At 71.5% G+C, this 56,374-nt stretch carries 50 protein-coding genes (1 of these 50 cut by a window edge); 38 read left to right on the top strand and 12 right to left on the bottom strand.

From position 1 onward, the window contains the following. Window positions 1–295: the end of a 2-hydroxy-3-oxopropionate reductase gene (locus ACZ4XD_RS03780; protein ID WP_468037884.1), read on the top strand. Its footprint begins 602 nt before the window's first position; only the last 295 of its 897 coding nucleotides appear in the window; its start codon lies off the left edge, out of view; its stop codon occupies window positions 293–295. Window positions 296–521: 226 nt separating this feature from the next. Here the strand turns inward: ACZ4XD_RS03780 and ACZ4XD_RS03775 are convergent, their stop codons facing one another. Further along, the gene (locus ACZ4XD_RS03775) at window positions 522–1,127 is read right to left on the bottom strand and encodes an HD domain-containing protein (RefSeq protein WP_468037882.1); all 606 of its coding nucleotides are present in this window, start codon (window positions 1,125–1,127) and stop codon (window positions 522–524) included. A gap of 108 nt (window positions 1,128–1,235) precedes the next feature. Here ACZ4XD_RS03775 and ACZ4XD_RS03770 point away from each other — a divergent pair, with 108 nt between their 5' ends. The 4 genes from ACZ4XD_RS03770 (at window position 1,236) to ACZ4XD_RS03755 (ending at window position 4,969) form a co-directional block, all read left to right on the top strand. Beyond that, complete coding sequence (locus tag ACZ4XD_RS03770; protein ID WP_042158238.1) at window positions 1,236–1,463, top strand: hypothetical protein; 228 nt, start codon at window positions 1,236–1,238, stop codon at window positions 1,461–1,463. Between the two features lie 642 nt (window positions 1,464–2,105). Then, complete coding sequence (locus ACZ4XD_RS03765) at window positions 2,106–3,626, top strand: AlkA N-terminal domain-containing protein (protein WP_468038341.1); 1,521 nt, start codon at window positions 2,106–2,108, stop codon at window positions 3,624–3,626. Then, on the top strand, window positions 3,623–4,135 hold the full coding sequence (locus ACZ4XD_RS03760) for a methylated-DNA--[protein]-cysteine S-methyltransferase (protein WP_468037880.1): 513 nt from the start codon (window positions 3,623–3,625) through the stop codon (window positions 4,133–4,135). Before ACZ4XD_RS03765 ends, ACZ4XD_RS03760 begins: the two co-directional genes overlap by 4 nt. A gap of 51 nt (window positions 4,136–4,186) precedes the next feature. Next, window positions 4,187–4,969 carry a 2OG-Fe(II) oxygenase gene (locus tag ACZ4XD_RS03755; RefSeq protein WP_468037878.1) on the top strand — a complete coding sequence of 261 codons (783 nt, stop codon included), beginning with the start codon at window positions 4,187–4,189 and terminating at the stop codon, window positions 4,967–4,969. A gap of 40 nt (window positions 4,970–5,009) precedes the next feature. On the opposite strand, the gene ACZ4XD_RS03750 is transcribed toward ACZ4XD_RS03755, so the two are convergent. Together ACZ4XD_RS03750 and ACZ4XD_RS03745 are read right to left on the bottom strand one after the other, a co-directional pair. After that, a complete protein-coding gene (locus ACZ4XD_RS03750) occupies window positions 5,010–5,774 on the bottom strand; it encodes an SDR family oxidoreductase (RefSeq protein ID WP_468037876.1) in 765 nt (254 codons plus the stop codon). Window positions 5,775–5,960: 186 nt separating this feature from the next. After that, window positions 5,961–6,944 (bottom strand): ScbA/BarX family gamma-butyrolactone biosynthesis protein, encoded by a 984-nt coding sequence (locus ACZ4XD_RS03745; RefSeq protein WP_468037874.1) that lies wholly within the window; start codon window positions 6,942–6,944, stop codon window positions 5,961–5,963. A 174-nt stretch (window positions 6,945–7,118) separates the two neighbouring features. Here ACZ4XD_RS03745 and ACZ4XD_RS03740 point away from each other — a divergent pair, with 174 nt between their 5' ends. Together ACZ4XD_RS03740 and ACZ4XD_RS03735 are read left to right on the top strand one after the other, a co-directional pair. After that, on the top strand, window positions 7,119–7,805 hold the full coding sequence (locus ACZ4XD_RS03740) for a ScbR family autoregulator-binding transcription factor (RefSeq protein WP_468037872.1): 687 nt from the start codon (window positions 7,119–7,121) through the stop codon (window positions 7,803–7,805). Window positions 7,806–8,480: 675 nt separating this feature from the next. Next, entirely contained in the window at window positions 8,481–10,937 is a 2,457-nt protein-coding gene (locus ACZ4XD_RS03735) for an MFS transporter (protein ID WP_468037870.1), read from the top strand. A 329-nt stretch (window positions 10,938–11,266) separates the two neighbouring features. Here ACZ4XD_RS03735 and ACZ4XD_RS03730 read toward each other — a convergent pair whose 3' ends face one another. Next, window positions 11,267–11,800, bottom strand: a complete 534-nt coding sequence (locus tag ACZ4XD_RS03730; RefSeq protein ID WP_468037868.1) for a GNAT family N-acetyltransferase — start codon at window positions 11,798–11,800, stop codon at window positions 11,267–11,269. 900 nt (window positions 11,801–12,700) lie between these two features. Here ACZ4XD_RS03730 and ACZ4XD_RS03725 point away from each other — a divergent pair. From ACZ4XD_RS03725 to hypE, 15 genes are all read left to right on the top strand, one after another. Continuing rightward, window positions 12,701–13,438, top strand: coding sequence for a DUF4232 domain-containing protein (locus ACZ4XD_RS03725; protein ID WP_468037866.1), 738 nt, complete (start codon window positions 12,701–12,703; stop codon window positions 13,436–13,438). 325 nt (window positions 13,439–13,763) lie between these two features. Continuing rightward, window positions 13,764–14,852 (top strand): NADH-quinone oxidoreductase subunit B family protein, encoded by a 1,089-nt coding sequence (locus ACZ4XD_RS03720; RefSeq protein ID WP_468037864.1) that lies wholly within the window; start codon window positions 13,764–13,766, stop codon window positions 14,850–14,852. Window positions 14,853–14,944: 92 nt separating this feature from the next. Next, complete coding sequence (locus tag ACZ4XD_RS03715; RefSeq protein WP_468037862.1) at window positions 14,945–16,726, top strand: nickel-dependent hydrogenase large subunit; 1,782 nt, start codon at window positions 14,945–14,947, stop codon at window positions 16,724–16,726. Next, a complete protein-coding gene (locus ACZ4XD_RS03710; protein ID WP_468037860.1) occupies window positions 16,723–17,352 on the top strand; it encodes a hypothetical protein in 630 nt (209 codons plus the stop codon). Before ACZ4XD_RS03715 ends, ACZ4XD_RS03710 begins: the two co-directional genes overlap by 4 nt. Beyond that, window positions 17,349–18,017, top strand: coding sequence for a DUF5947 family protein (locus ACZ4XD_RS03705; protein ID WP_468037858.1), 669 nt, complete (start codon window positions 17,349–17,351; stop codon window positions 18,015–18,017). The genes ACZ4XD_RS03710 and ACZ4XD_RS03705 overlap by 4 nt, the downstream gene beginning before the upstream one ends. After that, on the top strand, window positions 18,014–18,718 hold the full coding sequence (locus ACZ4XD_RS03700; protein ID WP_468037856.1) for a DUF6084 family protein: 705 nt from the start codon (window positions 18,014–18,016) through the stop codon (window positions 18,716–18,718). The genes ACZ4XD_RS03705 and ACZ4XD_RS03700 overlap by 4 nt, the downstream gene beginning before the upstream one ends. A 23-nt stretch (window positions 18,719–18,741) precedes the next feature. After that, complete coding sequence (locus ACZ4XD_RS03695) at window positions 18,742–20,136, top strand: hypothetical protein (RefSeq protein ID WP_468038339.1); 1,395 nt, start codon at window positions 18,742–18,744, stop codon at window positions 20,134–20,136. Next, window positions 20,133–20,696 (top strand): hydrogenase maturation protease, encoded by a 564-nt coding sequence (locus ACZ4XD_RS03690; protein ID WP_468037854.1) that lies wholly within the window; start codon window positions 20,133–20,135, stop codon window positions 20,694–20,696. The genes ACZ4XD_RS03695 and ACZ4XD_RS03690 overlap by 4 nt, the downstream gene beginning before the upstream one ends. After that, on the top strand, window positions 20,690–20,794 hold the full coding sequence (locus ACZ4XD_RS03685) for a DUF6893 family small protein (RefSeq protein ID WP_387247250.1): 105 nt from the start codon (window positions 20,690–20,692) through the stop codon (window positions 20,792–20,794). The genes ACZ4XD_RS03690 and ACZ4XD_RS03685 overlap by 7 nt, the downstream gene beginning before the upstream one ends. A 128-nt stretch (window positions 20,795–20,922) precedes the next feature. Next, window positions 20,923–21,303 carry a hydrogenase maturation nickel metallochaperone HypA/HybF gene (locus ACZ4XD_RS03680; RefSeq protein ID WP_468037851.1) on the top strand — a complete coding sequence of 127 codons (381 nt, stop codon included), beginning with the start codon at window positions 20,923–20,925 and terminating at the stop codon, window positions 21,301–21,303. A gap of 3 nt (window positions 21,304–21,306) precedes the next feature. After that, window positions 21,307–22,170 (top strand): hydrogenase nickel incorporation protein HypB, encoded by an 864-nt coding sequence (gene hypB, locus ACZ4XD_RS03675; RefSeq protein WP_468037849.1) that lies wholly within the window; start codon window positions 21,307–21,309, stop codon window positions 22,168–22,170. Beyond that, window positions 22,167–24,617 (top strand): carbamoyltransferase HypF, encoded by a 2,451-nt coding sequence (gene hypF / locus ACZ4XD_RS03670; protein ID WP_468037847.1) that lies wholly within the window; start codon window positions 22,167–22,169, stop codon window positions 24,615–24,617. The genes hypB and hypF overlap by 4 nt, the downstream gene beginning before the upstream one ends. 51 nt (window positions 24,618–24,668) lie before the next feature. Beyond that, window positions 24,669–25,007 (top strand): HypC/HybG/HupF family hydrogenase formation chaperone, encoded by a 339-nt coding sequence (locus ACZ4XD_RS03665; protein WP_432145814.1) that lies wholly within the window; start codon window positions 24,669–24,671, stop codon window positions 25,005–25,007. Then, complete coding sequence (gene hypD, locus ACZ4XD_RS03660) at window positions 25,004–26,128, top strand: hydrogenase formation protein HypD (RefSeq protein WP_468037845.1); 1,125 nt, start codon at window positions 25,004–25,006, stop codon at window positions 26,126–26,128. The genes ACZ4XD_RS03665 and hypD overlap by 4 nt, the downstream gene beginning before the upstream one ends. A 46-nt stretch (window positions 26,129–26,174) precedes the next feature. Next, window positions 26,175–27,230, top strand: coding sequence for a hydrogenase expression/formation protein HypE (gene hypE, locus ACZ4XD_RS03655; RefSeq protein ID WP_468038337.1), 1,056 nt, complete (start codon window positions 26,175–26,177; stop codon window positions 27,228–27,230). A 61-nt stretch (window positions 27,231–27,291) separates the two neighbouring features. Here the strand turns inward: hypE and efeB are convergent, their stop codons facing one another. Then, window positions 27,292–28,545 (bottom strand): iron uptake transporter deferrochelatase/peroxidase subunit, encoded by a 1,254-nt coding sequence (gene efeB / locus ACZ4XD_RS03650; RefSeq protein ID WP_468037843.1) that lies wholly within the window; start codon window positions 28,543–28,545, stop codon window positions 27,292–27,294. Between the two features lie 289 nt (window positions 28,546–28,834). Between efeB and ACZ4XD_RS03645 the strand changes: the two genes are divergently transcribed. Further along, window positions 28,835–29,332, top strand: coding sequence for an acyl-CoA carboxylase epsilon subunit (locus tag ACZ4XD_RS03645; protein ID WP_468037841.1), 498 nt, complete (start codon window positions 28,835–28,837; stop codon window positions 29,330–29,332). A 26-nt stretch (window positions 29,333–29,358) separates the two neighbouring features. Here ACZ4XD_RS03645 and ACZ4XD_RS03640 read toward each other — a convergent pair whose 3' ends face one another. After that, window positions 29,359–29,613 (bottom strand): hypothetical protein, encoded by a 255-nt coding sequence (locus tag ACZ4XD_RS03640; RefSeq protein ID WP_468037839.1) that lies wholly within the window; start codon window positions 29,611–29,613, stop codon window positions 29,359–29,361. 374 nt (window positions 29,614–29,987) lie between these two features. Here ACZ4XD_RS03640 and ACZ4XD_RS03635 point away from each other — a divergent pair, with 374 nt between their 5' ends. The 3 genes from ACZ4XD_RS03635 (at window position 29,988) to ACZ4XD_RS03625 (ending at window position 33,706) form a co-directional block, all read left to right on the top strand. Further along, entirely contained in the window at window positions 29,988–31,628 is a 1,641-nt protein-coding gene (locus tag ACZ4XD_RS03635; RefSeq protein ID WP_468037837.1) for an APC family permease, read from the top strand. A gap of 194 nt (window positions 31,629–31,822) precedes the next feature. Further along, window positions 31,823–32,656, top strand: a complete 834-nt coding sequence (locus ACZ4XD_RS03630; RefSeq protein WP_468037835.1) for a PP2C family protein-serine/threonine phosphatase — start codon at window positions 31,823–31,825, stop codon at window positions 32,654–32,656. A gap of 63 nt (window positions 32,657–32,719) precedes the next feature. After that, the gene (locus ACZ4XD_RS03625; RefSeq protein ID WP_468038336.1) at window positions 32,720–33,706 is read left to right on the top strand and encodes an MASE1 domain-containing protein; all 987 of its coding nucleotides are present in this window, start codon (window positions 32,720–32,722) and stop codon (window positions 33,704–33,706) included. A gap of 31 nt (window positions 33,707–33,737) precedes the next feature. Here the strand turns inward: ACZ4XD_RS03625 and ACZ4XD_RS03620 are convergent, their stop codons facing one another. Then, window positions 33,738–34,799 carry an ATP-dependent DNA ligase gene (locus tag ACZ4XD_RS03620; protein WP_468037833.1) on the bottom strand — a complete coding sequence of 354 codons (1,062 nt, stop codon included), beginning with the start codon at window positions 34,797–34,799 and terminating at the stop codon, window positions 33,738–33,740. A 92-nt stretch (window positions 34,800–34,891) separates the two neighbouring features. Between ACZ4XD_RS03620 and ligD the strand changes: the two genes are divergently transcribed. Together ligD and ACZ4XD_RS03610 are read left to right on the top strand one after the other, a co-directional pair. After that, on the top strand, window positions 34,892–35,905 hold the full coding sequence (gene ligD / locus ACZ4XD_RS03615; protein ID WP_468037831.1) for a non-homologous end-joining DNA ligase: 1,014 nt from the start codon (window positions 34,892–34,894) through the stop codon (window positions 35,903–35,905). Window positions 35,906–36,259: 354 nt separating this feature from the next. Then, entirely contained in the window at window positions 36,260–36,613 is a 354-nt protein-coding gene (locus tag ACZ4XD_RS03610; RefSeq protein WP_468037829.1) for a hypothetical protein, read from the top strand. 57 nt (window positions 36,614–36,670) lie between these two features. Here ACZ4XD_RS03610 and ACZ4XD_RS03605 read toward each other — a convergent pair whose 3' ends face one another. Beyond that, the gene (locus ACZ4XD_RS03605; protein WP_468037827.1) at window positions 36,671–38,215 is read right to left on the bottom strand and encodes an AMP-binding protein; all 1,545 of its coding nucleotides are present in this window, start codon (window positions 38,213–38,215) and stop codon (window positions 36,671–36,673) included. A gap of 508 nt (window positions 38,216–38,723) precedes the next feature. Here ACZ4XD_RS03605 and ACZ4XD_RS03600 point away from each other — a divergent pair. After that, window positions 38,724–40,808, top strand: a complete 2,085-nt coding sequence (locus tag ACZ4XD_RS03600; protein WP_468037825.1) for a SpoIIE family protein phosphatase — start codon at window positions 38,724–38,726, stop codon at window positions 40,806–40,808. A gap of 348 nt (window positions 40,809–41,156) precedes the next feature. Beyond that, window positions 41,157–42,608, top strand: a complete 1,452-nt coding sequence (locus ACZ4XD_RS03595; RefSeq protein WP_468037823.1) for an APC family permease — start codon at window positions 41,157–41,159, stop codon at window positions 42,606–42,608. 57 nt (window positions 42,609–42,665) lie between these two features. Here ACZ4XD_RS03595 and ACZ4XD_RS03590 read toward each other — a convergent pair whose 3' ends face one another. Next, the gene (locus ACZ4XD_RS03590; protein ID WP_042158910.1) at window positions 42,666–43,004 is read right to left on the bottom strand and encodes a hypothetical protein; all 339 of its coding nucleotides are present in this window, start codon (window positions 43,002–43,004) and stop codon (window positions 42,666–42,668) included. 461 nt (window positions 43,005–43,465) lie between these two features. Between ACZ4XD_RS03590 and ACZ4XD_RS03585 the strand changes: the two genes are divergently transcribed. The 6 genes from ACZ4XD_RS03585 (at window position 43,466) to ACZ4XD_RS03560 (ending at window position 50,912) form a co-directional block, all read left to right on the top strand. Continuing rightward, window positions 43,466–46,201, top strand: coding sequence for a SpoIIE family protein phosphatase (locus ACZ4XD_RS03585; RefSeq protein WP_468037821.1), 2,736 nt, complete (start codon window positions 43,466–43,468; stop codon window positions 46,199–46,201). Window positions 46,202–46,246: 45 nt separating this feature from the next. Further along, window positions 46,247–46,645 (top strand): SHOCT domain-containing protein, encoded by a 399-nt coding sequence (locus ACZ4XD_RS03580; RefSeq protein WP_468037819.1) that lies wholly within the window; start codon window positions 46,247–46,249, stop codon window positions 46,643–46,645. 130 nt (window positions 46,646–46,775) lie between these two features. Continuing rightward, window positions 46,776–47,588, top strand: a complete 813-nt coding sequence (locus ACZ4XD_RS03575) for a DeoR/GlpR family DNA-binding transcription regulator (RefSeq protein ID WP_468037817.1) — start codon at window positions 46,776–46,778, stop codon at window positions 47,586–47,588. Window positions 47,589–47,699: 111 nt separating this feature from the next. After that, a complete protein-coding gene (locus ACZ4XD_RS03570) occupies window positions 47,700–49,037 on the top strand; it encodes a 4-hydroxythreonine-4-phosphate dehydrogenase PdxA (protein ID WP_468037815.1) in 1,338 nt (445 codons plus the stop codon). Beyond that, window positions 49,034–50,368, top strand: a complete 1,335-nt coding sequence (locus tag ACZ4XD_RS03565) for an MFS transporter (protein WP_468037813.1) — start codon at window positions 49,034–49,036, stop codon at window positions 50,366–50,368. Before ACZ4XD_RS03570 ends, ACZ4XD_RS03565 begins: the two co-directional genes overlap by 4 nt. A 277-nt stretch (window positions 50,369–50,645) precedes the next feature. Next, window positions 50,646–50,912, top strand: coding sequence for a hypothetical protein (locus ACZ4XD_RS03560; RefSeq protein WP_468037811.1), 267 nt, complete (start codon window positions 50,646–50,648; stop codon window positions 50,910–50,912). Window positions 50,913–51,001: 89 nt separating this feature from the next. Here the strand turns inward: ACZ4XD_RS03560 and ACZ4XD_RS03555 are convergent, their stop codons facing one another. Further along, window positions 51,002–51,502, bottom strand: coding sequence for a MarR family winged helix-turn-helix transcriptional regulator (locus ACZ4XD_RS03555; RefSeq protein ID WP_468037809.1), 501 nt, complete (start codon window positions 51,500–51,502; stop codon window positions 51,002–51,004). 72 nt (window positions 51,503–51,574) lie between these two features. Between ACZ4XD_RS03555 and ACZ4XD_RS03550 the strand changes: the two genes are divergently transcribed. Together ACZ4XD_RS03550 and ACZ4XD_RS03545 are read left to right on the top strand one after the other, a co-directional pair. Further along, the gene (locus ACZ4XD_RS03550) at window positions 51,575–52,261 is read left to right on the top strand and encodes a TIGR03086 family metal-binding protein (RefSeq protein WP_468037807.1); all 687 of its coding nucleotides are present in this window, start codon (window positions 51,575–51,577) and stop codon (window positions 52,259–52,261) included. A gap of 92 nt (window positions 52,262–52,353) precedes the next feature. After that, complete coding sequence (locus ACZ4XD_RS03545; protein ID WP_468037805.1) at window positions 52,354–52,512, top strand: hypothetical protein; 159 nt, start codon at window positions 52,354–52,356, stop codon at window positions 52,510–52,512. A gap of 44 nt (window positions 52,513–52,556) precedes the next feature. On the opposite strand, the gene ACZ4XD_RS03540 is transcribed toward ACZ4XD_RS03545, so the two are convergent. Together ACZ4XD_RS03540 and ACZ4XD_RS03535 are read right to left on the bottom strand one after the other, a co-directional pair. Then, window positions 52,557–53,756, bottom strand: a complete 1,200-nt coding sequence (locus tag ACZ4XD_RS03540; RefSeq protein WP_468037803.1) for an MFS transporter — start codon at window positions 53,754–53,756, stop codon at window positions 52,557–52,559. A gap of 130 nt (window positions 53,757–53,886) precedes the next feature. Further along, complete coding sequence (locus ACZ4XD_RS03535; protein ID WP_468037801.1) at window positions 53,887–55,692, bottom strand: M4 family metallopeptidase; 1,806 nt, start codon at window positions 55,690–55,692, stop codon at window positions 53,887–53,889. Window positions 55,693–56,374 lie beyond the last annotated feature (682 nt).

The raw sequence follows: 56,374 nt of genomic DNA, 5'->3' as shown, positions 1-56,374 counted from the left end.
CCTCACCGCCGCCCTCGACGTCCTCGGCGGCGGACTGGCCGGCTCCACCGTCCTGGCCCGCAAGAAGGACAACTTCACCACCCGCGACTTCCGCCCCGGCTTCCGCATCGACCTCCACCACAAGGACATGGGCATCGTCACCGACGCCGCCCGCGCCGTCGGCGCCGCCCTCCCCGTCGGCAGCGTCGTCGCCCAACTCGTCGCCTCCCTGCGCGCCCAGGGCGACGGCGGCCTCGACCACTCCGCCCTCCTGCGCGGCGTCGAACGCCTCTCCGGACACCCCACCGAAGGCTGAGCAGGCCCGGGCACGCGTCTCCCGGTGGGTGGGGGCGTACCGTGCGCGGGCGGGGTGACGGTCATCACTCCGCCGGCCTGGAACGCACAGCTGTTGTTCACCGTTCAATTGGGTGTGGGTGCTGCGGCACCCCTCCCGAACCGCCCCGGCCAGTCACCCCCCGTCTGGCCGGGGCTCCTCTTGCCGAGGGCGACGGCCATGGCCGCAGGCCAGGGGCCCGGGCCCGCTACGCCCCGTCCGCGTCCAGTGGATTGGCGGCGATCCGCGCGGCGATGCCCTGGCGGACCGAGGCGGCGGCGGAACTGTCTGGCTTGCGCTCGGCCTGGTCCCGGAAGCACGCCAGGAATTCTTCGCCGAGGCCGAGCCGTGGATAGCGCGCCAGCACCTCGGTACGGAGGTCCGCCGGCAGCGCGTCGGGCCGCTGCCCGGAGATGTCCAACGAGGTGGAGTACACCAGCAGATGGGCCTCCGGATCCATGGCCGCGTCCACCTCGTCCCACATGTGCCGGACGACCACCTCGGACGCCCGCACCCGCCGCTCCTCCGGCCACCCGGCGCCCGCCGCGAACACCCACGCCACATGGCCTCCGGCCTCGTCGAAGGGCACCGTGTGGCTGTCGAACTCCTTCACCAGCCCGAGGTCGTGGAACATGGCCGACACATAAAGGAGCTCCGGATCGAAGGCGATGTCCTGGGCCGAGGCGTAGGCGGCCGCCCAGAGATACGCCCGCACGGAGTGGTTCAGCAGCGCGGGCGAGCAGTAGGCGCTCGCCACCTCCAGCGCGGCACGGCAGGCGCGGGTATCGGGAATCACAAGATCATCCATGGTCATGGCCATGATTTTGGCCCATCGCCCATCCACCCTTGCCCGTCGCGCAGTATTGACGCTCACGGCGGCTGCCGAAATGCGCGAGCGCGGACCCCGGCGCACGCTGGATGCATGACCGAGCATCCGCCTGTCATCGTGCACCCGCCGACGCCGTCCGGTGGCCGACGGGTGACCGTGCGTGGGCAGATCGTCGGCCTGGCCCATGGCCGCGGCGATGTTGCCGAGTTCCTCCGTCGCGCGGGCGTCACCGGCCCGGCCGGGAGCATCGCGCTCGACGATCCCCGCCTCGTCGAATGGCGCGGCGGCTCGCTGGACGACTGGCCGATGCCACCGGCCTGACAGCCGGGCCGCTCGGCCGTTCGCCGTGGCCGTACCCGTCTCTCGGTGCCGCGGGCCCGAGGGATACGCTGACCTCCGCGATCGGCAGGCCGTCGGTCGGTGAGCCGGCGGCAGGGAGCGGAGCAGGTCAGTGAGCGACGACAGCGGGTACAGCGACAGCAGCGACGACGGCGTGTTCTCGACGCGCAGGGGCGGGTCGGGCGGCTCTTCGGACCTGAGTGTCCTGCGGAGGGCGATGCGCTGGGAGACTCTCGTGATCCTCCTGATTCTCGTGATCCTTACGGTAGTGGCTTCGTAGGACGGGTTCGACGCCGGGAAATCCCTGAACTCGCCTCTGTCTCTTGGTAGTTCAGGTGCTCACCTGCTGACCGGGCGCGCTCCCGGAATCCTCCCCGCCCTGGACCCGTGGGTCTGAACTCCCGTACTGCTGAAGGCTGTTGCCCGCCGGACTGGCTGCTGCGGTGAGCCGCGGTCCGGCGGTGTGTCGCCGTCCTGTGGGGTGGTACGGCCTCAAGGGTGGCGGGCGCCCGCAGTATCCCCGCGCGTGCACGCGCGGCCCCGCTTGCCCGCCCCCGGCCTCCCGAACGCTCCGTCCGATTTCCGCCAGCACCGCCGTCTGACCTGCTGCACAGTGGAACCGTGATGAACGAGGACAGCAGATACGAGGCGGTGCGCAGCAGGGACGCCCGATTCGACGGCGCCTTCTTCTTCGCGGTGTCCACGACCGGGATCTACTGCCGGCCGAGCTGTCCCGCCACCACGCCCCGGCGCCGTAATGTCGCTTTCTTCCCGACCGCCGCGGCCGCCCAGGGCTCCGGATTCCGCGCCTGCCGGCGCTGCCGCCCCGATGCGGTGCCCGGCTCGGCGGAGTGGAATGCCCGCGCCGATGTCGTCGGGCGGGCGATGCGGCTGATCAGCGAGGGTGTGGTCGACCGGGAAGGCGTCGCCGGGCTGGCCGCCCGGCTCGGCTACAGCGCCCGGCAGGTCCAGCGGCAGCTGAACGCCGAGCTGGGCGCCGGGCCGGTGGCCCTGGCGCGGGCACAGCGCGCCCACACCGCCCGGGTCCTGCTGCAGACCACCGGACTCCAGGCGGCCGAGATCGCCTTCGCGGCGGGCTTCGCCAGCGTGCGGCAGTTCAACGACACCATCAAGGAGATCTACGCGCTCACGCCGAGCGAGCTGCGTGCCGCCCGCCCCGGTAAGGGGACCCGCTTCGGCCCGGTGGCGCCGCCCACCACGCCCGGGGTGCTGCCGCTGCGGCTGGCCTTCCGCGGGCCGTATGCGGCGCGGCAGCTCTTCGACCACCTCCAGCGGCGTGCGATCACCGGCATCGAGGAGGTCAGCGGCGAGCCAGGGGCCCGTACCTACCGGCGGACCCTGCGGCTGCCGCACGGCGCCGGGATCGCCGAGGTCGACGAGGCGGCCGGCGACGGCTGGCTGGACTGCCGGCTGCACCTGTCCGAGCTGCGGGATCTCACCACCGCGAGCCAGCGGGTGCGCCGCCTCTTCGATCTGGACGCCGATCCGTACGCGGTCGCCGAACGGCTGCGCGCGGATTCCGTACTGGCGCGGCTGGTGGACCGGCACCCCGGGCTGCGCTCGCCGGGCGCGCCCGCCCCGGACGAGCTCGCCGTCCGTGCCGTCCTCGGCCAGCAGGTCTCGGTCGCGGCCGGCCGCACACTGGGCGGCGCACTGGTCGCCGCGTACGGAGAGCCGCTGCCCGAACCGGCCGGTGCGCTCACCCACCTCTTCCCCCGCGTCGACGACCTGGCGCAGGCCGCGCTCACCGAACTCGGGATGCCCGCATCCCGGCGCGCGACCCTGCGCACCCTGAGCACCGCGCTCGCCGACGGCACGGTCGTCCTGGATGCCGGAGCCGACCGGGACGCGGCCGAACGCGCGCTTCTCGGGCTGCGCGGCATCGGCCCGTGGACCGCCGGATACATCCGGATGCGTGCCCTCGGGGACCCCGATGTCCTGCTGGCCGGCGATGTGGCCGTACTGGCCGGGATGCGCCGGGCCGGCGCCCCCACGGCCGGTCTGCGGGAGCGGGCGAACGCCTGGCGCCCCTGGCGCTCGTACGCGATGCACCACTTCTGGAACGCGCCGGTCACGGAGCCGGCGAGCCCCCGCCCCACCACCACGGAAAGCACCGGACCATGACGCTCTACACCACCCTCGACAGCCCGCTGGGCGAACTCCTGCTGGTGGGCGAGGAATCGGCCATCGCCCCGGGCGGCACCGCGCTCGCTTCGCTGTCCGTGCCCGGGCAGAAGGGCGGGGCGACCGTCCAGGACGGCTGGACGTACGCCCCCGCCGCCTTCGCCGGCATCACCGACCAGCTCCGCGCCTACTTCGACGGGGAGCGGACCCGCTTCACCCTTGCCTACGCCCCCACCCGGGGCACCGGCTTCCAGCAGCGCGTGTGGCAGGCCCTGGAGGCCATCCCGTACGGCACCACCACCACGTACGGGAAGATCGCCGCCGATATCGGTGCGGCGCGCGGTGCGGTACGCGCCATCGGAACGGCGATCGGCGCGAACCCGCTGCTCATCGTCCGGCCCTGCCACCGGGTGATCGCCGCGAACGGTTCCCTGTCGGGCTACGCGGGCGGGCCCGCACGCAAGCAGCAACTCCTCGGCATCGAGGGCGCCTGGCCGGAACTCCGCTGAGCTGCCCCCACCGCCGAGCGCCGCACCGACCCACGCCCACTGGAGCGCTCCATGACCACCACGACCACGGCGACCACCGAGCGCCACGCCCACCCCCGCACACTCGCCCGGCGCGTCACGGCCGCCGACTGGACGGCGCTGGCTGAGGAACTGAACACCGTGGGCTGCGCGGTGACGCCACGTCTGCTCACCCCGGCCGACTGCCGCGCCCTCAGCGCGCTGTACGACGGACCCGCCGCGGTCGACGGCACGGACCCCGGCAGCCGGGCCCGCTTCCGCTCGACCATCGACATGGCGCGGCACCGCTTCGGCTCGGGCCAGTACCGCTACTTCGCCGACCCGCTGCCCGCACCGGTCCAGGCCCTGCGCGAGGCGTTCTACCCGCACCTGCTGGAGATCGCCCGCGACTGGGCGGACAAGCTCGGCAGACCGGCCCCCTGGCCGGACACCCTGGAGGAGTGGCTGACCATGTGCCACGAAGCAGGGCAGACCAAGTCCTCGCAGATTCTGCTGCGTTACGGCGCGGGGGACTGGAACGCGCTGCACCGCGACCTCTTCGGGGAGATGGTCTTCCCCCTCCAGGTCGTCATCGGCCTGGACGAGCAGGGCACCGACTACACCGGCGGCGAATTCCTCCTCGTCGAGCAGCGGCCGCGCGCCCAGTCCCGCGGTACCAGCACCGTCCTGCCACAGGGGCACGGACTGATCTTCACCACCCGCGACCGCCCCGTACGCTCCGCCCGTGGCTGGTCGGCCGGCCCCGTACGCCACGGCGTGAGCACCGTCCGCTCCGGTCGGCGGCACTCCCTGGGCCTGGTCTTCCACGACGCCTGAAGCGGCTGTCGCTGCACACGGGCCCAGGGGACAGGCGGCCTCAGAGCATGGAGCCGCCGGTGACATCGATGCGCTGGCCGGTGATCCAGCGGGACTCGTCGGACGCGAGGAAGGCGGCGACGTCGGCGATGTCCTGGGGCTTGCCGATCCGGTTGAACACCGAGAGGGAGGCCAGCGCGGCGTGCGCCTCCGGAGTCGCCCGCATCGCCGCGTTCATATCGGTCTCGGTGAAGCCGGGGGCGAGGGTGTTCACCGTGATGCCCCGCGCTCCGAGATCCTTCGCCAAGGTGAGGGTGAAGGTGTCCACCGCTCCCTTGGAGACGCTGTAGGCGATGGTCGAGGGGAACGCCGTACTCGTCACCGCCGACGAGACGTTGATGATGCGTCCGCCGTCCCGCATCCGGCGCAGACCGTGCTGGGCGATGAAGAACACGGCCTTGGTGTTGACCGCGAGGGTGCGGTCGAAGTCCTCGGGTGTCACCTCGTCGATGTGCCCCGGGATGCTGATCGCCGCGTTGTTGACAAGGATGTCGAGACCGGGCTCGGCGCCGTACGCCGACAGCCCCTCGTCGAACGCCGCGTAGAGCGCCTCGGCATCACCGGGAACACCCAGTTCCGCACCGATTATGAAGGCCCGGCCGCCCGCGTCGAGGATGCTCTCGGCCGTTTCCTTGGCCGCGGTGTCATTACTGCGGTAGTGGACGGCGACCAGCGCCCCGTCGGCGGCGAGTCGCTGCGCGATGCTCCGGCCGATGCCCCGGCTGGATCCCGTCACCAGCGCGGTCTTTCCCTTGAGTTCACCCATGGTGGTCTGGCCTTTCACGTGCCTGCGGCGGGCATACCGCCCCCGAGGACTGTCGAGTGGTGTGGTGGTGACACGGCCGCACCGGGCCGGGCTGTCCGCCCGAGCGGGTGGCCGCTCGGGACGGGGTGCGGCGGCTCCGCGTGGTGCGTCGGCCGACGGCGAACGGTGTGCCGTGAGAACGGGTCGTCAGTCCCGTGGGTCCAGCGCCGTCAGGGTGGAGACGAAGACCGGACTGCCGTCCTGCAAGCCGGTCACCTGCACCGTGGTGGTGCAGGGCAGCGCCGACGGGACACGACGGGCCTCGATCACACAGGGGGTGCCGTGCTCGGCGTACCGGTGGAAAACGGTCCCGAAGGCGTACGGGACGAAGGCGCCGGGCGAGGTGAGGGTGCGCGCGGCCTGCTGGGCGGCGTCGAGCAGCACCATGCCGGGGACGTGGTCGTTCGCCGGGTTCACCACCGCGGGGTGGCCGGGCGCGATGCGCAGCAGCCAGCGGTCGGGCCGGCCGGTGGGGGAGAGCAGGACATCGTGGTCCTTGGTGCTGCCGGTCGGCCGGGGCGGAACGGGGGCGGGGAGGGGGCCGGGGGTGTGCCGTGCACTCAGGCGCTCGCCGCGGAGGCGGCGGTAGACGGCGGGTGAGGTGACCGTGACGTCGGAGTGGCCGGTCGCGACGATCCGGCCCGCCTTACGGAAGGTCATGTCGAAGCGGCCACTGGTCAGCGTGCCCGCCCGCATCCGCGTCCGACTGCAGATGACGTCGATGGTCAGCGGAGTGGGCCCGCTTCCCACCGCGAGATGCTCGGGGTGGGTGGTGTACACGAGGTCGCCGAGGATGAAGTGGTGGCCGAGCGGGACACCGAGTTCGGCGTGGCACAGCAACAACCCGGCCTGACGGATGGTCTCACCCGTGAGGATGAGATGGTGTCGCCCGCGATTGGGGGTGAAGTAACCGTGATCGTGCGGCCACTGGGCGGTCAGCGAGAAACGCGTGTCACCGACCCGGCGCCAAGAGGTGACCAGCATGTCGTCGGCGAGAGGGCGGTGTACGAACTCCTGGGGGACCTGGGCGCCGTGGGGCCCCCGCGGTCCGGTCGCCCGGTCCCCGACGGGGGCCGGCAGCTGGTGTGGATACCTGGGCTGAACAGTGCTGACCTGCATCGTGTCGCTCATGACTGCCCCCAGGCGTCGCTACGGGTGGAGATACATCGCTGATAAGATACGTACCATCCGGTTTTATTTTCAATGCCGGGCCATCGAAAAGGGGAAAGTGGCTGATCGAGCGACGACTTGAGCTGTAGCTAACTGTTGCGGAACGTAGAGACATTGAGAGACAGGAGGCGTCCTGTGGCACAACAGGACCGCGCGATTCGGACCCGGCGAGTGATCTTGGAGGCGGCCGCGTCGGTTTTCGACGAGCAGGGTTACGACCGCGCGACGATCGCCGAAGTCCTCGAGCGCGCCGGCGTGACGAAGGGCGCCTTGTACTTCCACTTCGCCTCCAAGGAGCAGTTGGCGCTCGCGGTGATCGAGGAGCAGGTGGTCGATATCGCCGTGCAGCCGCAGACGATCAAGCTGCAGGAATTCGTCGACTCGGGCCAGGTGCTGGCCTTCCGGCTGCGCAGCGACCCGATCCAGCGGGGAGCGGCGCGACTGGCGGTGGAGCAAGGCTCCAATCACCTCGACCGCAAGCAGTCGATGCTGTCGTGGACCCGATTCGTCGAGGGCTTGCTGAACGATGCCCGGAGCCGCGGCGAAATCCTGGAGAGCGTCGTCGTGGGGGAGACCGCCGAGTTGTTCGTCGGCGCCTTCGCCGGGCTGCAGATGATGTCGCAGGCCCTGACCAACCGGGCCGACCTCAGCCGCCGGCTCACCGTCTTCTTCGAGCACACCCTCCCGAGCATCGCCGTGCCGGCCATCCTCGCCAAACTCAACCTGGACTCCGAGCGGGGCGCCCAACTCAATGCCGCCCTGCAGGCGAAGGCGGTGGTGAAGGCCGCGGCCGACGCCGATGCCGGAGTGGCCGCGAGCTGATCCCGCCCCGTCCGATGCGCAGTCGCGGTCGCGGAAGGCGGAGCATGTTCTGGTGCCTCACGACCGCTGAAAACATACCGCGTGTGCGGTGTTGAATATCGAAGTGTGTGCAATGTGTGGGTGAGCCGTGCAGGTCAGGGGCGTCGCGGAAGAGCCGCGGCGCCTCTCGGCGTTGAGGTGGCAGCAGGGTGCGCGAGAGCCGCGAACGGTGGCCGGCGAAGGCGCGGCGCCTCGGGCTCGGGTGGATGTCAGTGGTGTGCGCTTCACTGGACTCGGCGGGCTCGGAGAAGCCGCGTCCGGGACGAACGGGGGGGTCCGGTGCACGGGTTGAGGGAGAGCGAAGGCCGGGGCGGCGTGACGCAGTTCACCGATGCCGGGATCAGATGCCGGGTCGTGCGGCGGAATAGAACGCCGGGGTAGAAGCGTTCGTCATGCACGTATCAGCCGTGCGCGGAGAACACCCCACTCGTCAGCGGCCTGATCGTGCCGATGCCCGTAGACGACACCACACTTCGACCGCTCCTCCGACGATTGCTCCGCCGCCCTCGTGCTGTGCCGTCCCATGTCCCGACGACGCTCACGCCCCGGGCTGCGTTCGCCTCCCCCTCTGCTCACCCCTGCTCCGTCACCCGCTGACGACACCCGCCCACCTCTGCCGCCCTGGAGGCCGCACGTATGACCCGGACGACGACGGACCAACTCCCCGCACGGACGGCGGAGACCGCGGCCACGCCCCCGGGGGCCGACCCGGCCGTGGGCGGGCGGCGGAGAACCCCCGGCGGCATCGTCCCGGTCCTCGCCTTCGCGGGCATCGTCGTCGCGGTGATGCAGACGCTGCTCGTGCCGGTCATCAAAGACCTGCCGGTGCTGCTCAACACGGCGCCCAGCAACGCCACATGGGTCATGACGGCCACCCTCCTCGCCGGTGCCGTCTCGACCCCCATCATGGGGCGCCTCGGCGATCTGTACGGCAAGCGGCGGATGCTGCTGACCAGCCTCGCGGTCATGGTCGTCGGCTCGCTGGTCTGCGGCTTCACCAGCGATCTGGTCACCATGATCGTGGGCCGGGCGCTCCAGGGCTTCGCCATGGGCGCCATACCCCTCGGAATCGGCATCATGCGCGACGAGCTGCCGCGCGAGCGGCTCGGCTCGGCCATGGGCCTGATGAGCTCATCGATCGGCGTCGGCGGCGGGCTCGCCCTGCCGGTCGCGGCCCTGGTCGCCCAACACGCCGACTGGCACACCCTGTTCTTCGGTGCCGCCGGGCTCGGCGTGCTGTCGATGGTGCTCACCCTCCTCGTCATCCCGGAGACCGCGGTACGGGCCCAGGGGCGCTTCGATGTGGCGGGCGCCCTCGGGCTGTCGGCCGGTCTGGTGGCCCTGCTGCTGCCCCTCACCAAGGGCAGCGACTGGGGCTGGGGGTCGCCGACCACCCTCATACTCTTCGGTGTCGCGGTCGTGATCCTGGTGCTGTGGGGCGCGATGGAGCTGCGTCTCGCCGACCCGCTGGTCGATCTGCGGACCACCGCGCGCCGTGAGGTGCTGCTGACCAACCTCGCCTCGATAACGGTCGGTGTGGCGTTCTACGCCATCTCCCTGGTGCTGCCGCAGCTGCTCCAGCTGCCCACGTCGACCGGCTACGGGCTGGGGCAGTCGATGGTGGTGGCCGGGCTGTGCATGGCGCCCCTGGGTCTGACGATGATGTTCGTCGCCCCGCTGTACGCCCGGATCGCCGCCCGGCGCGGCCCCAAGGTCTCGCTGCTGCTCGGCATGCTCGTCATCGCGCTCGGCTACGGCGCGGGCATCGGCCTGATGAACGCCCCCTGGCAGACCGTCATCATCGCGGTGGTCGTCGGCGCCGGCATCGGTCTGGCGTACTCCTCGCTGCCCGCCCTGATCATCGGGGCCGTCGATGCCTCGGAGACCGGTGCGGCCAACGGCCTGAACACCCTGATGCGCTCCATCGGCACCTCGGTGTCCAGCGCGGTGATCGGCATGGTCCTGGCCGATATGTCCCAGAAGGCGGGGCCGGTCACGGTGCCCACGATGGCCGGCTTCCGGGTCTCCTTCCTCATCGCCACGGCCGCCGTCCTCATCGGCGTCGCCCTGGCCTGCTTCCTGCCGTCCCAGCGCAAGGCGTCCCGCCCGACCCTGGTCGCCCAGAGCACCGACGGCGCGGCGGAAGCGGCGGACGCCGATGGAGCGCAGGGTGCGGTCGCGCTTACCGCCGCAGAGGGGCAGCCGGCCCCGCTGGTGAAGTCGGCGCCGTCCTGGGCGCGGCCGGCCACCGCACCGGACGAGGCCCGCACCCCGCCGACCTCCGAGGCTACGGCTGCGAGCGCCGACGCCGCCGGGTTCCGAGGCCGGGTGGCGGACACCTCCGGCAGCCCGGTTCCCGGCGCGAGCATCACCCTGATCGACCGTCAGGGCCGCCAGGCCGGCATCGCCACGGCCGACGCCGACGGTCACTTCGCAGTCGGCGCCCCCACGGCCGGCACCTATGTCCTCACCGGCGCCGCGCCCGGCCACACGCCCCACGCGGCCTCCGCCACCTACCGCGGCGAAGGCGCCGCGACCCGGGTCGACCTGGTCCTCACCGGCACCGGCACCGGGACCGGCCGACTGGGCGGCACCTTGCTCGGTGGCACCGAGGGCACCCCGCTGGCCGGCGGGAGCATTGTCGTTACCGATGCCGAAGGCGCCGTGGTGGCTCGTACGGCCTCCGACGCCGAAGGGAGCTGGGACGTTGCCGCACTGCCGCCCGGCCGCTACACCCTGGTCCTCAGTGCCGCCGGTCACCAGCCGCAGGCCCATGCCGTGGACCTGACCGGCGGCGCACCGGAACGCCGGGACGCCCGCCTGAAGCCGACGGCTACCGTTCGCGGCACGGTACGGGGCCCGAACGGCCGGCCACTCGCCGACGCCGCCGTGACCCTCGTCGAGGACGACACGATCGCCGGACACGCCGTCACCGGACCGGACGGCGCCTTCGCCTTCCCCGGCATCAGCGGCGCCCACTACACCCTCACAGCGGCCGGCTACCCACCCCACGCCGTCCCGATATCCCTCACCGCCGGCGCCCACGAAACCCTGGACCTGGCCCTGTCCCAGCCACCGTCAGCCGCCGACTGACGGACTCCGGCACGCGGACGCACGCCGGCAGACGCATGCCAACGCCCTGCCGGGAATGCCACTCATCCGGCAGGGTGGCAGTTCTCGGTCGCGGCCCCAAGTCGGCTGCTCCGCCGACGGCCTGGTACGCAGCGTCCGCCGCCGATCATGCGGTGCAGTGCCGCCGCCACCTCTGGCGGGTGTGGCGCTTCGGTCGCTGCAATCCGGGCAGACACGACAGCCTCCTTTCACTGATTCACTGATTCACTGATTCACTGATTCGCGTTTCGAAGCAGCGAAAGGAGGCTGGTGCTTCTGAAATCGAAGCGCTAGCGGTACCGGTGGCCCGCTCAGCCCTGGTACTCCGTGAGATCGATGCTGTGCACCGTCAGTGCATGGCCGTACTCCGGATGTGTCGCCTCCCTTTCGAAGGCCATGCCGAGCTTGCGTACGACGTTCAGGGAGGACTCATGGCCGAGCCGGTTGACGGCGATGACGCGGTCGAGGCCGCGGTCCTGGAGGGCGAACTCCAGCACGGCCTGGGCGGCTTCGGAGGCGTAGCCCTGGCCCCAGTACTGCCGGCCCAGGCGCCAGCTGATCGCCACCTCGTGCCGGACCTCCGGGAGGAACGCGGGGACGGACAGGCCGGCGCATCCGGCGAGTTCGCCCGAGGCGAGGAGTTCGACGGCGAAGATGCCGAAGCCCTCGTCGTCCCATCCCTCCTCCCATCGCTCGATCTCCTCGGCGGTTTGGTCCAGGCCGAGGGTGGAGCTGTCGCCGATCCAGCGCATGACGAGCGGGTCCGCGTGGATGTCCGCCATGGGGGCGAGGTCGTCGTCGGTCCAGCGGCGGAGGATGAGGCGGGGGGTGCGGATCTCGGTCATGCCGCCCATCCTGTCGAATACGGGGGCGCGGCGGTAATCGGCGGGTGTCCGTTCGCGGGCCGTCCGGTGCAGGTCAGCGACCCAGCAGCGGCGCCGGCGGCGCGTCGAGTCCGGCCTGGAGGACGCGGCTCGCCGCCGCTCCACTTCGGGGGCGTCGGCGAACAACGAGCCGTTGTCTGGGCTGACGGGGCACTGGCCTTGGGGCCGCTGGATGCGTCGGCAAAGAAGCGCTTCTCCCGGGCAGTCAGCCCCATCTCGCAGGTGCTTCGGCGGCTCGGCGTGCGAAGAAGCCCGGGCGAGGACGAATTCGAGGCCATGGGGCTTGACCGTCATCGAAGCAACGACGACTGGGTCTCTTCCAGTACCTCTTAAGGCACTGTGTCCGCTGGCTGTCGTCAGTCGGTTCCAGCCGTTCACGGCTGGTTGTCGGCGAGGCCAGGGGTCCGCTGATCTACTTCCCGATGCGAGGGAGCATGGTGACCCTCGCTTCGCCGGTGCCGCGGCGAGCACTCCTCGCTCGCCGATTCGCCGCACGCCTGCGACACCACCTCTCCGTTCGCAACTCGGGGAGTCCGGGCGGGTGACGCCGGAGCGGTGCCGCCGGGACGAGCGGGCCCGTAGGGGGGCGTGGGGACGGTGGTCTCGGTCGACGGAACGGCCGAACCCGGCGGTGGCGCATCCGCAATTCGGGAATTTTCTGCGAGTCTGAGCGGCACGCCTCACATCCCGGCTGGTCACGCCGGTTGCCGGGGTTTTCGGCGTGTCGGTGACCCATGCTCGTTAGTGGTGTGTTAGTGCCTCGTTAGCGGACCGGCAGTGCCCAGGGCCACGCTGGAACGAGCAACGGACGGACCGCACCCCACTACGAGAGCTCGCACCTACCAGACGAGGGGGACACTTATGTCGCTCACCATCAAGATGCTCGGCCGCGGTCGTCGTGTCGCCGCCGGATCGCTGATCGCTGTCGCGGCGCTTGCGCTCACCGCCTGTGAGGGCGGCCCCGACGCCGCATCCCGCCCCTCGTCGGCCGCCGCATCCGCCACGTCCCACGGCAAGGAGAGCGGCGGCTCCTCGTCGTCCCACGGCAGCGCAGAGTCGGCCGGTGCGAAGGCGCAGTCCTCCGCGGGCGGTCAGCGGCCGTCGGCGAAGGCGGCGGCCACGCCCGGCGGCAAGCCGACGGGCAAGGCTCCCAGCGCCGCGGAGGCCCACACCTCCGCCGAGGCGACCTCGGACCGCTGCACCGCCGCGAATATGTCGCTGCGCCTGGGCGCCGCCGACGCCGGTGCGGGCAACATCCGCTACCCCCTCGTCTTCACGAACAAGGGCACGAAGCCCTGTTCGCTGCGCGGTTTCCCGGGCGTCTCGCTGATCAACCGTGACGGCTCGCCCGTCGGCAAGCCCGCCACCCGCGAGGGCGGCGCCGGTGGTGTCGTCCGGCTCAAGCCGGGCCAGAGTGCACACGCCCTGCTGCACACCCTCAACGAGGGCGTCTCGGACACCCCGTGCTGGGGCAAGTCGCAGATCGTCTTCGTCTACCCGCCCGGCTCCAAGGAGTCGATGACCACCGGCAGCCGCGGACTGCGGGTGTGCGGCGGACGGTTCGACGTGACCGCGGTACAGGCCGGTGCCCTGGGCTGACGGCCCGGTCCGCGGACCGCGACCAGGACGGCCGCGGACGACGCAGCGACGCCCCGGCCTCGGTCGCAACACCGCCACGACAGCACGCCCCCGGCGCACGATGCGCCGGGGGCGTGTGGTGTGCAGGGGCGGACCGGCGGCATCAAGCAGGTGAACGGCCGGCGGTGACCCGTTGTGGTGCTGTGGCCTTCGATTCGGACGCTCGGGTGGTGTGTCACCGCAACGGCCCCTGGTGACCGCCCCGTGTCCGGGAATCGGTGTTACCAAGGTGGATGGAAGCCTTGAATGAGCGCTTTCGTTGCATATCTGCCTAGGAGACATGCCCATGTCCGCAGCTTCGAGCGTGGCCGACAAGGCCGCTGCGAACGGAAAGCCGTCCGCCGAGGACGAGTCCCCGATCCACATTCTCTGGATCAACGCCGGCCTGAGCTGCGATGGCGACTCCGTGTCGCTCACCGCCGCGACGCAGCCGAGCATTGAGGAGATCGCGCTCAGTGTGCTGCCCGGGCTGCCCAAAATCGCCGTCCACTGGCCACTGATCGATTTCGAATCCGGTCCGGTCGATGGCGCGGACACCTTCATCGAGTGGTTCTTCAAGGGCGAACGCGGCGAGATCGACCCGTTCGTGCTGGTCATCGAGGGGTCCATCCCCAACGAGTCCATCAAGCCGGAAGGCTACTGGTGCGGCTTCGGTGACAACCCGGAGACCGGCCAGCCGATCACCACCAGTGAGTGGATCGACCGGCTCGCCCCCAAGGCACTCGCCGTGGTGGCGATCGGCACCTGCGCCACCTACGGCGGTATCCATGCGATGGCGGGCAACCCGACCGGAGCCATGGGCGTGCCCGACTACCTGGGCTGGGACTGGACGTCCAAGGCCGGGATCCCGATCGTCTGTGTGCCGGGCTGCCCGATCCAGCCGGACAACTTCTCGGAGACGCTGACCTATCTGCTCTACCAGGCGACGGGCGCGGCTCCGATGATCCCGCTGGACGACCAGCTGCGGCCCACCTGGCTCTTCGGCGAGACCGTGCACGAGGGCTGTGACCGGGCCGGCTACTACGAGCAGGGCCAGTTCGCCACCACCTACGACTCGCCCAAGTGTCTGGTGAAGCTCGGATGCTGGGGTCCCGTGGTCAAATGCAACGTGCCCAAGCGGGGCTGGATGGACGGCATCGGCGGCTGCCCGAACGTCGGCGGTATCTGTATCGCCTGCACCATGCCCGGCTTCCCCGACAAGTTCATGCCGTTCATGGACGAGCCGCCCGGCGGCAAGATCTCCAGCAGCGCCAGCTCCGCGTACGGCAGTGTCGTCCGTCGTCTCCGGAGCATCACGGCCAGGACCGTCGACCACGAGCCCAAGTGGCGCCACCGCGGCGACCAACTGACCACCGGCTACCGGAAACCGTGGTGAACACACCCCGCCCGTAGCCGTCCGGCAGCACCCCGGACCCTCCGTCCGACCCCACCTCCGCGCGCACGCAAAAGAAGGGCACGGCACTCACGATGGCACCGAGAACGAAGGCGGCCGACGGCAGCGGTCTGACGGAGATGTCCTGGGATCCGATCACCCGGATCGTGGGCAGCCTCGGGATCCACACCAAGATCGACTTCAAGCAGAAGCGGGTGGCGGAGTGCTACAGCACCTCGTCCGTCTTCCGTGGCTACAGCGTCTTCATGCGCGGCAAGGACCCGCGTGACGCGCACTTCATCACCAGCCGGATCTGCGGTATTTGCGGTGACAACCACGCCACCTGCTCGGTGTACACCCAGAACATGGCCTACGGGGTGAAGCCCCCGCACCTGGGGGAGTGGATCATCAACCTCGGCGAGTCCGCCGAGTACATGTTCGACCACAACATCTTCCAGGAGAACCTGGTCGGGGTCGACTACTGCGAGAAGATGGTCCGCGAGACCAACCCCGGCGTCTGGGAGCTCGCCCAGCGCACCGAGGCCCCCCACGCGGGCGACCACGGCTACCGCACCATCGCCGACATCATGAGCTCCCTCAACCCCATCGAGGGCGAGTTCTACCGCGAGGCCCTCCAGGTCAGCCGCTACACCCGGGAGATGTTCTGCCTCATGGAGGGCCGCCATGTGCACCCCTCCACGCTCTACCCGGGCGGTGTCGGCACCATCGCCAGCGTCCAGCTGTTCACCGACTACCTCAGCCGGCTGATGCGCTATGTCGAGTTCATGAAGCGGGTCGTCCCGCTGCATGACGACCTGTTCGACTTCTTCTACGAGGCGCTGCCCGGGTACGAGGAGGTCGGCCGGCGACGCGTACTGCTCGGCTGCTGGGGAGCGCTCAACGACCCGGACCACTGCGACTTCACCTATCGCAACATGACGGACTGGGGACGGAAGATGTTCGTCACCCCGGGCATCATCGTCGACGGCAAGCTGGTCACCAACGACCTCACCGAGATCAACCTGGGTATCCGGATCCTGCTGGGCAGCTCCTACTACCAGGACTGGGAGGGCCAGGAGCAGTTCGTCACCCACGACCCGCTCGGCAACCCCGTCGACCCGCGCCACCCGTGGAACCAGCACACCATCCCCGCCCCGCAGAAGCGGGACTTCAACGACAAGTACAGCTGGGTGATGTCCCCGCGCTGGTTCGACGGCAAGGAGCATCTGGCACTGGACACCGGCGGCGGCCCGATCGCCCGGCTGTGGTCCACGGCCCTGTCGGGGCTCGTCGACACCCCGTACGTCAAGTCCACCGGCCACAGTGTCACCATCGACCTGCCCCGCTCCATGACGCGGCCCGAGACCCGCTTCGAGTGGAAGATCCCCAAGTGGAGCAACGCGCTGGAGCGCAACCGGGCCCGCACCTACTTCCAGGCGTACACCGCCGCCATGGCGCTGCACTTCGCGGAGAAGGGCCTGGAGGAGGTCCGCGCCGGACGCACCCAGACGTGGGAGAAGTTCGAGGTCCCCGACGAGTCCATCGGCTGCGGCTTCACCGAGGCGGTGCGCGGCGTCCTCTCGCACCACATGGTCATCCGGGACGGCAAGATCGCCAACTATCACCCGTACCCGCCGACCCCGTGGAACGCCAGCACCCGGGACACCTACGGCACCCCCGGCCCGTACGAGGACGCCGTCCAGAACACCCCGATCTTCGAGGAGAACTCCCCGGAGAACTTCAAGGGCATCGACATCATGCGCACGGTACGCAGCTTCGACCCGTGTCTGCCGTGTGGCGTCCATATGTACGTCGGCAACGGCAAGTCGGTGGAGAAGATGCATGTGCCCACCGGTCTGAGCGGGCTCTCCGGATGAGCGCCCGCGCCACCACGGCAGAGGCCGCCGCACCGCGGACCGGTGCGCCCGAGGCCGCCGCGCCGGCCGCAGCCCCCGCCCCCGCCGCCGTCCCGAACGCCGAGGCGACCGGCCGGCGGGTGGAAGAGGTGCTGGACCGGCTCGCGCAGCGCGACGACCGCGAGGCGAGCGCCGCCGCCGAGGAACTCGTCCGCGTCCTGATGGACTTCTACGGCGCGGGCCTCGCCCGGATCATGCACCTCATGGGCGGCGCCACGGGCGAGGACGGCCCCCGGCCGGCGCTGCTGCGCGACGAGCTGGTGACCAGCCTGCTGGTGCTGCACGATCTGCACCCCGAGGACACCGCGACCCGCATCGGCCGCGCCCTGGACAGTGTCCGCCGCCAACACCCCGCCGAGATCGCGCAGTTCGACGCGGACACCGGAACGCTGCGGCTGCGCGCCGCCGACTCCGGCGGCTGTGGCTGCCCGAGCACCAGCCAACAGGCCCAGCAGGCCGTCGAGGCCGCCGTCTCCTGCTTCGCGCCCGAGGTGACCTCGATGGGGTGGGAGGCGACGGGCGAACGGGCCGAGCCGGCGCTGTTGCAGATCTCCCGTCGCCCGCCGACCGCCGCCACCGCCTCGTGAGCGGCCGGCCATCGGCGCTCCCGCGTCTCGGACCCTCGCCCGCCCACCGTGGCCTGCGCCGCTTCCGGGCCCCGGTGCCGGCCGCCGCCGAGCGCTGCGAACTGTGCGCCGTGGTGCTCGCCGAGCACAACCACCGCCACCTGGTCGACACCGCACGCCGCGCGCTGGCCTGTGCCTGCACCCCGTGCGCGCTGCTCTTCGACCGGCCCGGCGCCGGCACGGGACAGTTCCGTACGGTCCCCGACCGCTATTTCACCGACCCCGGCCATACCCTCGACGACACGTCCTGGGACCGGCTCCAGATCCCCGTCGGTGTCGCCTTCTTCCTGCGCACCGCCGACCCGGACCGGCTGGCCGCCCTGTACCCCAGCCCGGCCGGCGCCACCGAGAGCGAACTCGACCCGTCGACCTGGCAGACCGTGCTCTCCGCCAGCCGGCTGGCCGCGCTCCTCCGGCCCGATGTGGAGGCGCTGCTGCTGCGCCGCACCGAGGGCCGGATCGACTGCTACTTGGTGCCCGTCGACATCTGCTACGAACTCGTCGGCCGGATGCGCCTGTTGTGGCAGGGCTTCGACGGCGGTGCCGAGGCACGCGCCGCGCTCGCCGACTTCTTCACCAAGGTCGCCCGCCGGGCCCGCGAGCCGAGAGAGGACGACCGGCCGTGACCGAGCTGTCCTTCGTCTGCACCGGCGTACGCGCCGACCGTTACGCGGCCGCCCCCACCCTCCTCTTCCGGCTGCGGATCACCGCCGCCGAAGCGGCCCGGGTGCACGCCCTCGCGCTGCGCTGTCAGCTCCGTATCGAACCGGCCCGCCGCGGCTACCGGTCCGACGAGGCCGAGGCGCTGTCCGACCTCTTCGGTGAGCGGTCCCGCTGGGGCACCACCCTGCACCCGCTTCAGTTCGCCCAGGTCTCGCTGGTCGTCCCCGGTTTCACCGGCGAGACCGAGGTGGATCTCCCGGTCCCCTGCACCTACGACCTGGACGTCGCGGCCGGCCGCTACTTCCATGCGCTGCGCGAGGGCGAAATCCCGCTGCTGCTGTTGTTCTCCGGCACGGTGTTCGCCGGCGCCGGCGGCTTCCAGGTGCACCCGGTGCCCTGGAACAAGGAAGCGTCCGTACGGATGCCGGTAGCCGTCTGGCAGGAGATGACCGAGGCCCACTTCCCCGGCTGCGGCTGGCTGCGGCTGCCCCGCGAAACCCTCGACGCGCTGCTCGCCTACCGCTCCCGGCACGCCCTGCCCTCCTGGCAGGCGACCGTCGAGTCGCTGCTGGCCGCCGCCGACAAACCCCCACCGCCCGCACCGCGTGCCCGGCTCTTCCCGGGCGCCGCCGTCCGCCCCGTCAGCGAGAGGACCGCGCCGTGACGACCAGCGTGCTGCCCGAGGAGATGGCGGACCGCTTCGCCGCCGCCCGGCAGGTGGCGGACGCCGTGCTGTTCGAGGGCTATGTGCTCTACCCGTACCGCGCGTCCAGCGCCAAGAACCAACTCCGCTGGCAGTTCGGGGTGCTCGTCCCGCCCCACTGGGGCGCCGGCAGCGCGGAGCACTCCTTCCAGCGCACCGAATGCCTCATGGAGCCCCGCTCCGGTGCCCGGCTCTCGGCCGAGCTGCGGTTTCTGCGCGCCCAGCGGCGCACGGTCCAACGCCGGTCTCCGGACGGCGGGTTCGAGACCGTGGCGGAGCTCGCACTGCCCGACCGGGTGCTGGTCCCCTGGGACGAGGGCGTCGAGGAGCGCGTCACGCTCACGGCCGATGTCTCCAAGCTGACCGGCGAGGGCGTCACCGTCCCGTTCACCCGGCCCGCGCGGGACGAGACCGAGCCGGTCCATGACGCCGACGGACAGCTCGTCGGCCGGCTGGTGCGCCACACCGCCCGGATCGACGGCCGGGTCCGGCTGACCGCGAGTGAACTCGACGGGCCGTACGCGGCGTTCCGGCTGACCGCGACCGTCGAGAACACCAGCAGCTGGCAACCGGACGAGGCCGGCGCCGACCGTGCCGCGGCACTGCCCCGCTCGCTGGTCGGGGCCCATCTCCTCCTCGGCCTGAGCGCGGGCGCCTTCGTCTCCATGACCGACCCGCCGGAGTGGGCCAAGGGCGCCGTCGCGGCCTGCCGCAACGAGCACGCCTGGCCCGTGCTGGCCGGCGAGTCAGGCCGCACCGATGTGATGCTCTCCGCCCCGATCATCCTGGAGGACCACCCGGCCATCGCCCCGGAGAGCCCGGGCGCGCTCTACGACGCCCTGGAGATCGACGAGATCCTGACCCTGCGCACCGCCGCCCTCACCGACGAGGAGAAGCGCGAGGCCCGCGGCACCGACCCGCGCGCCGCCGAGGTCATCGAGCTCGCCGACACCATGCCGCCCGAGGTGCTGGAGCGGCTGCACGGCGCCGTACGGGCACTGCGCGAGGTCACCGGACCCGGCCCGGCCGCCCCGGACACGCTCGCCCCCGACGTGCCGGGCGTCCGCCCGGACACCCCCTGGTGGGACCCGGAGAGCGACCGCAGCGTCGATCCCGTCCGCGACCGGATCACCGTCGACGGGCGGTCGGTCGGCGCCGGCAGCCGGGTGCTGCTGCGCCCCGGCCTGCGGCGCACCGACGCCCAGGACCTCTTCCTCCAGGGCCGCACCGCGCAGGTCGAGGCGGTCCTGCACGACGTCGACGGCGGGGTGCACCTCGCGGTGACCGTGGAGGGCGACCCGGGCGCCGACATCAGGCGCGAGCAGGGCCGGTTCCTGTACTTCCAACCCGACGAAGTCGCTCCCCTGGAGGACGCGTGAGTCCCGAGGCATCCGGCGCCAGGCGGCCCGCGAAGACGCTGATCGCCGGCGTCGGCAACATCTTCCTCGGCGACGACGGCTTCGGCGTCGAGGCCGTCCGCCGGCTCGGTGAGCAGCAACTCCCCGACGGCGTCGAGGTCGTCGACGTCGGCGTACGGGGCGTGCACCTCGCCTACCAGATGCTGGACGGCTACCACACCGTGCTCCTCGTCGACGCCTCAGCGCGCGGCGGCGATCCCGGCACCGTCTACCTCCTCGACGCCACCGCACCCGCCGCCCGCCCGCCGGACACCGCGCTGGACGGCCACCACATGACCCCCGACGCCGTGCTCGCGCTCCTGGACACCCTCAGCGCGGGCACCGGCGGCCGGCGCCCGGAGCGTGTCCTGGTCGTCGGCTGCGAACCCGCCGATGTCGCCGAAGGCATCGGGCTCAGCGAACCCGTCGACGCCGCGGTCGACGAGGCCGTACAGCTCATCCTGCGGCTGGTCGGCGCGGAGGAACCGACCCCGTCCGCCGCCGGACCGCACACCAGTGAGAGGAACACGACACCATGCTGAAGTTCGCCCTGAGCGGGGTGCTCGCCGCCGCGCTCGCCCTCGTCGTGAAGTCGATGCTGCCCGACCTCAAGCGCTATCTGCGCATCCGGTCCATGTGACGGGGCGGCGCTGCACCGAACGGTGTACGCCACCGCGCCGCCCCGGCGAGGCACCCCGGCCGCCCTCCGGCCGCGCCGTCTAATGAAGCCGAGCGGCACCCGGTCGTCCCCGCACCAGAGAGGGACCGATGCACGAGATGTCCATCGCGCTTGCGGTCGTGGACCAGGTCGAAAGCGCGGCCCGGCCCGCCGGGGCCACCGCCGTCCACAGTGTCCGGCTGCGGGTCGGTGAACTGGCCGGGGTGGTCCCCGACGCGCTGGCCTTCTCCTTCGAACTCGCCTGTGCCGGAACGGTGCTGGAGGGGGCGGAGTTGGTGACGGAACCCGTCGCGGCCCGCGCCCGCTGCGCGCCCTGTGCGGACACCTGGCCGGTGGGCATGCCGCCGCGGCTCAGCTGTCCGGGCTGCGGCGGAGCCACGGCCGAGCTGCTGTCCGGCCGGGAATTGCAGATCGTCAGTGTGTGCTGGAACGACGCCCCGGTACACGCACCGACCCACGAGGAGCGCTGAACCATGTGCCGTGTCGTCGACCTGCAACAGGCGGTCCTCGCCAAGAACGACGCCTGTGCCCACACCCTGCGCGAGGACCTCGCGGCCCGTGGCACCGCGCTCGTCAATCTGCTCTCCAGCCCCGGCAGCGGCAAGACCGCGCTCCTGGAACGTGAACTCACCCTCGCCCGCAGCCGGGGCATTCCCGTCGCGGCGCTCACCGCCGACCTCGCCACCGAGAACGACGCCGTCCGGCTGGCCCGCTCCGGAGTGCCGGTCAAACAGGTGCTCACCGACGGGCTGTGCCACCTGGAGGCCGAGATGCTCGGCGGGCACCTGCACGGCTGGCTGCCCGCGGACACCCGGCTGCTGTTCATCGAGAACGTCGGCAATCTGGTCTGTCCCGCCTCCTACGACCTCGGGGAGGCGCTGCGCGTCGTGCTGGCATCGGTGACCGAGGGCGAGGACAAGCCGCTGAAGTACCCGACCGCCTTCGGTCTCGCCCATCTGGTGGTGGTCACCAAGACCGATATCGCCGAGGCGGTGTCGTTCGACGAGAAGGAGTTCCGCGCCAACGTCGAACAGATCAACCCCGGGGTGGAGGTCGTCCTCACCTCCGCGCGCGGCGGGGAGGGCGACGGGCTGCTGCTGGACCGGGCGCTGGCGGCGCGGGACGGCGCACCGGTACACATCCCGGTCATGACCCGGAAGTCCCACCACGTCCATGACGCGGAGGACGGCCAGCCGTGCGACGAGGGGCACACCCACACGCCGGACCACTCGCACGGGGAGCACACCCACGCCGGGGGTCACACCCACCCGCACCGGGCTCCGGGCGGCCCTGCGCACACCAGCGACCCCGACACCGTGGCGTCGAGCCGCTCATGACCATCCGGCAGGCCGAGGGGAGCACCGCGACGGCCCCTCCCACCGCCGCCGCACGCCGCCGGATCACCGTGCGCGGTGTCGTCCAGGGCGTCGGCTTCCGCCCGTTCGTCCACTCCCTCGCCACCGAAATGGGCCTGACCGGCCATGTGACCAACACCGGTGAGGGCGTGGTCGCCGAGGTCGAGGGCGCCCCCGCGGCGCTGGCCCGCTTCGGCGAACGCCTCAGCGGCGAGGCCCCGCCGCTGGCCGTCGTGGAGACCGTCGACGGCCAGGACATCGCCGTGGCCGGTGACACCGGCTTCCGGATCCTCCCCTCCCGCGCCCACGGCCCCTCCCGCACCCTGGTCGCCCCGGACGCCGCCACCTGCGCGGCCTGCCTCGCCGAGCTGACCGACCCGGCCGACCGCCGCCACCGGCACCCCTTCCTCAGCTGCACCCACTGCGGGCCGCGCTTCACCATCGTCACCGCGATCCCCTACGACCGGGCGCTGACGACCATGGACCGCTTCCCGATGTGCCCCCGCTGCGCCCGGGAGTACGCGGACCCGGGCGACCGGCGGTTCCACGCCCAGCCGATCGCCTGCCATGACTGCGGCCCCCGGCTGCGGCTGCTGACCGCGGACCCCGCCGACCGCACCCGTCCACCGCGCCCGGCACCCGGCGCCGATCCGGTCGCCGACACCCGGCGGCTGCTCGCCGAGGGCGCGATCGTGGCCGTCAAAGGTCTCGGCGGCTACCACCTCGTCTGCGACGCCTCCGACGACACCGCCGTCGCCCTGCTGCGCCACCGCAAGGCCCGCGGCGACAAGCCCTTCGCCCTGATGGCCCGTCATGTCGACGAGGTGGCCCACTTGGTGCGCGTCGGGCCGGAGGAGCGCGCGCTGCTCACCGGGCCGGTGCGCCCGATCGTCCTGCTGCGCCGCACCCCGCACCCGGACCCGGCCCCCGGCGCACCCACGCTGTCCGACGCCGTCGCCCCCGGCAGCCCCGACCTGGGCGTCATGCTGCCGTACACCCCGCTGCACCACCTGCTCCTCGGACTGCCCGGCGACCCTCCCCCACTCTCGGCTTCGCTTGAGCGGGGGGACCCCCACGGGCCCCGGCTGCTCGTCATGACCAGTGGCAATGTCGCGGGCGAACCGATCGTCACCGACGATGACGAGGCCGTACGGCGCCTCGCGCACCTGGCGGACGCCTGGCTCACCCATGACCGGCCGATCCGGATTCCGTGCGACGACTCCGTGGTCCGGATCAGCGACGGGGAGCCGCTGTTCGTCCGCCGCTCCCGCGGCTATGCCCCGTTCCCGGTCCCGCTCCCGGTGCCGGTCCGGCCCGCGCTCGCGACCGGCGGCGACCTCAAGAACGTGTTCTGCCTCGCCGAAGGGCACCGCGCCTGGCTGTCCGCGCACATCGGCGACATGGACGATATGGCGACCCAGTTCGCCTTCGAGCGGGCCGAGGAGCATCTGGAGACGGTCACCGGAGTACGCCCCCAACTCCTCGCCGCCGACCGGCATCCCGGCTACCGCTCCGGCCGGTGGGCGCAGTCCCACACCGACGGCCGGCCGCTGGTCCGCGTCCAGCACCACCACGCCCATATCGCCGCGGCCATGGCCGAACACGGGCTCCGCGACGGCCACCCGGTGATCGGGGTCGCCTTCGACGGCACCGGCTACGGCGACGACCACACCATCTGGGGCGGCGAGATCCTGCTCGCCGACTACGACGGCTACCGCCGCTTCGGACAGCTCGCCTACGTGCCGCTGCCCGGCGGCGACACCACCGTACGGCGCCCCTACCGGATGGCCCTCGCCCATCTGCGCGCCGCCGGTATCGACTGGGCCGCGGACCTGCCCCCGGTGGCGGCCTGCCCGCCGGACGAGCGGCGGCTGCTGGCCCGGCAGCTCGAACGGCACCTCAACTGCGTGCCCACCTCCAGCATGGGCCGGCTCTTCGACGCCGTCTCCTCGCTGGCCGGGGTCTGCCACCAGGCCGGGTACGAGGCCCAGGCCGCCGTCGCCCTCGAAGCCGCGGCCCTGGCCGCGGGCGAGGACCCCGGGCCCGGCTACACCTTCGCGCTGCGCGCCGGGCAGACCGGACCGGCGGCCGCCGACCTCGTCGCCGACCCGGCGCCGGTGCTCACCGCCGTCGTCGAGGACCTCCGGGCGGGCACCGCCGTCCCGCTGATCGCGGCCCGCTTCCACACCGCGGTCGCCGACCTCGTCCGGCGCTGCTGCGCGTCGGCCCGGGACCGGGCCGGCCTGACGACCGTGGCCCTGACCGGCGGGGTCTTCGCCAACACCCTGCTGGCCGAGACCACCGCCCGCTTCCTGCGGGAGGACGGCTTCACCGTCCTGCGCCACCGCCGCGTCCCGCCCAACGACGGGGGACTGGCGCTCGGTCAGATCGTGGTGGCGGCGCGCACGGCAGGAGCCGCCGTGCGCTGAGCGGCACCGCGGCGCGGCGGACGCAACGTACCCACGACGAGGAGAGGGCCCATGTGCCTGGCGGTACCCGGCAAGGTATTGGACATCGAGGAACGGGACGGCACCCGCATGGCGACCGTCGACTTCGGCGGTGTGGTCAAGGAGGTGTGCCTGGAGTACGTCCCCGACCTGAAGGTCGGTGAGTACGCCATCGTCCATGTCGGCTTCGCGCTCCAGCGGCTGGACGAGGAATCCGCCCGGCACACCCTCGCCCTGTTCGAGGAACTGGGCCTGCTCCAGGAGGAGTTCGGCGACCCCTGGGAGGCGGCTGCCGCCCCCGAGGGATGGGACGGGGCGGGCGGCACACCCCCGGCCGTCCACCACGACGGAGCGCGGGAGGCGAGCCGGTGAAGTACCTCGAAGAATTCCAGAACCCCGAGCTGGCCCGGCGGCTGCTCGACGAGATCCGGGCCACGGCGACCCGGCCCTGGGCCCTGATGGAGGTCTGCGGCGGGCAGACACACACCATCATCCGGCACGGTATCGACCAACTCCTGCCAGATCAGGTGGAGTTGATCCACGGGCCGGGCTGTCCGGTCTGTGTGACGCCGCTGGAGGTCATCGACAAGGCCCTGGAGATCGCCGCCCGCCCCGACGTGATCTTCTGTTCCTTCGGTGACATGCTCCGCGTCCCCGGCAGCGACCGCGATCTCTTCCAGGTACGCGGCCAGGGCGGCGACGTCCGGGTGGTCTACAGCCCGCTCGACGCCCTGAAGATCGCCCAGCAGAACCCGCACCGCGAGGTGGTGTTCTTCGGTATCGGCTTCGAAACCACCGCACCGCCCAATGCCATGACGGTCCATCAGGCCCGCAAGCTCGGCATCCGCAACTTCAGCATGCTGGTCTCCCACGTCCGGGTGCCGCCCGCCATCGAGGCGATCATGACCTCGCCCAGCTGCCGGGTCCAGGCATTCCTCGCCGCGGGCCATGTGTGCAGTGTGATGGGCATGGGGGAGTACCCCGAACTGGCCGACCGCTTCCGGGTGCCCATCGTGGTCACCGGCTTCGAACCGCTGGACATCCTGGAGGGAATCCGCCGCACCGTCCGCCAGCTGGAGCGCGGTGAACACACCGTGGAGAACGCCTACCCGCGCGCCGTCCGCAGTGAGGGCAACCCGGCCGCGCAGGCCATGCTCGCCGATGTCTTCGAGGTCACCGACCGCTCCTGGCGCGGTATCGGCACCATCCCCGCCAGCGGCTGGCGGCTGTCGGAGCGCTACCGCGACTACGACGCCGAACACCGCTTCTCCGTCGACGGCATCACCACCCGCGAGCCCGCCGCCTGCCGCAGCGGGGAAGTCCTCCAGGGGCTGATCAAACCGCACGAGTGCGGAGCCTTCGGCACCACCTGCACCCCGCGCTCCCCGCTCGGCGCCACCATGGTCTCCAGCGAGGGCGCCTGCGCCGCCTACTACCTCTACCGCCGACTCGGCATCACGCCCACCCCGCAGGAGGCGAGCCCCGTTGCCTGACACCAAGCACCCCACCCCCGGCGGTCCCACCCCGGCCGACCGCGGTCTGCCCACCGTCGACATCTCCGGCTGGACCTGCCCCACCCCGCTCCGTGACCAGCCCCGGGTCGTCATGGGGCACGGCGGCGGCGGGGCGCTGTCCGCCGAACTCGTCCAGCAGATCTTCGCCCCCGCCTTCGGCGGCGAGATCCTCGCCCAGCTCGGCGACTCCGCCGCGGTATCCCTCGGGGGCGTCCGCCTGGCGTTCTCCACCGACTCCTATGTCGTGCGGCCGCTCTTCTTCCCGGGCGGCTGCATCGGCGACCTCGCCGTCAACGGCACCGTCAACGACCTTGCCATGAGCGGCGCCAGAGCGGCCTATCTCTCCTGCGGCTTCATCCTGGAGGAGGGGGTCGAGATGCCGGTGGTCGCCGGGGTCGCCGACGCCATGGGTGCGGCGGCGCGGGCCGCCGGGGTCGAGGTGGCGACCGGTGACACCAAGGTCGTCGAGGCGGGCCACGGTGACGGCGTCTACCTCAACACCGCCGGCATCGGCCTGATCCCGCCGGACGTCGATCTGCGTCCGCAGCGGGTCGTCCCCGGCGATGTGGTGATCGTCAGCGGTGACATCGGCCTGCACGGCGTGGCCATCATGAGCGTCCGTGAGGGCCTGGAGTTCGGCGTCGAGATCGAGAGCGACTGCGCGGCCCTCGGCGGCCTCGTCGAGTCCATGCTCGCGGTCACCCCCGATCTGCATGTGCTGCGCGACCCCACCCGCGGCGGGCTGGCCGCCGCCCTGTGCGAGATCGCCACCGCCTCCTGCACCGGCATCGTCGTCCAGGAGCGCGCGATCCCCGTGCCGTCGGCCGTCGCCAATGCCTGCGCCATCCTGGGTCTGGACCCGATGTACGTCGCCAACGAGGGAAAGCTGGTGGCGTTCGTTCCCCGCGAGCACGCCGACGCGGTGCTGGACGCGATGCGTGCGCATCCGCTGGGAGCCGGTGCCGCGATCATCGGGGAGACCGTCGAGACGCACCCCGGCATGGTCGTGGCCCGTACCCCGCTGGGCGGCACCCGGGTCGTCGATCTGCCGCTGGGCGAGCAGCTGCCGCGGATCTGCTGAGGCACGCACGAGGGCGGCGCCGGGAACGGGCGCCGCCCTCGTGCCGTGCGGTCGAACCCGCTCAGGTCTTCTGAAGCAGCCGGGACCCGAACCAGTCGTCGGCGTCCCGCACCCCGGGCAGGATGAAGAAGTAGCCGCCGCCGATGGGTGTGATGAACTCGGACAGCGGCTCGTGCCGGAGGCGCCGCTGTACGGTCGCGAACTGCCTCTCCGGGTCCTGCTGGTAACCGCAGAACACCAGCCCGAGGTCCATCCGTCCCTTGCTGTCGTAACCGGCGTCGTAGTTGTAACTCCGGCGCAGGAAGCGGGACTTCTCGGTCTTCTCGGTGCGGGGGTTGGCCAGCCGGATGTGTGAGTTGAGCGGGATCTTGCTGCCGTGCGGGTCCTCGCGGTACCGCGGCGCATCCGACTCGTGTGTGCCGTCCAGCGGCGCACCGCTCGCCTTGCGCCGGCCGAAGATCTTCTCCTGGCGCTCCAGCGGCACCTTGTCCCACTGCTCGATCTGGAAGCGGATCAGCCGCAGCACCTGATAGCTGCCGCCCAGCGCCCAGTCCGGCTCCCCGCAGGGCGGGGTCACCCACAGCAGCCGGTCCATCTCCCGTGCCGAGCCGGTGTCCGGATTGACGATCCCGTCCTTGAAGCCGACGAAGGTACGCGGCGACCCCGAGGGCCGCGACGGGTTGAGAAAGGCATCCGCACGCCAACGGGGCCGCAGCAGCCCCTCCGTCTCCCGCGCCAGATCGCGCAGCACATGGACGACCGCGTCCGGGTGCTGGGCGCAGATCTGCAACGACAGATCACCATGGCAGCGGGCCGGCTCCAGCCGGTCGTCGGGGAACGCCGGCATCGCCTTGAGGTGCCGGGGCTTGTGCCCGGACAGGCCGAAGCGGTCGTCGAACAGGGAGGCACCCACGCCGAGGGTGATGGTGAGGGAGTCGGGAGTGGGCTCCTCCGAGGCGACCTGCTCGTCCCGCGGCTTCACACCGGCCGCCAGCACCCGCGACCGTCTGGTGAGCCGCTGGAACAGGGAGATCAGGCCGTCGCGGTCCTGTGCCAGCACATCGAAGCCGACGAAGCCGGCGAAGAGCTGCTGCGGGGTCACGATGCCGGCCTGATGGTCACCGTGGAAGGGCACCTTGTCGGGCAGCAGCCCGCCGTCGCGCAACCCGCCCACCGGCCGGTCCGCCGCGGCGGCCGCCGGCCCGCCGAGCCCGGCGGCGGCCACCCCCGCGATTCCCGCCGCACACTTCAGAAACCCCCGGCGCCCGTCGTGCCGCGGAGCGGCACACCCGTCCTCGGCCTGATCACGTCTCATCGTCCCGCCCTCCTGACTGCGTCATCCGGCAGCCGCGTGCCTGCACATACCTGTGCGCGATGCTCGCCGCCCACGACGTGAGGACCGGGAGCAACACGGCCCCGGCCCCGGATATCACGCCTGGGCCCCCGGCGGGTCGTCCGAATGGCGCAGCCGAGGGGCCCAGCGCGCGACAGCGCCCCGGAGCGCTTCTAGCGTCGGCCCTGTGACCTGCCCGAACCCTCCCCGTGCACCGTCGGGTGGCAGGTCACCCACCACGCCCCACCGCCGAGCCCATGGACCCCCACACATGAGCACATCCACCGACGCGAGCACCGTCCTCAGCGAGGCCACCCGCCTCGGCGAGGCCACCACCCTTGACGAGCGCGCAGCCGAGGGCGCCGCCGTCTCCCTCGGCGAGGCCCCCGCCGTCAACGGGGCGCCACCCGCAGCGGCCGAGGAGGACACCGCCGCCGACGCGGGCGGGGGCCCGGACGAGAGCGTGCCCGTCGGCGCCACACCGCCCGGCGGGGGCGGGGGCCCGGCCGCCGGAGGGGAGGGCACAGTCGTCGACCCGACGACGCCCCTCGACGGAAGCGAGCCCGACAGTCCGCCCGTCTCCTGGCTGCGTATCGAGAAGGGCCATGCCGAGCCGGAGGAAATCGCGGCGATCAGCGTCGTGCTGTGCGCCCAACTCGCCGGACTGCAGGCCCTCGCCGAGGACGGCCCGCCCGCGGAACCGCCCCCGGGACGACGGCATCCAGCGCACCGCTCGGCCTGCTGGTCGGGCTGCTGGACCTGCGGCTGAGCCCCCGCGGCAGCCCGGCCGCCGGGTCAGCCGAAGGTGATCAGGAGTACCGACACCACGGCGACCACGACCGCGCCGATGACGAAGCCGGAGATCACCTTGCGCTGCCAGGGCGCCGGCAGGCCCCCGTGCAGTGCGCTGCCCATCCGGCCGTACTGCTCGATCCGTCCCATGGGTGTCAGGGGTTCGGTCCGCCCCTGCGGCATGCCCTGTGTCCAGTCGGGCCCCGGCTGCGGGTACCGGCGCCGCCAGCTCTCGTCCTCACGCCACGGCAGTGTCATCCGATTGCTCCTCGCCTCGTTACCAGTAGTCGCGGCGGAGCCGGCATCCCCCTGTGCCGATGCGGCTTCCCCCGTCGCTTTCCTACCCGTCTCCCGCGAATGATGTACGCCCCCGTCGCGTGAGTCGGGAGGATCACATGGCGTCAGCTACGCGGTGCCCGGCCCGGGTCGGGCACCTGCCGGTCAAAGCCGCTGCCCGTGGTGCCGGCTCACCCGCTGACCAGGGGTGAGTGCTGTGTCCCTGGCTGCACGCTCCGTGCCCCGACGCTGCGCTGCGTGCAGGAAGTGTCCGCTGGTGGAACGCGGAATTCCCCTTCGGTGATCGTCGAGTAGGGTCCGGCGAGCCGGAAGAGTGAATCAAGGAGGCCGTTCTCGTGGCGGAGCGTCAGGTATCGGGTGAGGGCGACGGGGCCGCTGCCCCGGAAGTGCAGGCGCAGGAGCGCCGATTGCGCCGTGACCTGGGCTTCTGGGGACTGACCGGCATCGGCTTCTCCAATATCGTCGGCTCCGGCTGGCTGTTCGCCGCCCTGTACGCGGCCCAGACGGCCGGTCCCGCGGCGCTGCTCTCCTGGGTCGGCGCCGGGCTGCTGTGCGGGCTGGTCGCCCTGGTCATGATCGAGCTGGGCGCGACCCGGCCGGAGGGCGGCGGCACGGTCCGCTGGCCGCTGTTCGCCAGCGGCCGGCTCGTCGGCACCCTCATCGGCTGGTCGACGCTGCTGTCGGTGGGCGGTACCGCGGCCGAGATCAGCGCGATCATGCAGTACGCCGCGCACTACCTGCCGGGCCTCTACAACGGCCACACCCTCACGCTCTCCGGGCTGGCCCTGGCCGCCGGACTGAGCACCGTGCTGACGGCGCTGAACTGGTTCGCGGTGCGGATGTTCGCCCAACTCAACAACCTGGTCTCGGTGTTCAAAATTGTGATTCCGGTGGTCACCGTGATCGCGCTGATCGCCTCCGGCTGGCACTCCGGCCGCCTGACGGACCACGGCGGCTTCGCCCCGTACGGCTATGTCGCCTGCCTGACCGCGCTGGCCGGCGGCGGCATCGTCTACTCCGTCAACGGTTTCCAGGCTCCGCTGGACTTCTCCGGCGAGACCCGCAACCCCCGCCGGACCATTCCCGCCGCGGTGCTCACCGGCATCGGCCTCGCCGTCCTCATGTACCTGGCCCTTCAGGTGGCGTTCCTCTTCACCGTCCCCGAGCACCTGCTCGGCAACGGCTGGAAGGGAGTCTCCTTCGAGTCGCCCTTCGGCCAGCTCGCCCTGATCCTCAATCTGCACTGGCTGGCCAGCCTGCTGTACGCGGACGCGGTGATCTCGCCCGGCGGTTCGGCGTACGTGGGGGTGGCGCTCAACGCGCGGCACACCTACGCGCTCGCCAAGAACGGCACCATTCCCCGGTACTTCATGAAGGTCAACGAGCGGTTCGGCATCCCGCGCCGGGCGCTGGCGATCAACCTCGTCGTCATCATGGTCTTCCTGCTGCCGTTCGGCGGCTGGCAGGACATCGTCAGCGTCATGGGCGACATGTATCTGCTGATCTACGCGGCCTCCGCGGTCGCGGTCGCCGTCTTCCGCGCCGAACCGGGCGGCCGCACCGCCGGCTGGGTCCCGGGACTGGGCTGGATCGCGCCGCTCAGCTTCGTGGTGGCCAGCGAGTTCGTCTACTGGTCGGGCTGGCACGACCTGCGCCTCGCCCTGCCCCTCGTGCTCGGCGGCCTGCTGATCTTCCTGGCCATGCGCCGCCCCGGAGCCCGCGACAAGGCCGCCCTGGAAAGCGACGGCGCCGGCCCGAGCCGCTCGCTGGGCGCGGAACTCCGCACCGGCGCCTGGATGGTGGCCTACCTGGTCGGCCTGACGGTGCTCTCCTGGCTGGGCACCTTCGAGGGTTCCGGCCGGCTGCCGGCCCCGTATGACTCGGTCACCGTGGCCGCCCTCGCGCTCGCGGTCTTCTTCTGGGCCGTGCGGTCCGGCGTCCGGCATCTGGAGGTGGCCCGTCCGGCGACCGCCTGAGACGCGGTCCCCCGGGGCGAGGGGCCGGGGCGGGCCGCACCGGCGTCGTCAAGCGGAAGTCACCCCGCAGAAATATGATGAATCGGGAGAGGCGGGCTCCCCGAGAGCCCCCATGAGCCTGGTCCGGCGGCCACTGCAAAGACGCAGGAGCGTGCCCGCGGTGGCCTTCGGGCCGACGCACCTGGGAGCGGCCCATGCTTCGGCGTCGTCCCCCGCGGTCGGCGAGCGCGGACGATCTGCTGACCACGCTCGGGCGACTGACCGCCCAGGCGCGGGAAGGCGCCGAGAAGCAGCGGGCCCGGGTCGAGCTCGCCGAGGCGCTCCAGCGGGAGATGCTGCCCGCCGTACTGCCGGAGATACCGGGGCTGCGCGCCGCCGCCACCTACGCACCCGCCCGGCACGGCCTGGACATCGGGGGCGACTGGTACGACGGCTTCCCGCTGCCGGACGGCTCGCTCGCCTTCTGCGTCGGCGATGTCCAGGGGCATGACGTCGAGGCGGCCGCCTTCATGGGGCAGATCCGCTTCGGGCTGCGCGCCGTCGCCGGCCATGCCGCCGATCCGGGGGAGGTGCTGAGCCGGGCCAACGACCTGCTGCTCTCCGTCGACTGCGGGCTCTTCGCGACCTGCACCTTCGTCCGCTTCGACCCGGTCGCCTGGGAGCTGACCAGCGCCCGCGCCGGCCATGTGCCCGGCATCTGGGCCACCACCAACGGCCGGTCCGGCATCGCCGACGACCCGGGGGGACTGCCGCTCGGCATCGTGCCGGGGGAGAGCTATCCGGTCACCCGCCGCCGGTTCGCCACGGCGGGCGCATACGTCCTGCTCACCGACGGCGTGGTCGAGGGGCCGTCGTTCCCGATAGAGGCGGGACTGAGCCAGGTGACCCGGCTGGTCAGCGCCAACGCCGACGGCGATCCGGCCACCGTGGCGGACGTGGCGATGAGCGTGGCCGAGTTCACCGGGCACACCGACGACTCCGCGGTCCTCGTGCTGCGCTTCGACGCGGCCGCCCCCAGAGCCGGGTGAAGCGCGCACCGGGCGCGCGTGTCGCGGACGGCGCCCGGCCGTCCGCGTTGTCTGATGGCTGACGTGGTGCGCACCGAGGAACTCCGCCGTCCCGCGCCGGCAGCCCTGACGATCCTCGTGCTCGCCGGCGTCTACTACGGCACCGCGCAGATCGGGCTGCTGGAGCAGGTGGTGATCGCGGGTGCCAGGGTCACACCGTTATGGCCCCCTACGGGTATCTCCCTGAGCTGTCTGCTGCTCCTGGGCCTGTGGACCTGGCCGGGCATCGCGCTCGGCACCCTGCTGGTCGTCGCCTCCCTCAGCCCGCTCGACATCTCGGTCCTCGGCATCATGGCGGGCAACACCCTGGCCCCGGTGTGCGCCTTCCTGATGCTCCGTCGGGTGGGCTTCCGTACCGGGCTGGACCGGCTGCGCGACGGGGTGGCGCTGGTCGCCCTCGGCGCCTTCGCCGGGATGCTGGTCAGCGCGACGGTGGGCAGCGGCACGCTCCTCCTCAGCGGGGCGCTGCCGCCCGGCGGCTTCTGGCGGACCTGGGCGGCGTGGTGGGTGGGCGACGCCATGGGCATCCTCGTCGTCACCCCGCTCATCCTCGTCTGCCGCAAGGTCCGCCGGCCGACGGGCGTCCCCGCCTATCGGTGGGCCGAGGCCGCCGTCCTGCTGATCGCTTCGGTCGTGGTCTCCCTGGTGGCGGTCACCAGCGGGCTCTCGCTGCTGTTCCTGGTCTTTCCGCTGATCGTGTGGGCGGCGCTGCGCTTCCAGCTCGCGGGGGCGGCGCCCTGTGTGCTGCTGGTGTCCGTCCTGGCCATCACGGCGGCGACCCGCCGCACCGGACCGTTCGAGGGCCAGAGCCTGCTGGAGGCGATGGTCAACCTTCAGGCCCTCAACGCGTCCGCGGCCCTCACCGCGCTGCTGCTGTCGGCCGTCGTCACCGAGCAGAACGCCATCCGCCACAAGGTCGAGCAGGCGTGCCGCGAACTGGCCGAAGTGGTGGACCGGCTCGCTCCGGGGGAGAGCCGGCGCCGCTGGCCGCCGGAGGGCGAGGAGAGCTGACCCGCCCGGGTGCGGCCGGTGGCCCGTACGGTCAGCCCCGCAGCAGTTCCTCCAGGTCGTAGCCCACCGGCTCCTCCAGCTGCGCGTAGGTGCAGCTCTCCGGCGTACGGTCCGGACGCCAGTGACGGAACTGGGCGGTGTGCCGGAAGCGGCTGCCCTCCATGTGGTCGTAGGCCACCTCGCACACCCGCTCCGGGCGCAGCGGCACCCACGACAGATCCTTGCCGCCGCTCCAGCGGCTGGGCCCGCCCGGCATCCGCCGCGCCGCATGCGCCGCCTCGTCGGTCCACTCGCCCCACGGATGGCCCGAGACATCGTCCATCCGCAGCGGCGCCAGCTCCTCGACCAGCTTGCGCCGCCTGGCCATGGGAAACGAGGCGCACACCCCGACGTGCTGGAGCTGCCCGGCGTCGTCGTGCAGCCCCAGCAACAGGGAGCCGACCACCGGCCCGCTCTTGTGCAGCCGGTACCCCGCGACGACGCAGTCGGCGGTGCGGGCATGTTTGATCTTGTACATGGCCCGGTCGCCCGGCCGGTACGGCAGATCGAGCGGCTTGGCGACCACCCCGTCCAGCCCCGCCCCTTCGAACTGCGTGAACCAGCTGTGCGCCAGCCCCTGGTCCCGCGTCGCGGGCGCGGTGTACACCGGCGGACGGGCCGGCCGCAGCGCCTCGACCAGGGCTTCCCGCCGCGCCGACTGCGGCTCGTGCAGCAGCCCGGCGGAGTCGAGGGCCAGCAGGTCGAAGGCGACGAGCGAGGCGGGCGTCCGCTCGGCGAGCGTACGGACCCGGGAGTCCGCCGGGTGGATGCGCTCCAGCAGCTCCTCGAAGTGCAGCCGGCCGTCATGGGCGATCACGATCTCGCCGTCGATGACGCAGCGCCGGGGCAGCTCGGCACGGGCCGCCTCGACCACTTCGGGGAAGTAGCGGGTGAGGGACTTCGTGGTGCGGCTGGCGATCTCGATCTCCTCGCCGTCCCGGAAAACGATGACGCGGAAGCCGTCCCACTTCGCCTCGTACTGCATACCGGCGGGAATCTCGGCCACCAGCTTCGCGAGCATCGGGGAGACCGGGGGCATGACGGGCAGGTCCATGTCCCGATCCTGCGGGCTGCGGACGCATCCCGCGCGCCGGGGCGCAGCCCTTCCGGCGCGCGGCGGCGGCGCACGGTACTTAACGTGGAGTCATGGCCGGAGCCGGAGCTGTGGAGCTGGATGTCGCCGGGCGGAAGGTGCGCCTGTCGAACCCCGACAAGGTGTACTACCCGGAGCGCGGCTTCACCAAGATGGATGTCGCGCAGTACTACCTCGCCGTCGCCGAGGGGGTGCTGCGGGGGCTGCGCGACCGGCCCACCACCATGCAGCGCTTCCCCGACGGCATCGAGGGCGAGTTCTTCTATCAGAAGCGGGCGCCCAAGGGCATGCCGGACTGGCTGCCCACCGCCCGGATCGCCTTCCCCAGCGGACGGTTCGCCGACGAGATGTGCCCCACCGAACCGGCGGCCGTGCTCTGGGCGGCCAACCTGGGGTGTCTGACGTTCCACCCCTGGCCCGTCCGCCGCGGTGACACCGAGCACCCCGACGAGCTGCGGATCGACCTCGACCCGCAGCCCGGCACCGACTTCGCGGACGCCGTCAAGGTCGCCTTCGAGCTGCGCGAGCTGCTGGCCGAGCACGGGCTGCGCGGCTGGCCCAAGACCTCCGGCGGCCGCGGAGTGCACGTCTATGTACCGATCCGCCCCCGCTGGACCTTCACCGACGTCCGACGGGCCGCGATCACGCTGGCGCGGGCGCTGGAACGCCGGATGCCGGATCTGGTGACCTCGGCGTGGTGGAAGGAAGAACGCGGCGAGAAGGTCTTCGTCGACTACAACCAGATGGCCAGGGACCGGACCATCGCCTCCGCCTACTCCCTGCGCGCCCGCCCCCGGGCGACCGTCTCCACCCCGCTGCGCTGGGACGAGCTGTCCGACGCCGCCCCCGAGGACTTCGATCTGCGCACGGTCCCGCCGCGGTTCGCGGAACTCGGTGATGTGCACGCGGACATGACGGACCACGCCTTCGGCCTGGACTCCGTCCTGGAACTCGCGGACCGGCAGGCGGTGGACGAGGGCCTCGGCGATCTGCCCTATCCGCCCGACCACCCGAAGATGCCGGGCGAGCCGTCCCGGGTCCAGCCGAGCCGGGCCCGTAAGCGCTGAGGGCGTGGCCGCCCGCTGCCCGGTGGCCGGGAGGCGACGTGGTGGCCCTCCAGGAGGCGAGGCGGCCCGCGCCGCGCGTCGGACGCGCTCATCCGGCACCGGGGTGCCGGTGCCGAGGCGCTCGCCGACGCGCTGGTGGTGGAGCTGCTGCCGCCCGGCGGTGCCACCGATGCCGCGGACCTTGTTGTCATCCGGCTCTGACCAGGCCGTTCACCAGCTCGCTTTGCCGAATCATTACCGCGACTGGAGCAATTCTTGGGGCCGTTGGAGTGGCTCTCCGCCGTGTCTGCGGGGTTTCCGGCGAGGCGCGGTACTCATCGAATGTCAGATTTCCTGCCACACAGGAGAAACGCAATGCGCAAGTTCATAGGCCGCTCCGTGGCTGCCGCGGCGATCGCCGCTGCCACCGTCGTCCCGCTCGCCGGCATGGCTTCGGCCGCGCCCCAGGCGCCGGCGGCATCGTCCAACGACCACCACGGCCGTGACCACCACGGTCGTGACCACCACGGTCGTCACCATCACCACCACTGCCACCACCACGGCGGCTTCGGCTACAACGGCTTCGGCGGCATCGGAGGCTTCGGCGGCTTTGGCGGCTTTGGCGGCTACAACGGCTTCGGCGGCTACAACGGCCACAACGGCTGCGGCTACGACAACTACGGCTACGGCTTCGGGGGCTTCCCCTTCGGCCTGCTGGGCATCCTCTGACCGGCAGCAGCACAGTCGGGCCGCCACAGCTCAGGCTGCGGCGGCCCGTCGCTGCTGTCAGCCGGTCGCGCAGGTCTGTTCGGCCCGCCGCCGCAGCTCCTTCTTGTCCGGCTTGCCCACATCGGTCAGCGGCAGCGCCTCGACGAAGGTGATCCGGTGCGGCTCGTACATCGCACCGCGCTCCGCGCGGACCATCGCACGCAGCTGCTCCCCGTCGACCTCGCTGCCCGGTGCCCGTACCACCGTGGCGTGCACCCGCTCCATCCGGTCGGCGTCCCGGACACCGAACACCGCGCTCTGGAGTACCTGCGGGTGCGAGTTCAGCAGGTCCTCCAGCTCCGTGGTGTACACATGGCCGCCGACCACGACGATCATGTCCTTGAGCCGGTCGACGATGGTCAAGTACCCCTCGTCGTCGAGGAATCCGATGTCCCCGGTGTGCAGCCAGCCGTCCCGCAGGACCTCGGCGGTCAGTTCGGGCTGCTTCCAGTACCCCTTCATGATCTTTGAGGAGCGCACACAGACCTCGCCGTGCTCACCGGCCGGCAGTGCGCGGCCCGACTCGTCGCGGATCTCCACCTCGACGTCGGGCAGCACCTTCCCCGCCGAACGCAGCCGGTCGGGGCGCTGCGGATCGTGGTCGTCCTGGGTGAGCACGCTGATGGCGCCCGCCTCGTTCTGCCCGTAGCCCTGCATCAGCACCGGGCCGAACATCCGCACCGCGTCGGCGATCCGGGCCGGCGACGCCTGGCAGCCGCCGTACGTCACCGTCCGCAGGCTGGAGGTGTCGGTGTGCGGGGCGTCCGGATGGTCCATCAGCTGATAGAGCAGCGGCGGCAGCAGGAACAGCTCGGTGATGCGCTCGCGCGCGAGGGCGGCGAGCACGGTGCCGGGGTCGAAGTCGTCGAGCAGGACGACCGTGCCGCCCTCGTGCAGGGTGCGGTCGGCCATCATGCCCGCGGCGTGCGCGAGAGTGGTGCAGACCAGCTGCCGGCGCTCGAACTCCGGCTGCTGCGGCGGCACTCCGTGGAACCAGCGCCCCTGCTCGAAGGTGGTGCAGATGCCCTTCGGGTGGCCCGTGGTGCCGCCGGTGTGCCGGATGGTGCACACATCGTCGGGCCGGGCCCGGCTCGCGAACGGCTCGTCCGACTGTCCGGCCGCCAGCTCCAGCAGATCGGCGCCCACCTTCGCGGGACCGAGGACGAGGACGTCCGGCACCGGCGCCAACTCGGTGACCTCGGCGGCCCGTTCGGCGTACCGCGGGTCGACGATCAGGGCCCGGGTCTCGACATCGCGGACGATGGCGGCCTGCGACTCGGCGGACAGCTTGTTGTAGAGGTGGTTGACCCGGGCGCCGATCAGATTGGCGGCGTAGCGGGCGGCGAGGATCTCCGGGAGATTGCCGCTGAGCAGGGTGACGGTCGCTCCGCGCTCGACGCCCCGGGCGCGCAGGGCGCGGGCCAAGCGGTGGATCAGTGAGCGGAGTTCGCCCGCGGTGACGCGGCGGCCCTGGTGGACCAGGGCTTCGCGCGCCGGGTCGGCGCTAAGTGCATCGAGGTTCTCCTCCACGTAGGTGCGGAATGTCCGGGCGGCGATGGGCATGATGTAGGGCTTCCTCCTGACGCCGGCGGGTGCGGGCACGTACGCCGGGGTGGGGCCTTTGGTTGCCACAGGCAACTAACCTCAGAATAGTCGCTGGAGATCGACATCTCCAAGTCCGCTGCTGGGTAAGGGGTGCGCGCCGGTCATGGGCTGCCGCGGCCGGCCTCGCGACGCACGGTGGTCACCGGTCGCGGTCGGCCGCACGGCGCCTGGTGATCACCGGCTGCGGTCGGTCGTGCGACGTACGGTCACCGGCCCTGCTGCCCCCTCGGAACACCGTCCGGAATCATCGCCCCGAATATCGTCAACGCGGTCGCCGGCCTGGGAACCGCGTCGGATAATGCTCCCTCGCGCACGGGACGCGGACGCCCTGCGGATCTCGCTCTCCCTGCGGGGCCGTCCCGTGTCGAGAGATGATGGGGAGCAACGGAAGCACAGCGAGAACCGGCCGATGTACGGAGAGCGCCACGGCTGTCGGTCCGTGATGACCGGCGGAAGGAGTGCCTGGATGGGTGCGACCGACGCGTTCCCCGAAGGTGCTGCCCAGGTGGGAGCCACCCCCGAGCAACCCGGCGGCCTGCTGGACGTGCTGGGCGTCGCGGCGGTGATGCTGGACGCGGACGGACGGATCACCCTCTGGAGCCCGCAGGCCGAGTCGCTGTTCGGCTGGACCGCTGAGGAGGCGCTCGGCCGGCCCGCCGCGCAGCTGCTGGTCGGACCGGAGCACTTCGATCTGGTGCTGGGACTGTTCTCCCAGGTCATGGCGGGCGGGGAGAGCTGGGCCGGAGTCTTCCCCGTCCAGCACAAGGACGGCAGTACCCGCCTCGTGGAATTCCGCAATATGCGGCTGCTGGACGAGCGCGGTGAGTCCTACGCCCTGGGCATCGCCACCGACCAGGCCGTGCTGCGGCGGGTCGAGCGGGATCTGGCCCTGTCCGTCCGCCTGGTGGCCCAGTCGCCGATCGGCCTGGCGGTCCTGGACACCTCGCTCCGCTTCGTGATGGTCAACCCGGCGCTGGAGCGCATCAACGACCTGCCCGCCGACCAGCACATCGGCCACGATGTCCGGGAGGCGCTGTCGTTCCTGGACACCGAGACCATCGTGTCCAGCATGCGCGCGGTCCTCGACACCGGCACGCCACTGCTCGACCAGTACACCGTCGGCCGCACCGCCGCCGACCCCCACGCCGACCGGGCCTGGTCGGTGTCGTACTACCGGCTGGAGGACGCCCACGGCCGGGTGCTGGGGCTGGCCACCTCCGTCGTGGACGTCACCGAGCAGCACCGTTCCGCCACCGAGGCGGCCCGCGCCCGCAGGCGGCTGGCCGTCATCGCCGACGCCTCCGCCACCGTCGGCACCACCCTCGATGTCGACCAGACCGCGCACGAACTCGCCGATGTCATCGTGCCCGAGCTCGCGGACCTGGCCGCGGTCGATGTCCTCGACGCCGTGCTGAACGGCCGCCGTCCGACCTCGCTCTCCCGTGGTGGCCCGGCCCGCTTCCGGGCGCTCGCCGTGTCCGCGGCCTATTCCACCGAAGCCGTCCGGGCTGCCGACCCCACCGGTCAGATCGCCTCCTACGAGGCCGACCGGCTGATCACCCGGTGTGTGACCGAGGCCCGTCCGGTGCTCGTCCCCCAGGTCAGCGAGGGCGACCTGCCGCATATCGCCGCCGACCCGCAGGGCGCCGCGCTCCTCGGAAAGGCCGGACTGCACTCCTACCTCGCCGTGCCGCTGATCGCCCGCGGCGAGGTCCTCGGCGCGCTGTCGCTGTACCGCGTCCGCAATCCGGTGCCGTTCGACGAGGACGACGCGGTGCTCGCCGTCGAACTGGCCGCCCGGGCGGCGGTGTGCATCGACAATGCCCGTTCGTACCAGAGTGAACGGCGCACCGCGCTCACCCTCCAGCGCCATCTCATGAACCACCGGCCGCCGCAGCCCACGGCCATGGAGATCGCCTACCGCTATCAGCCGGCCCAGGCGGCCAGTGAGGTCGGCGGTGACTGGTTCGACGCCATCCCGGTGGCCGGTGACAAGACCGCGCTGGTGGTCGGCGACGTGATGGGCAGCGGCATCAACGCCGCCGCCACCATGGGCCAGCTGCGCACCACCGCCCGCGCGCTGGCCGACCTCGACCTGGACCCGGCCGAAGTGCTCCGCCATCTCGACCACATCGCCGTCGGCCTCGACCCGGCCTTCGCCACCTGCTTGTACGCCGTGTACGACCCGCACCGCATGGAGTGCCGGATCGCCGTCGCCGGGCATCTGCCCCCCATCGTCGTACGGCCGGACCGGGCGCCCGAGTTGCTCGAACTGCCCACCGGGGCGCCGCTCGGAGTCGGCGGCGTCCCCTTCGAGCAGACCACCGTAAGGCTCCGCGAGGGCGACCAACTGGTGCTCTACACCGATGGGTTGATCGAGACCCGGGACCAGCCCATCGACGCCCGTCTGGACACCCTGCTGGAGCTGCTGGCCGAGCCCCAGCAGGATCTGGAGGGCCTGTGCGACCGGCTCCTGCGCTCCCTGCGCGATGAGCACGACCACGACGATGTCGCGCTGCTCATCGCCCGCCCGCATACGTACAAGGACTGACGGGGCTGACGGGGCGGGCGGGCAGCGCGGGGGCGGCGGACCGGCCGCGGCCCGCGAGACCGGCACGGGATCCGGCGGCGGCCCTCGGGAATCCGCACCCTCCGCCTGGCCGCGGAATCCGCTTGATTTCAGCGATAGATCATGGATAAGCGTTCCCAGAGGCCATAAAAGCTACGGATTTCGTTGTCTGCGGGGCTTAACGAGGTCTTGACGTGAGTCGTCGGCAGGGGTTGTATTCGGTCACCGAAACGGGGCCCGTGGGAATCCGGGTCTGCACCGTTTTGCGGCGCTCGTCCCTCGAAGCGCCACCCCTCATGCCGCCAGCACCGATGGGATACGGATAGCGATATGCCCTACACGCCTGTTGCCCCCGCAGCACCTGGGCGGGACGCCCGTAGCGCGACGGAGGGGGACGCCTCCAACGGCCCCAAACTCACCCGGTCGATCGGTGTGGTCGGCGGCACCCTGCTCACGCTGTCCTGCCTGACCCCGGCGTCCTCGCTCTTCGTGATCGTGCCGGACTCCTTCGCCGGCCTGGGCACGGGCACCGCACTGACCATCGCCGTCGCGGCCCTGCTGTGCATCGGGGTGGCCTTCACCTACTCCGAGCTCGGCACGCTGATCCCGAGCTCCGGCGGGGAGTACGCGATGGTCGGCACGCTCATGGGACGCCTGGCGGGGTGGCTGGTTTTCGTGCTTTCGCTGATCGTCGTCATGATCGTGCCGCCCATCATCGCCCTGGGCACCGCCGACTATCTGGCGCCGATCGTGCAACTGGATCCGCAGTACACCGCCGCTGCCGTGATGCTGCTGGCCACCGCGATGGGCCTGCTCGACCTACGTGCCAACGCCTGGATCACCGGCATCTTCCTGGTGCTGGAAGTCGTGGCCTGCGCGGTCGTCGCCTTCCTGGGCTTCACCCACACCCAGCGCTCCGCGTCCGTGCTCGTGCACCCCGTGGTCGATGCCGGGGGCGGCCACAGCACCGCCGTCACCGCCGGGCTCATCGTGACCGGTCTGGCCACCGCGCTCTTCATCCTCCAGGGCTTCTCCACCGCCGTGTACCTCGCCGAAGAGATGGACAACCCCCGCCGCAACGTCTCCCGCACCGTGCTGTGGACGCTCGGCATCGGTGTGGCCGTCGTCCTGATCCCGGTGGTCGCGATCACCCTCGGCGCGCCCGACCTGAAGACCCTGGGTGCCGGTGATGTCGCCGGCATGGTGCAGGACTGGAGCAACTCGGGCATCGGCACCTTCGTCAGCCTCTGTATCGCCCTGGCGATCATTAACGCGGCGATCGTGATGGTGATCCAGAACTCCCGCGTGGTCTTCTCCTCGGCGCGCGACGCGGCCTGGCCGGCCGCCGTCAACCGCGTCTTCTCGCACGTGGGCCGGCGCTTCGGCTCCCCGTGGGCGGCCACCCTCGCGGTGGGCGTACCCGGCGCGGCGCTGTGCTTCGTCAACCTCGACACCCTGAGCGAGGTCACCGGTGTGGCCGTCGCCGCGATGTATGTCTTCGTCGCCCTGGGGGCCCTGGTCTCGCGCCGGGGTGAGCACAAGCACCGGGCGGCCTGGCGGATGCCGCTGTGGCCGGTGGTCCCGGCACTGCTGGTCATGGTGCTGGCGTGGGTGCTCTACCAGCAGAGCACCGAGAGCCTGGTGATCACCGGCGTCATCGTGGCCGGCGCCGCGCTGTACTGGGCGTGCTATCTCCGGCCGCGCCAGGAGACGCACTGGGTGATCTCTGTCCCCGAGGATGAGCAGGCCCCGCCCGAGAAGCCCGCCTCGCTGTCCGTATAGGGCCGTGGAAGCCGCAGAACCGCCCGCCCGGAGCTTTTGCCCGGGCGGGCCTTCTCTTTACCGCCCGGTGAGCCGGGAGAGCGCCAGCGCGTCCAGCAGGAGGCATACGTGGTCGACGGCGTCCCGCCCGGCGGGGCTCTCGGCCACCGGTGCGTCGTCGAGCAGCCCGGCGGTTCCCCGCAGCAGGTCCAGCAGTCGCCCGGTCATGTCGGCAGCGGGTTCCGTGTGCGCAAGGGCGGACCGGATCTGCTCGCTCGTGAGCGGCAGACCGGTTTCGAGGAAGTGGAACAGCGCCACGGCGGTACGCCGGTCGGCATCGTTCGGCTTCCACAGTCCGAGCGCGTGGTGGTCGATGAGCGCGGCCGCCTCGGCTCGGATCTCCTCGGGAACATGCATGCCCACGAACGTCTCATACCGTCCCGACGGCGAGTGTGACGCCAAGGGTGCCCCCAGGGCCGGCCCCGGGTCGCCGCCGGGGTCCCGGTGAACCGTGCTGACCAGGCACGTTGTGCGGGCGCTGCGCTCACTCGACCGGCAGAGCCCGATCAGGCAAGCGGCCGGGCCTGTGGGAAGAGTTACATGAACCCCTGACACCTTGGGCGATTTGTTCCCGATGCGGTGGCGCCCGGCCGAGGCCGGGTATGTCCTCTTAGTCGGAGAGGTTCGCATGTGTGCAGCAGTAAAACCTACCCGGGGGTCTTCCCGCCCTCTGGCGCCCCGCGGCGGATCACGGGATCATCCTCGGAAAAGCCGTGAGGCCACCCGGCGGGACGGGACCTCGCGGACATGCCCTGGTGGCTGCTGCGCTCCGCATCGCGCGGCTCGCCCACCGTATGCGGGAGGTGTAGAAAGAGGACATGGCCGGACGCTACGGCCGCCCGCGTTCGGTTCTCAGGATGCGAACTGTCGCAGGTCAGGTCTTTCTCCTGCAGGTGGCGATCGTGGTGTTGCTCGTCGCCGCCGCCATTGCGGCACTTGTGCTGCAATCCCGGTCCGACGCAGACCGCGAAGCCCGCAACAGGTCCGTCGCCGTCGCTGAAGCCTTCGCGAACGCGCCGGGCATCGAGACAGCGCTGAAGAACGACCACCCGACCACCGTGCTGCAGCCGCGGGCGGAGGCCGCCCGCAAGCGCTCCGAGGTCGACTTCATCGTCGTGATGAACACCCAGGGCATCCGCTACACCCACCCCATCGCCAACCGGATCGGCAAGAAGTTCGTCGGCACGCTGCAACCGGCGCTGGCCGGCCACGTGGTCACCGAGAAGATCACCGGCACCATCGGGCCGCTCGTCCAGGCCGTGGTGCCGGTCTTCAGCCACAGCGGCCCGGACAAGGGAAAGGTGATCGGGCTGGTCTCGGCCGGGATCACCGTCAACCGCGTGAGCGGTGTCGTCGACGATCAGTTCCCGCTGCTGTTCGGCGCCGCGGCCGGCGTCCTCGCGCTGACCACCGGCGGCACCGCGCTGGTCAGCAGGCGTCTGCGGCGGCAGACCCACGGCCTCGGCCCGGCCGAGATGACCCGGATGTACGAGCACCACGACGCGGTGCTGCACGCCGTACGCGAAGGCGTGATCATCGTGGGCGGCGACGGCTGTCTGCTGCTCGCCAACGATGAGGCGCGCCGGCTGCTCGGCCTGCCGCCGGACGTCGAAGGGCGCCAGGTCGCCGATCTCGGGCTCGACCCGGCCACCGCCCATCTGCTGGCCTCCGGCCGGGTCGTCACCGACGAGGTCCACCCCGTCGGCGACCGGCTGCTGGCCGTCAACCAGCGCTCGACGGACCAGGCCGGCGGGCCGCCCGGCAGCGTCACGACGCTGCGCGACACCACCGAGCTCCGGGCGCTGACCGGCCGTGCCGATGTCGCCCGCGGCCGTCTGAAGCTGCTCTACGACGCCGGTACCGAGATCGGCACCACCCTTGACGTGGTGCACACCTGCGAGGAGCTCGCACAGTTCGGCGCCTCCCGCTTCGCCGATATCGTCACCGTCGATCTGGCCGAGGACGTGCTGATCGGCGAGGAGCCCACGTCCCCCGGCGGCCCGACCGTCGAGATGCGGCGGATAGCGTCCAGCGGCGCCCCGCCGGACAGCGGCCTCTACCCCGTCGGCAAGCTGATCCGCTTCGAGCCGGCCACCGCCCTCGGCGCCGGCCTCACCAGCGGCGAAGCGGCCCTGGAAGCGGATCTGACGGCGTTCGCCGGCTGGCATCTCCAGAGCCCCGAGCGCGCCAGGAAGATCGTCCAGCACGGTATCCATTCGAGGATCGCGGTGCCGCTGCGCGCCCGCGGCGTCATCCTGGGCGTGGCCATCTTCTGGCGCTCGAACGAGCCCGAGCCCTTCGAGGAGGAGGATCTCTCCGTCGCCGAGGAGCTGGTCGCCCGCGCCGCGGTGAGCATCGACAACGCCCGCCGTTACACCCGCGAACACACCATGGCGGTCACCCTTCAGCGCAGCCTGCTGCCGCGCGCCCTGCCGGAACAGAACGCTGTCGAGGCGGCCTACCGCTATCTGCCCGCCCAGGCCGGCCGCGGCGGGCTCGGCGGCGTCGGCGGTGACTGGTTCGACATCATCCCGCTGCCCGGCGCCCGGGTGGCGCTCGTCGTCGGCGATGTCGTGGGGCACGGACTGCATGCCGCCGCCACCATGGGCCGGCTGCGCACCGCCGTCCACAACTTCGCCAACCTGGACCTGCCGCCCGACGAGATCCTCTGGCACCTCGACGAGCTCGTCACCCGCATCGACCAGGACGAGGGCGCCGAGGAGGCCGAGGGCTCGGTCACCGGGGCCACCTGCCTCTACGCCATCTACGACCCGGCGTCCGGGCACTGCACCATGGCACGCGCCGGGCACGTCCAGCCCGTCCTGCTGCGGCCGGACGGCACCGCCGAGGTCGCCGACGTGCCCGGCGGCCCGCCGCTCGGGCTCGGCGGTCTGCCCTTCGAGACCTGGCAACGGCAACTGCCCGAGGAGAGCCGTCTGGTGCTCTTCACCGACGGCCTCGTCGAGGACCGCAACCGGGACCTCGATGAAGGCATGGCGCTGCTGAGCCGCACCCTGGCCGACCACCCCGGCCGGACACCGGACGAGACCTGCGAGGCCGCGCTCGGCGCGCTGCTCCCGGACCGGCCCAGCGACGACATCGCGCTGCTCGTCGCCCGCACCCGGGTGCTGGACACCGAGCATGTCGCCGACTGGGAGGTGCCGCCCGACCCCTCGGCGGTGGGTCAGATACGGGCCGCGGCGGTCCGCAAGCTGATCGAGTGGGGCCTGGCGGAGGAGGCGTTCACCGCCGAGCTGATCCTCAGCGAGCTGGTCACCAACTCCATCCGGTACGCCTCCGGTCCCATCGGGGTACGCCTGATCCGGGACACCTCCCTGATCTGCGAGGTCTCCGACCGCAGCAGCACCTCACCGCATCTGCGGCAGGCCGCCACCACGGACGAAGGCGGCCGCGGACTCTTCCTGGTCGCCCAATTGGCCGAACGGTGGGGGACCCGCTACACGGCCGGCGGCAAGGTCATTTGGACGGAACAGGCCCTCAGCGGCCTGGATGTGGTCGCGGCGGAGGCCGATGGCGAGGGATCCTTGAGCTGACGGAAGGGATGAGCTCGGGGGCTCCCAGCGCCATAGGAGGCCGTGATGGACTACCCGCTGCTCAACGCGTTCTGGACCATGTGCCTGATCTTTTTGTGGGTCATGTGGCTGATCCTGCTGTTCCGCATCATCGGTGACATCTTCCGCAGCCATGACCTCAAGGGGTGGGGCAAGACCGGCTGGCTCGTCCTGGTGATCCTGCTGCCCTTCCTGGGCGTCTTCATCTATGTGATCGCCCGCGGTCACGGGATGACTGAACGGGAGGTCGCCCAGGCCGAACGGCAGCAGAAGCAGATGCAGGACTATCTGCGGAAGACCATGGCGACCGGTGACGACGAGGCGAGCCGGCATGCGGATTCCCTGGCGAAGCTCGCCGAGCTGAAGAAGCACGGCGACATCACGGAGGAGGAGTACCAGAAGGCCAAGGCGAAGGTTCTCGCCTGACCACACAGCACCCCGAAGGTGGCGCCCGCCGCTGCCTGCTCGACTGCTACTCTCCAATTGCGCGAAACGCGCAACTTGAGAGGTCCCTTCGGGACGCCGGCAGCGGCGGCAGGCAGAGGCGGGCAGTGACGTGACCAGCGGGGAACGCTCGGCCACCCGGCGCCGGCGCGAGCGAATGGTGGAGCTGCTCGGCGCCGGTGACATCAGCGTGCACGATCTCGCGGCGGAGTTCGATGTCTCGCTGTCCACCGTCCGCCGCGATCTGGCGACACTGGCCGCCCTCGGCCGGATCACGCGCACATACGGCGGTGCGGTCGACCACCGGGCCGTCGAGCGGCCCTGGCACGACAAGGAGCACGAGCAGCGCGGCGAGAAGGACGCCATCGCACGCGCGGCGGCGGGCCTGGTGCGCAGCGGCGATGTCGTCCTCCTCGACGCGGGCACCACCGTCGCCCGGCTGGCACACGAGCTGCGGGACCGCGGCGACCTCACCGTCGTCACCAACGGCCTGTCCACCCTGGTCGAGCTGGCGGACGCGGAGGTGGAGGTGGTGGTGCTCGGCGGCCGGCTGCGGCGTCCCAACGAGTCGCTGCTGGGCACCCGGACCGAACAGGCGCTGCGCCGGCTCACCCCGGACATCGCGTTCCTCGGTGTCGACGGTCTCGATCCCCGGCGGGGCATCAACTGCCCGGACCCGGAACAGGCCGCGCTGAAGGAGACGATGGCCGAGTGCGCCCGGGCCGCCTGGGTGCTCGCCGACCACTCCAAGCTCGGCGGGGGAGGGGGCTTCCCCTACTGGGCGCCGATGCCGGCGGGGACCGGCCTGATCTCCGGGGGCGGGCAGCGGGAGCTGGCCGCGTTCACGGACGCGGGATGGTCGGTGCACCCGGCCGCGGTGCGCCCCGAGGACGGCGCCGAGGGCGCCCCGCTGCACACCTCTTGACAGTCCGTTCGGCGAGTCGCCACCCTGAATTGCGTGAATCGCGCAACAAAAATGCGCGGTTCGGTCGCTTTGGTGCCGGCGACGGCACCGGAGCCGACGGGAGGATACCGGGTGGCCCAGGTGCTCGTCATCGGAGACGACCTCACCGGCAGCAATGCGACCGGTGCGCTCTATGCGCGACAGGGCCTGCGGGCCGTCACCATCGGCGACCTCGACCGCATCACGCGCTACGCGGAACGGGTGGACGTCCTCGTCATCAACACCGCCTCACGCCACTGGAGCCCCGCCCGCGCCTACGCGGCCGTCCGGGCCGCCGCCGAAACCGCGGGTGCGGCGCCGCTGATCGTCAAGCGCGTCGACACCATCCTGCGCGGCAATCCCGGCAGCGAACTCGACGCGGTGGTGGATGCCCTCGCCGCCCGCGAGCCCGAGGCCCGGATCCGGACCCTGGCCGTCCCCGCCTTCCCCGACGCCGGCCGGACCACGGTGGGCGGTCTGCATCTCGTCGACGGCGTTCCGCTGACCCGGACAGCCGTGGCCCACGACCCGTTCGACCCGGTCCGGCATGCCCGGGTCGCGGCCGTACTGGGCGCCCGGAGCCGGCGCAGCACGGCCGAACTGGCCCTGGACGTGGTGGAGCGGGGGCCCGACGCGGTGGCCGCGGCGCTGCGGGCGAGCCCGGCCGACATCGTGGTCTGCGCCGCCACCGAGAACGCACATCTGCGCACGGTCGCGGCGGCCGCGGCCCGCCTCGCCGCCGAGGCCCGCATCCGCTGGGTCGCGCGCTGGACTCGGGCTCCTTCGGCGCCGCCCTCGCCGCCGAAATGGGCCTGCGGCCCCAAAGCGGCGCCCCCGCCACCGTCCTGGCGGTCGTCGGCAGTGTTCGTGGTCCGTGGCCTCAAGATCTTCTTCACCACCCGCCATCTCGCCCTGCGCAAGGCGCTCGACCAGATCACCGAGGAGCGGGTCGCCTCCAGCATCCGGCACGCCACCACCGCACTGCGCGTCTTCGGCCATGACGAGCCCCGGCTCGCCGTCGCCGCGATCAATCCGCACGGCGGCGAGGGCGGCCACTTCGGCGACGAGGAGATCACCGTCCTGCGTCCCGCGGTGGAGAAGGCGGCCGCCGAGGGCCTGGGCGTGGTGGGGCCGGTCCCCGCCGATTCGGTCTTCCACCAGGGCCTCGAAGGCCGCTTCGACGGCGTGCTGTCGCACTTCCACGACCATGGCCATATCCCCGCCAAAACCGTCGACTTCGACGGCACAGTCTCCGTCACGGTGGGGCTGCCGATCCTGCGGACCTCCGTCGACCACGGCACCGCCTTCGACATCGCGGGCAGCGGCCGCGCCTCGTACGGCACGATGGCCGCGGCCTTCCGCGCCGCCGCCGGCTTCAGCCGCTTCACCGACCGGATCCGGTCCGCCTACGGAACGGCGGCCGCCCGGTGACGGACGCCCGCCCGCAGTCGACCCCGCAGTCGGCCCCGCCGTCGCCCTCGCCCGCCGCACCCGTCAAGCGCTGGGCGTACGTCATTCCGGTCGCCGCCATCATGTACATGCTGGCGTACCTCGACCGGAACAATGTCTCCGTCATCCTCCCCTACATGCACGGCGACCTGGAGCTGTCCAACGCCGACAAGGGCCTGGTCGGCGGCATCTTCTTCGTCGGCTATGTCTTCCTCCAGATCCCGGCCGCGATCCTCGCCCAGCGCTGGAGCGCCCGGAAGACCGTCCTCATCCTGATGGTGGCGTGGGGGCTGGCCGCGTCGCTGTCCGGTCTCGTCCAGACCAAGTCGCAGTTCTACGCGGCCCGTTTCGTGCTCGGCTTCTTCGAAGGCGGTGTCTGGCCGGCCGTACTCATCCTGCTCGCCTCATGGTTCCCGCTGCGCGAACGGGCTCGTGCCAACGCCCTGTGGATGGCCTGCCTGCCGCTCTCCTCGGTGTTCATGGCGCCGCTGTCGGGGTGGATGCTCGACCATGCGAGCTGGCGCTGGGTGCTGGTGCTCCAGGGGATGCCGCCCCTGGTGTGGGCGGTCGTCTGGTGGTTCGCGGTCGCCGACCGGCCCGCGCAGGCCCGGTGGATCTCCCGCGCCGAGGCCGACCACGTGGAGCGCTCCATCGCCGCCGACGAGGCCGCGAAACCAGCGGCGGGCAGCGGCTCGTACCTCGACGCGGTCAGGCAGAAGTCCGTCCTCGTCCTCATCGGCGTCTACTTCTTCTGGATCACCGGCTTCTACGGCTTCAATCTGTGGCTGCCCTCGGTCATCAAGGAGCTGACCCACGACGGCTCGTCCACCGAGGTCGGGCTGCTCACCGCCATCCCCTTCACGGTCGCCCTCGCCGTGATGATCGCCAACGCCGCCTGGTCCGACCGCACCGGCAGACGCCGGCAGGCGGTGGCCGTCCCGCTGGTCGTGGGCATCGCGGCACTGCTGCTGGGCCAGGCCGTGGACGGCGCCCTGCCGCGGATGCTGCTGCTGTGTGTGACGGCCGCCGCGGTCTACGCGCCGTACGGCCCGTTCTGGGCGATCCCCGGTCAGTTGCTGCGCTTCGAGGTGGTGGCCGTCGCCATGGGCCTGATCAACGCCCTGGGCAATCTCGGCGGCTTCGCCGGCCCCTATCTGGTCGGCTGGCTGACCGACGCCACCGGCTCCAGCGTGACCGGTTTCGCGGTGCTCTCCGGCTTCCTCGCCGTCGCCGTGGCACTGGTGGCGCTGGGCCTGCGCACGGCCCCCCGCCCCGTACGCCGCCTATCCGAGCAGGCGGTGGAAGGGGCCTGATGAGTCTTTGGCTGATGTGCCATCAGTAATGCGTGCGCAGGCTTCCCATGTAGTGCCCCCGCCGGGATCGCCGACATCGCCGACATCGCCGACGGGGGCGCTGCTGTTGCCTCAACTGTTTCCTCAACGCGGCGTATCCGTACACGAGAGGGAGGGTCGGCGGGTTGATCAATTACTCCAACTCGCCCAATTCGCGACGTGTCAGGTTTTGGGAGATTCCGTAAAGGTGCATCCTGAAAAGGTCGATATACCCCTTTGATCCTCTCGAGGAGCAGACATGCGCATCCGCGCCGCGATCGCAGCCAGCGCCCTGGCCACCACCATCGTCATGGGCGGTGCGAGCGCCGCCCTGGCCTGCAACATGGGCAAGGTGCACAAGGACCGTCACCACCACCACTACAAGAACCACCACGGCCACGGCCACCACGCGTCCTGCTGGCTCTCCGCGGGTGTGCTCCACCACGTCGGCCCGGTCTTCAGCGAGGGCTGCGAGCGCGGCGGCTGGGGCTGGGGCGGCGACGACGACCACCGTCGTAACCACTGAGTCTTTCCAGACGGTGCCGGCCGACGGACCCACGGGTCCGTTCGGCCGGCACCGTCGGCATGTGCGGGCCGCGCCGCCCGCCCGACGGGTCAGGTGCGGGGTGAACCCCGGCCGGGCTTCCGCGCCGTCAGCTCCGGCAAGGTGGCGAGAGTCCGCAGCGCCCGCAGGAGGCCCGCGCGATCGGCGGCCGGAAGTTGGGCGAGCAGCCGTTCCTCGCCTTCCTGGATCGCGGCCTGTGTCGTATCCCGCAGCCGCCGGCCCTCGGCGGTGAGGGACAGCAGACGCACCCGGCGGTCCTCGGGATCCGGCTGACGGCGAATCAGCTCCCGGCGCTCCAGGTCGTCCAGGACGGCGATGATGCGGGTCTTGTCCGCCCGGATGGCCTCGGCCAGCGCCGCTTGCGTACGGATCGGCGTCTCGTCGAGATGCAGCAGGACCGCGTAGGCCCACATCGTCAGACCGTGTGCGTCAAGGACTGGCTGCTCCGCCGCCATCAGCGCACGACCCAAGGGCACCACCATCGCCGCGAGGTCGGGACGGCGCGGCCGCCCTCCGGAGGGGTTGCCCTTGTCGGCTGCGTTCTCGGCCATGGTCACGAAAATACCCGTTGACAATTCATGGGCTTGAGCTGATCGTAAGCACATGCATACGAATAGAATGCTGTGAACGCGTCCGCGCCGCACCCGGACTTCGCCGGCCTCCGGCGGCTCCACGCCAAGGCGGTCCGGGACAGCGTGGCCCTTGTCCGACGGATGACCCCTGGCGATCTGTCCCGGCCGACCCCCTGCTCGGCATGGACGCTGGCCGATCTGCTCGCCCATATGACCGCCCAGCACCACGGCTTCGCGGCGGCAGCGCGGGGAGCGGGACGGGAACCGGCGCACTGGTCGGTCCGGCCGCTCGGCACCGACCCCGTCGGGGAGTACACCGCCGCGGCAGAGAACGTCATCGCCACCTTCGCGACCGTGGAGGGCCCGGACCAGGCGTTCGCCCTCCCGGAATTCAGCGCCGGCCGGACCTTCCGCGCCGCTCGTGCGATCGGCTTCCACCTCATCGATTACGTGGTGCACAGCTGGGACGTCGCCCGCACCCTGGGCCTGGCATACACCCCGGCTCCTGAACTCCTGCGGGCCGCCCTGCCGATAGCCCGCGCCGTCCCGGACGACGACTCCCGGCTCGCCCCGGGCAGCGCCTTCCGGCCGGGGCTGACCGCCGGGGAGGACGCGGACGCCCTGGAGCAGCTCCTGACGGCTCTCGGCCGCTCGCCGCACTGGCCCGGGCGGCGCGCTCTGGACGGGTACCGGACTACGCCGCGCCGGACACCTTCCATGTCCTCCGCGACGATCTGACGCCCGGCACCGCCTTCAGCGCCGCCGCCCAGCACGTCGCCTTCGCCCTCGGCCGGTACTTCTGTGTCGGTGCGCTCCTGGCCAAGGCCGAGGTGGAGACCGCCGTCAATCAACTGCTCGACGCGTTTCCCGCGATGGACTTCGCGGAGGGTACGCCGCCCACCGACGCGGGGGTCTTCACCCGCGGGCCGGAGCGGCTGCGGGTGCGGCTGGTGCCGGCGGACGACCGGGCCCGGGCGGGCCAGGACTGACGGTCCGCCGGAAGAGCGGTGCGGGTTCCGGTGCCCGGCGCCGGTCAGTTCTCGTCGGCCGGCGGGTGTCGCAGTACGTAGAGGCCGACGGCGACGGCGAGCACGATGACACAGGCGGAGAAGGTCAGGCCCGCGCCGCGCAGGCCGAGCACCAGGGTGAGGGCGCCGACGCCGACCACCGGCAGCGAGATGCCGAGATAGGCGACGAGGAAGAAGGCCGAGATGGTGCCGCCGCGGTGCGCGGGCGGTGCCGCGTGGCCCACGGCGGTCAGCCCGGCCCGGAACGCCAGGCCCTGGCCGACGCCACCGCACACCGCGCCGGTGACCAGCAGCGGCAGGGAGGTCACGGCCAGCGAGGTGGCCACCAGCAGCAGGCCCACCACCAGTACCAGGCAGCCGCCCGGCAGCGCCCGGCGGACCCCGATCCGTTCGGTCAGGGACTGTCCGGCGGTGGATCCGAGGAACACCGTGAAGACGACCGCCCCGGCAACGGCCAGATTGCGCACCCCGAGAGTCTCGTGGAGGAAGCTCGGCGCGACCGCGGTGAACAGTCCCAGGAGCGCGAACCCGGCGAACGCGGCGACGGCCGAGGGGGTGAAGACGCCCCGCACCTCGGGCGGGAGCCGCAGGCCCTGGGGCCGCAGCTTGTGGAGGCGGCGCGGAGGGCCGACGGTCTCCGGCAGGAACCAGGTCACCCCGGCCGCCCCGGCCACCAGGAGGAGATGCACCAGGAACGGCAGGACCAGCGGCCACGGCGCGTACTGGGCCAGCAGCCCGGACAGCAACGGGCCGCAGCCGAGGCCGCCCATGTTCGCGGCGGTGGCGGCGAACCCCGCCTGCGCTTCCTGGCCGGGCCGGGCGAGCTCCAGCACGGCCGCGGTGGCGGCGCCGCTGAACAACCCGGCGGCGAAGCCGGACAGCACCCGTCCGAGCAGCAGCATCGGCAGCCCGCCCTCGAACACGAAGCACAGCGCGCTCGCCGCCGACAGCCCCAGTGCGCACAGCAACACCGGCCGCCGGCCCACCTCGTCGGAGACATTGCCGGCCAGCAGCAGCACCGTGATCACCCCGAGGGCGTACACGGCGAAGACCACGGTCACGATCAGCTCGGAGAAGCCGAGCTGCGCGCGGTAGAGCCCGTACAGCGGGGTGGGCAGGGTCGTCCCGGCCATACCGACGGCGAACACACCCGCCGCCGCCGGATAGCCGAGCCGCCGGGTCCCGCCCGTGCGATCGATGATCATGGCGACAAACGTAGGCTTCCGCTGCCACCCCGTCGAGGACCCACCGCGGGGACCCCGAGGAGCGGGAAAAGCCGAGCGTGGCACCCCCGCGGTCGGCGGGGGCACCACGCGGGGCCCGGTGCGGGACGGATCAGTGCTTGGCGGAGGGCGTGTTGGACGCCTTCACATTCACGGCCGCCCAGGCCTTGTTCACCGTCTTGTACTCGGTGCTCTTGGCGCCGTACATGTCCTTGGCCGCACGCAGGGTCGCGGTCCGGGCATCGTGGAAATCGGTCGTGGAGACCATGTACCGGGTGAGTGCCCGGTAGAAGATCGCCGTCGCCTTCGTCCGGCCGATGCCGGTCACCTTGGAGCCGTCCACGGTGGGGGAGTTGTAGGCGACCCCGCCGATGGTCTTCTTCCCGCTGCCCTCGGCGAGCAGGTAGTAGGCGTGCGAGGAGACGCCGGAGCCGGCGTGCACCTCGGTGTCGTAGGACGCCTTCGACCAGTAGTCGACCGTGCCTTCGAGCTTGTCGAGGGACGGCTTGTCCAGGCGGCGCAGGAACTTCTGGTCGAGTCCGAGCTTCTCGCCCAGCAGGTAGTTCGGCGGGTTCTTCGGGTTGTTGGTCGAGAACTCGACCGCGCTGCCGAAGATGTCCGCCAGCGACTCGTTGAGCGAGCCGGGCTCACCGAACTGGTTGCCCTCGATGTCCACCCGGGTGGGCTGGAGGTTGGCGGTCGCGTCGACGACGCCGTGGGAGAGCTCATGGCCGGTGACGTCCAGGACGACCAGCGGCTTGGTGAACGTCCGGCCGTCACCGTCGCCGTAGAGCATGCAGCCGCAGTCGGGGGACCAGAAGGCGTTGCCGACCTTCTTGCCGAAGTGCACCAGGGCCCGCGCCCCACGGCCGTCATTCTTGATGCCCTTGCGGCCGAACGTCTTCTTGTAGAAGTCGAGGGTGCTGGCGATGCCGTACTGGGCGTCGACGGCGGCGGTGGCCCGGTTGCTGGTGGTGCCGTTGCCCCAGCGGTTGGTGGTGCTGGTGAACGCCTTGCCGCCGCTGAACTTCTCCAGTTCCTTGTCGCCGGCGTCCCGGGTCTCGGTGTTGCCGCGGGTGGGGTCCTTCAGGGTGAAGGACTTCTTCGCGGTCTGGGTGGTGGACAGCGGCACACTGCCGACGAAGAAGGACGCGCCGGTGCCCTTGGCCGTGGCCGGGAAGCCGGCCGACTTCGCCGTCTGGCCGGTGGCGGGCGCGGCGGGGGTGACCAGCCCGGTCGAGGGGTTGAGCCGCTCGCCCCGCGCGCGCAGCTTGCGCTGGAGAGCGGGCGACAGGAACGAGTCGTCGGCCTGGACGTTGCTGAGCACCGCGCCGGTCGCCGCGTCGAGGACGACCGTACGGGCGCCACCGGACTCGGCGGTACGGCTGTCGGTCACCTCCACCTGATAGGCCAGCGTCGTACGGCCGTTGCGGGCGTCCACGACCAGTTCGGCGTCGCCGGCCTGGCCCTTGCCCACGGCGGCGGCCTTCGTCCGGGCCTCGCCGGCGGACAACTTCGGGTCCGTGCCGGTCATGTCGACCTGATGACGGTAGGCCCGGGTCACGCCCTCGTACGCCGAGTCGGCCGTCAGGTGGACGACGAGGTCGCCGCCGAGCACCGGCATTCCCCGGTGGGTCCGGACGAAGCGGACATGCTGCCGGCCGTCCGGGTCGACGAGCGTGTCGGTGGCCTTGAGGGTGTCCTTCTTGCTGACCCCGGTGGCCGTGGCGTGCGCGTACGCGGCGTCGCGGGCCGCGTCAACAGCCTTCTGGACAGCGGGAGTTGCGGAGGAAGCAGCGACCGGCGAGGCCGGCGGGGTCGCGGAGGCACTGCCCGCCACACCCGCTGTCAGGGTGGCGGCCGTCGTCACGGCGACCGCGATGGCCAGGCGGTGTCTGCGTATGTGGGGTCTACGCACTGATGTGGATCCTTAGCGCTGCGGGGGCGGTCGGCTCGCCAACCGCCCGTACGCGCGGTGCTGTTGTGCACCACGGGGGCCGCGGGGCCCCGCGCAAACCCTGGTATGCCTGGCATGGGCATGTAAAGAGAAATGATCAGGAATCGCGTTTCAGTGGGCGAAATTTAACAATTGGTCAGCATTAAGTAGCCAACAGGTGACCAACTGTGGTCCACCTGAGGAGACATGCGGTGGCGCGAAATGGTTGCTCGGAAGATGAGCGAAACTGTGGGCTGCTACGGGAGCGGGCTCGCCTGCGACAAACGGCCGTCGGCGCGGGGGTGTTGGAGTGGGGGAGCGCTCTCATCCCGAACGGTTCACGACGATCTGGCCCGCGCTGTGATCCGGTCCGTGGCGCGGCGGGGTCGGCGAAAGAGAGGGGCGGGGCCCGGCTACGGAGAGGAGCGGGGGCCGGCTACAGAGCGGAGCGGGGCCCGGCTATGGAGGGGGCGTGGGTAGGGCCGGTGATACGGCGCGGCCGCCCCGCCCGGCGCCGCTCGTCAGGTCAGGGGCCCCGGGTCAGGGAGCGGCCGGGTCAGGGTGACGCCCTAGGAGTTGTCTTCAAATGTCACGCCCACATCAGGAGCGATGCGAGGGTGACGGCGGCTTGGTAGGACTCGACGGTCTTGTCGTAGCGGGTGGC

The sequence above is a fragment of the Streptomyces sp. NPDC029466 genome, from assembly GCF_055574515.1.
The sequence above is the reverse complement of the archived record's forward strand: the minus strand, read 5'-3'. Positions and strand labels throughout refer to the sequence as shown.

What these genes read in the sequence shown, in the direction of transcription:
- ACZ4XD_RS03555 (WP_468037809.1), bottom strand. Translation starts at nt 51,502, where the DNA reads ATGGCCGAGAACGCAGCCGACAAGGGCAACCCCTCCGGAGGGCGGCCG.
- ACZ4XD_RS03770 (WP_042158238.1), top strand. Translation starts at nt 1,236, where the DNA reads ATGACCGAGCATCCGCCTGTCATCGTGCACCCGCCGACGCCGTCCGGT.
- ACZ4XD_RS03600 (WP_468037825.1), top strand. Translation starts at nt 38,724, where the DNA reads ATGGGTGCGACCGACGCGTTCCCCGAAGGTGCTGCCCAGGTGGGAGCC.
- ACZ4XD_RS03645 (WP_468037841.1), top strand. Translation starts at nt 28,835, where the DNA reads ATGAGCACATCCACCGACGCGAGCACCGTCCTCAGCGAGGCCACCCGC.
- ACZ4XD_RS03720 (WP_468037864.1), top strand. Translation starts at nt 13,764, where the DNA reads ATGTCCGCAGCTTCGAGCGTGGCCGACAAGGCCGCTGCGAACGGAAAG.
- ACZ4XD_RS03640 (WP_468037839.1), bottom strand. Translation starts at nt 29,613, where the DNA reads ATGACACTGCCGTGGCGTGAGGACGAGAGCTGGCGGCGCCGGTACCCG.
- hypF (WP_468037847.1), top strand. Translation starts at nt 22,167, where the DNA reads ATGACCATCCGGCAGGCCGAGGGGAGCACCGCGACGGCCCCTCCCACC.
- efeB (WP_468037843.1), bottom strand. Translation starts at nt 28,545, where the DNA reads ATGAGACGTGATCAGGCCGAGGACGGGTGTGCCGCTCCGCGGCACGAC.
- ACZ4XD_RS03560 (WP_468037811.1), top strand. Translation starts at nt 50,646, where the DNA reads ATGCGCATCCGCGCCGCGATCGCAGCCAGCGCCCTGGCCACCACCATC.
- ACZ4XD_RS03695 (WP_468038339.1), top strand. Translation starts at nt 18,742, where the DNA reads ATGGCGGACCGCTTCGCCGCCGCCCGGCAGGTGGCGGACGCCGTGCTG.
- ACZ4XD_RS03620 (WP_468037833.1), bottom strand. Translation starts at nt 34,799, where the DNA reads ATGGACCTGCCCGTCATGCCCCCGGTCTCCCCGATGCTCGCGAAGCTG.
- ACZ4XD_RS03680 (WP_468037851.1), top strand. Translation starts at nt 20,923, where the DNA reads ATGCACGAGATGTCCATCGCGCTTGCGGTCGTGGACCAGGTCGAAAGC.
- ACZ4XD_RS03585 (WP_468037821.1), top strand. Translation starts at nt 43,466, where the DNA reads ATGGCCGGACGCTACGGCCGCCCGCGTTCGGTTCTCAGGATGCGAACT.
- ACZ4XD_RS03760 (WP_468037880.1), top strand. Translation starts at nt 3,623, where the DNA reads ATGACGCTCTACACCACCCTCGACAGCCCGCTGGGCGAACTCCTGCTG.
- ACZ4XD_RS03605 (WP_468037827.1), bottom strand. Translation starts at nt 38,215, where the DNA reads ATGCCCATCGCCGCCCGGACATTCCGCACCTACGTGGAGGAGAACCTC.
- hypB (WP_468037849.1), top strand. Translation starts at nt 21,307, where the DNA reads ATGTGCCGTGTCGTCGACCTGCAACAGGCGGTCCTCGCCAAGAACGAC.
- ACZ4XD_RS03590 (WP_042158910.1), bottom strand. Translation starts at nt 43,004, where the DNA reads ATGCATGTTCCCGAGGAGATCCGAGCCGAGGCGGCCGCGCTCATCGAC.
- ACZ4XD_RS03765 (WP_468038341.1), top strand. Translation starts at nt 2,106, where the DNA reads ATGAACGAGGACAGCAGATACGAGGCGGTGCGCAGCAGGGACGCCCGA.
- ACZ4XD_RS03580 (WP_468037819.1), top strand. Translation starts at nt 46,247, where the DNA reads ATGGACTACCCGCTGCTCAACGCGTTCTGGACCATGTGCCTGATCTTT.
- ACZ4XD_RS03715 (WP_468037862.1), top strand. Translation starts at nt 14,945, where the DNA reads ATGGCACCGAGAACGAAGGCGGCCGACGGCAGCGGTCTGACGGAGATG.
- ACZ4XD_RS03750 (WP_468037876.1), bottom strand. Translation starts at nt 5,774, where the DNA reads ATGGGTGAACTCAAGGGAAAGACCGCGCTGGTGACGGGATCCAGCCGG.
- ACZ4XD_RS03595 (WP_468037823.1), top strand. Translation starts at nt 41,157, where the DNA reads ATGCCCTACACGCCTGTTGCCCCCGCAGCACCTGGGCGGGACGCCCGT.
- ACZ4XD_RS03685 (WP_387247250.1), top strand. Translation starts at nt 20,690, where the DNA reads ATGCTGAAGTTCGCCCTGAGCGGGGTGCTCGCCGCCGCGCTCGCCCTC.
- ACZ4XD_RS03610 (WP_468037829.1), top strand. Translation starts at nt 36,260, where the DNA reads ATGCGCAAGTTCATAGGCCGCTCCGTGGCTGCCGCGGCGATCGCCGCT.
- ACZ4XD_RS03735 (WP_468037870.1), top strand. Translation starts at nt 8,481, where the DNA reads ATGACCCGGACGACGACGGACCAACTCCCCGCACGGACGGCGGAGACC.
- ACZ4XD_RS03630 (WP_468037835.1), top strand. Translation starts at nt 31,823, where the DNA reads ATGCTTCGGCGTCGTCCCCCGCGGTCGGCGAGCGCGGACGATCTGCTG.
- ACZ4XD_RS03725 (WP_468037866.1), top strand. Translation starts at nt 12,701, where the DNA reads ATGTCGCTCACCATCAAGATGCTCGGCCGCGGTCGTCGTGTCGCCGCC.
- ACZ4XD_RS03540 (WP_468037803.1), bottom strand. Translation starts at nt 53,756, where the DNA reads ATGATCATCGATCGCACGGGCGGGACCCGGCGGCTCGGCTATCCGGCG.
- ACZ4XD_RS03665 (WP_432145814.1), top strand. Translation starts at nt 24,669, where the DNA reads ATGTGCCTGGCGGTACCCGGCAAGGTATTGGACATCGAGGAACGGGAC.
- ACZ4XD_RS03710 (WP_468037860.1), top strand. Translation starts at nt 16,723, where the DNA reads ATGAGCGCCCGCGCCACCACGGCAGAGGCCGCCGCACCGCGGACCGGT.
- ligD (WP_468037831.1), top strand. Translation starts at nt 34,892, where the DNA reads ATGGCCGGAGCCGGAGCTGTGGAGCTGGATGTCGCCGGGCGGAAGGTG.
- ACZ4XD_RS03745 (WP_468037874.1), bottom strand. Translation starts at nt 6,944, where the DNA reads ATGAGCGACACGATGCAGGTCAGCACTGTTCAGCCCAGGTATCCACAC.
- ACZ4XD_RS03730 (WP_468037868.1), bottom strand. Translation starts at nt 11,800, where the DNA reads ATGACCGAGATCCGCACCCCCCGCCTCATCCTCCGCCGCTGGACCGAC.
- ACZ4XD_RS03775 (WP_468037882.1), bottom strand. Translation starts at nt 1,127, where the DNA reads ATGACCATGGATGATCTTGTGATTCCCGATACCCGCGCCTGCCGTGCC.
- ACZ4XD_RS03755 (WP_468037878.1), top strand. Translation starts at nt 4,187, where the DNA reads ATGACCACCACGACCACGGCGACCACCGAGCGCCACGCCCACCCCCGC.